The 44,743-nt window shown below is 58.7% G+C and carries 33 protein-coding genes and 1 tRNA gene; 26 read left to right on the top strand and 8 right to left on the bottom strand.

The genetic code is table 11. The features are described from left to right. The first annotated feature begins 399 nt into the window (after nucleotides 1-399). Entirely contained in the window at nucleotides 400-1,470 is a 1,071-nt protein-coding gene (locus HMPREF3039_RS12345; RefSeq protein ID WP_231863935.1) for a glycosyltransferase, read from the top strand. Nucleotides 1,471-1,486: 16 nt separating this feature from the next. Here the strand turns inward: HMPREF3039_RS12345 and HMPREF3039_RS12340 are convergent, their stop codons facing one another. Next, entirely contained in the window at nucleotides 1,487-2,938 is a 1,452-nt protein-coding gene (locus tag HMPREF3039_RS12340; protein WP_067572444.1) for a hypothetical protein, read from the bottom strand. Nucleotides 2,939-3,068: 130 nt separating this feature from the next. Continuing rightward, entirely contained in the window at nucleotides 3,069-4,229 is a 1,161-nt protein-coding gene (locus tag HMPREF3039_RS12335) for a 2-isopropylmalate synthase (RefSeq protein ID WP_067572442.1), read from the bottom strand. A gap of 916 nt (nucleotides 4,230-5,145) precedes the next feature. On the opposite strand from HMPREF3039_RS12335, the gene HMPREF3039_RS12330 reads away from it, so the two are divergent. Beyond that, complete coding sequence (locus tag HMPREF3039_RS12330) at nucleotides 5,146-5,370, top strand: DUF3892 domain-containing protein (RefSeq protein WP_231863934.1); 225 nt, start codon at nucleotides 5,146-5,148, stop codon at nucleotides 5,368-5,370. Nucleotides 5,371-5,466: 96 nt separating this feature from the next. On the opposite strand, the gene recJ is transcribed toward HMPREF3039_RS12330, so the two are convergent. The 3 genes from recJ to HMPREF3039_RS12310 all read right to left on the bottom strand — a co-directional run bounded on the left by recJ (nucleotide 5,467) and on the right by HMPREF3039_RS12310 (nucleotide 13,634). Then, nucleotides 5,467-7,206 carry a single-stranded-DNA-specific exonuclease RecJ gene (recJ, locus tag HMPREF3039_RS12325; RefSeq protein WP_067572440.1) on the bottom strand — a complete coding sequence of 580 codons (1,740 nt, stop codon included), beginning with the start codon at nucleotides 7,204-7,206 and terminating at the stop codon, nucleotides 5,467-5,469. A gap of 292 nt (nucleotides 7,207-7,498) precedes the next feature. Beyond that, a complete protein-coding gene (locus HMPREF3039_RS12315) occupies nucleotides 7,499-10,360 on the bottom strand; it encodes a glycoside hydrolase family 84 protein (RefSeq protein WP_082780686.1) in 2,862 nt (953 codons plus the stop codon). 214 nt (nucleotides 10,361-10,574) lie between these two features. Then, nucleotides 10,575-13,634 carry an autotransporter outer membrane beta-barrel domain-containing protein gene (locus HMPREF3039_RS12310; protein WP_167506817.1) on the bottom strand — a complete coding sequence of 1,020 codons (3,060 nt, stop codon included), beginning with the start codon at nucleotides 13,632-13,634 and terminating at the stop codon, nucleotides 10,575-10,577. Between the two features lie 285 nt (nucleotides 13,635-13,919). Here HMPREF3039_RS12310 and HMPREF3039_RS12305 point away from each other — a divergent pair, with 285 nt between their 5' ends. The 9 genes from HMPREF3039_RS12305 (at nucleotide 13,920) to HMPREF3039_RS12265 (ending at nucleotide 26,598) form a co-directional block, all read left to right on the top strand. Continuing rightward, nucleotides 13,920-16,535: a DUF2339 domain-containing protein gene (locus HMPREF3039_RS12305; RefSeq protein ID WP_067572432.1), complete on the top strand. Its 2,616-nt coding sequence runs from the start codon at nucleotides 13,920-13,922 to the stop codon at nucleotides 16,533-16,535. A 25-nt stretch (nucleotides 16,536-16,560) separates the two neighbouring features. After that, nucleotides 16,561-17,541, top strand: coding sequence for a metal ABC transporter substrate-binding protein (locus HMPREF3039_RS12300; RefSeq protein ID WP_067982793.1), 981 nt, complete (start codon nucleotides 16,561-16,563; stop codon nucleotides 17,539-17,541). Beyond that, nucleotides 17,538-17,972: a hypothetical protein gene (locus HMPREF3039_RS12295; RefSeq protein WP_067572428.1), complete on the top strand. Its 435-nt coding sequence runs from the start codon at nucleotides 17,538-17,540 to the stop codon at nucleotides 17,970-17,972. The genes HMPREF3039_RS12300 and HMPREF3039_RS12295 overlap by 4 nt, the downstream gene beginning before the upstream one ends. Next, complete coding sequence (locus HMPREF3039_RS12290; RefSeq protein WP_218957821.1) at nucleotides 17,963-18,748, top strand: metal ABC transporter ATP-binding protein; 786 nt, start codon at nucleotides 17,963-17,965, stop codon at nucleotides 18,746-18,748. Before HMPREF3039_RS12295 ends, HMPREF3039_RS12290 begins: the two co-directional genes overlap by 10 nt. A gap of 19 nt (nucleotides 18,749-18,767) precedes the next feature. Further along, nucleotides 18,768-19,628, top strand: a complete 861-nt coding sequence (locus HMPREF3039_RS12285; protein ID WP_067572426.1) for a metal ABC transporter permease — start codon at nucleotides 18,768-18,770, stop codon at nucleotides 19,626-19,628. 112 nt (nucleotides 19,629-19,740) lie between these two features. Then, nucleotides 19,741-20,232, top strand: coding sequence for a UvrB/UvrC motif-containing protein (locus tag HMPREF3039_RS12280; protein ID WP_067952166.1), 492 nt, complete (start codon nucleotides 19,741-19,743; stop codon nucleotides 20,230-20,232). A gap of 5 nt (nucleotides 20,233-20,237) precedes the next feature. Further along, a complete protein-coding gene (locus HMPREF3039_RS12275; RefSeq protein ID WP_067572422.1) occupies nucleotides 20,238-21,293 on the top strand; it encodes a protein arginine kinase in 1,056 nt (351 codons plus the stop codon). 30 nt (nucleotides 21,294-21,323) lie between these two features. Beyond that, a complete protein-coding gene (locus tag HMPREF3039_RS12270) occupies nucleotides 21,324-23,918 on the top strand; it encodes an ATP-dependent Clp protease ATP-binding subunit (protein ID WP_067572420.1) in 2,595 nt (864 codons plus the stop codon). A gap of 127 nt (nucleotides 23,919-24,045) precedes the next feature. Then, a complete protein-coding gene (locus HMPREF3039_RS12265; RefSeq protein ID WP_067572418.1) occupies nucleotides 24,046-26,598 on the top strand; it encodes an alpha-N-acetylglucosaminidase in 2,553 nt (850 codons plus the stop codon). A 48-nt stretch (nucleotides 26,599-26,646) separates the two neighbouring features. On the opposite strand, the gene HMPREF3039_RS12260 is transcribed toward HMPREF3039_RS12265, so the two are convergent. Together HMPREF3039_RS12260 and HMPREF3039_RS12255 are read right to left on the bottom strand one after the other, a co-directional pair. Then, nucleotides 26,647-27,021 carry a rhodanese-like domain-containing protein gene (locus HMPREF3039_RS12260; protein WP_067952164.1) on the bottom strand — a complete coding sequence of 125 codons (375 nt, stop codon included), beginning with the start codon at nucleotides 27,019-27,021 and terminating at the stop codon, nucleotides 26,647-26,649. A gap of 64 nt (nucleotides 27,022-27,085) precedes the next feature. Then, on the bottom strand, nucleotides 27,086-27,964 hold the full coding sequence (locus tag HMPREF3039_RS12255; protein WP_067572417.1) for a fumarylacetoacetate hydrolase family protein: 879 nt from the start codon (nucleotides 27,962-27,964) through the stop codon (nucleotides 27,086-27,088). A 144-nt stretch (nucleotides 27,965-28,108) separates the two neighbouring features. On the opposite strand from HMPREF3039_RS12255, the gene HMPREF3039_RS12250 reads away from it, so the two are divergent. From HMPREF3039_RS12250 to HMPREF3039_RS12195, 12 genes are all read left to right on the top strand, one after another. Next, nucleotides 28,109-29,665 (top strand): 2-isopropylmalate synthase, encoded by a 1,557-nt coding sequence (locus HMPREF3039_RS12250; RefSeq protein WP_067572414.1) that lies wholly within the window; start codon nucleotides 28,109-28,111, stop codon nucleotides 29,663-29,665. 139 nt (nucleotides 29,666-29,804) lie between these two features. Beyond that, a complete protein-coding gene (locus HMPREF3039_RS12245; protein ID WP_067982801.1) occupies nucleotides 29,805-30,719 on the top strand; it encodes an SMP-30/gluconolactonase/LRE family protein in 915 nt (304 codons plus the stop codon). A gap of 118 nt (nucleotides 30,720-30,837) precedes the next feature. Further along, nucleotides 30,838-31,293 (top strand): GatB/YqeY domain-containing protein, encoded by a 456-nt coding sequence (locus HMPREF3039_RS12240; protein WP_067572410.1) that lies wholly within the window; start codon nucleotides 30,838-30,840, stop codon nucleotides 31,291-31,293. Continuing rightward, nucleotides 31,290-31,985, top strand: a complete 696-nt coding sequence (gene ispD / locus HMPREF3039_RS12235) for a 2-C-methyl-D-erythritol 4-phosphate cytidylyltransferase (RefSeq protein WP_067572408.1) — start codon at nucleotides 31,290-31,292, stop codon at nucleotides 31,983-31,985. The genes HMPREF3039_RS12240 and ispD overlap by 4 nt, the downstream gene beginning before the upstream one ends. Beyond that, nucleotides 31,982-32,836 (top strand): NAD-dependent epimerase/dehydratase family protein, encoded by an 855-nt coding sequence (locus HMPREF3039_RS12230; protein WP_067572406.1) that lies wholly within the window; start codon nucleotides 31,982-31,984, stop codon nucleotides 32,834-32,836. Before ispD ends, HMPREF3039_RS12230 begins: the two co-directional genes overlap by 4 nt. A 151-nt stretch (nucleotides 32,837-32,987) precedes the next feature. Beyond that, nucleotides 32,988-33,737 (top strand): hypothetical protein, encoded by a 750-nt coding sequence (locus HMPREF3039_RS12225; protein ID WP_067572403.1) that lies wholly within the window; start codon nucleotides 32,988-32,990, stop codon nucleotides 33,735-33,737. Between the two features lie 51 nt (nucleotides 33,738-33,788). Next, on the top strand, nucleotides 33,789-34,754 hold the full coding sequence (trpS, locus tag HMPREF3039_RS12220) for a tryptophan--tRNA ligase (RefSeq protein WP_067572401.1): 966 nt from the start codon (nucleotides 33,789-33,791) through the stop codon (nucleotides 34,752-34,754). A gap of 84 nt (nucleotides 34,755-34,838) precedes the next feature. Continuing rightward, nucleotides 34,839-35,309 carry a universal stress protein gene (locus HMPREF3039_RS12215; protein WP_067572399.1) on the top strand — a complete coding sequence of 157 codons (471 nt, stop codon included), beginning with the start codon at nucleotides 34,839-34,841 and terminating at the stop codon, nucleotides 35,307-35,309. A 33-nt stretch (nucleotides 35,310-35,342) separates the two neighbouring features. Next, a complete protein-coding gene (locus HMPREF3039_RS12210; protein ID WP_067572397.1) occupies nucleotides 35,343-36,146 on the top strand; it encodes a TIGR00282 family metallophosphoesterase in 804 nt (267 codons plus the stop codon). A gap of 178 nt (nucleotides 36,147-36,324) precedes the next feature. Next, complete coding sequence (locus HMPREF3039_RS12205) at nucleotides 36,325-37,119, top strand: tRNA threonylcarbamoyladenosine dehydratase (protein WP_067572395.1); 795 nt, start codon at nucleotides 36,325-36,327, stop codon at nucleotides 37,117-37,119. Next, nucleotides 37,116-37,628: a hypothetical protein gene (locus HMPREF3039_RS12200; RefSeq protein WP_067572393.1), complete on the top strand. Its 513-nt coding sequence runs from the start codon at nucleotides 37,116-37,118 to the stop codon at nucleotides 37,626-37,628. Before HMPREF3039_RS12205 ends, HMPREF3039_RS12200 begins: the two co-directional genes overlap by 4 nt. Before the next feature lie 104 nt (nucleotides 37,629-37,732). Further along, nucleotides 37,733-37,818, top strand: a tRNA-Leu gene (locus HMPREF3039_RS12195). Between the two features lie 1,924 nt (nucleotides 37,819-39,742). Here the strand turns inward: HMPREF3039_RS12195 and HMPREF3039_RS12185 are convergent. After that, the gene (locus HMPREF3039_RS12185) at nucleotides 39,743-40,705 is read right to left on the bottom strand and encodes a carbohydrate kinase family protein (protein WP_067572389.1); all 963 of its coding nucleotides are present in this window, start codon (nucleotides 40,703-40,705) and stop codon (nucleotides 39,743-39,745) included. A gap of 314 nt (nucleotides 40,706-41,019) precedes the next feature. Here HMPREF3039_RS12185 and HMPREF3039_RS12180 point away from each other — a divergent pair, with 314 nt between their 5' ends. From HMPREF3039_RS12180 to HMPREF3039_RS12170, 3 genes are all read left to right on the top strand, one after another. Beyond that, a complete protein-coding gene (locus tag HMPREF3039_RS12180; protein WP_067572387.1) occupies nucleotides 41,020-42,495 on the top strand; it encodes a mannitol dehydrogenase family protein in 1,476 nt (491 codons plus the stop codon). 100 nt (nucleotides 42,496-42,595) lie between these two features. Further along, nucleotides 42,596-43,924, top strand: coding sequence for an MFS transporter (locus HMPREF3039_RS12175; RefSeq protein WP_067572607.1), 1,329 nt, complete (start codon nucleotides 42,596-42,598; stop codon nucleotides 43,922-43,924). A 174-nt stretch (nucleotides 43,925-44,098) separates the two neighbouring features. After that, nucleotides 44,099-44,605 (top strand): 8-oxo-dGTP diphosphatase, encoded by a 507-nt coding sequence (locus HMPREF3039_RS12170; RefSeq protein WP_067572385.1) that lies wholly within the window; start codon nucleotides 44,099-44,101, stop codon nucleotides 44,603-44,605. Nucleotides 44,606-44,743 lie beyond the last annotated feature (138 nt).

The raw sequence follows: 44,743 nt of genomic DNA, 5'->3' as shown, positions 1-44,743 counted from the left end.
ACCGGATTATCAGTCCGTTTTAAAATTCCTTCCGGAAAACCTAATAAGATCAATATTATACGGAGATAAATAAAAAAATCCCTATTGCTTAACTAGGGTTATAATTGTTTTAATCTGCCTATTGTCAGAATCTTCGATTGACAGCGGACTGATAATCCGGTTGTACAGCCTCTTTAAGAAGCAACACTTTTTATTAGAGTTTATTATATATTGAATGCTAAAAGAATAAAAACAGGAATCCGGAGGCATCCGACAACAGAAATGGTTTTTCGGCATTGTTTCATTCCGGCAACTATTCTATTCTTCCTGCCGCGTTCCCGAGAGGCCCCTGTTTTCCCCCTGCCCGCTCGGGACATTTTTCCCGCGATGCAGACGGCCATCTCCACCGCTACCGGCAACATGAACACTTCCATCCAAAACGGCACAGAGCTCCCCCTGGTCAGCGTCATTATTCCCATCTACAATCTGGAAACGAGCATCTCCGCCTGCCTGGACAGCCTGCTGTCCCAGACTTGGTCTTCTCTGGAAATCATCCTGGTGAACGACGGCTCCACGGACCGCACGCCGGACATTCTGAATACATATGCGGCCCGGCATTCCGGCATGACGGTCATCCATCAGGACAACGCGGGCGTGGACGCCGCGCGGTATGCCGGCATGGACAGGGCCACGGGGCAATACGTGATGTTCCTGGACGGCGACGACGTCGTTTTTCCGGACTGCGTGGAAGCTATGACCCGAATGGCCGTGCGGGAAAACGCGGACATCGTCATCGGGGACTATGTCAGGCATCTGGACCGCTTCGGCCTCTTCCGCAGAAAGGACGGGGCCATTCCGGAAAACCGCGTGGTGGAGCGGCAGGAGTTCCTTTCCTCCTACTATTCCGGCTTTTTCGGCATGGACCGGTACGGCCTGTTCTATACTTACGGGAAGATGTGCACCAAGCTTTACGGCAGGGAATTCCTGCTCGCCAGCCGTCCCGCCCCCAGCGGGCTGAGGTATGCGGAAGACCAGTTGTTCAACCTCCGCGTCTTCCCCGCGGCAGAACGCATCGCCCTGCTGGCAAAGGATGTGTACGTGTACAAATTCGGGGGAGTGACGGGAAACCTCACGCTGTCCCTGTTTGACGACATGATCCGCCTGCACTCCCTCAAAATGGGCATGACGGACCGGGAAGATTGGAAAAAAAGCGAATTGAGGGCGTTCCTGAACAACGTCCGCAGTTTTCTGGCAACCCTGGCCGTTTCAGGCCGGCTTACGGCCCGCGACATGCCGGAAGCCCTGCAAAAGCTGAACGAAAGTTCCATCTGGAGCCAGGCCCTGGAAGCGCACCCCGGAGTTGACGACGGTTTCTTTTCCGCCATGCGCCGGAACGACCACGCCGCGGCCTACCGGGAACTCGACCGGAACACCTTCCTGAAAAAAATTTCCTACAGGCTGCGCAGAATCATCCTGAAACTGGTCCGGTAAGGCGGCGCGCTCCCCTTTATTTTCCGGAAGGGATATGCCTGCTGAACGGGGTCTTTTCCCGGTCCACGGGCATGCCGTGTTCATTGAACCACGGGAACATGTCCTTCCCCAGCGCAATGCTGATGACGGCCACGGTGTCATCCATGTTATAACGGTGGTCCATTCTGGCGGGAACATATTTCCTCTTGGCCCGGAAGTATTTGGACAGGAATTCCGGGTCCATGCCGCGGAGCTGTTCAAAAACCCAGAACGACTTGCCCCAGTGTATTTCGTTTTTCCTGCCTCCGTCCAGCCGGACGGCTCCGGGGCGTTCCGTGTTGCCGTAGATGTCGTACACGGTCATGTCCGGGTCCAGGGAGCTGGCGCGGCGGATCGTGTCTTCAATGCGGCGTTTGCCTTCCTCCGGATAGCCCAGATCGCCCATGACCACGTCCCCCACGTAGGTGGCGATGGGTTCGTTCCATACCTCGGGATGGGGAAGCACCCAGGAGTGGGTGAATTCATGGCACAGGAATTCGATCATGCCCTTCTTTTCCTTCGGAAAATTCTCCCAGAAGACGGCCAGGCCCACATAGCCTCCGGCGGAAAAGCCCCCGCCTCCGGTCGCCAGCAGCCCCACCTGGTTTCCCATTCCCTGGGAGAGAGGCACGCCGAGGCGTTTTTCCATGGCGGGGCGGCATTGGGCCTCAATCTTGATCATGTCCTGGAAGTAGGGCGCCAGATAATCGGAATAATGGAACGTCACGCCATCCACTACTTTCGAATTTCCCATCCGGGTGGAACCTACCGCGGGCAGCGGCTTTTCTCCGCTCACTTCCTTGCCGGAAGCGGCCTCCTTCAGCACGGGCGTCACCCATTCCCTGTTCAGGGCATCCTTGCCGTCAGGGTTGCTGCCCAGCAAATTGCGGGCAACGGCAATCAATGTTCCCTTTCCTTCCTTCCTGCGGGCCATCACGGGGGCCTGCGCGGAATCCTGCACGAGGGTCTCCCACTTTCCTCCCGGTTTCAGCACCAGCACGCTCAAATTGTTTCCGGCAACGGCGGAAGAACCGCCCACAGCGGAAGCCAGGGAGAAGGGAGGCACGGCCTTTCCTTCAAACCGGGCGCCGAATTCGGAGAGCAGCAGGTTCTGGCCTTTTGTTCCCGCATTCCCGGCAATCAGCACGCAGCCGCCCTGCCGCAGGAATTTCTTCAGAAAGGCGACGTCGCGGGCATTGTACCGCACGTTGCCGTCACAGCCCAGCAGGGCGATCAGGTTGATGTTGTCCGTATCCAGATCATAGAGGTTGCCCCAGTTGCTCAGGACAACCTGGTCGGGAAGATACTGGCTGCGGAATCTGCCGTCCGCATAAAAGGAGAATTCATGGGACAGGTCGGCAATGCCGTGAACGCGGACATTCTCCGCGGCCTGCGCGAAAAGGCCGGACAGGCAGAGGAACAGGGACGGGATTAGTTTGGGGAGCCACATATGGAATCTATACGGAGCAAATTCATGGGGTTTTTCATCAACCTTGCTCTCCCGCCGCCGCAGAGCCGTCCCCGGTTACGGGACAGCCGCCGTCCGGGAACCTTGCGGCAGGTTCCCGGACGGCGTGAATTCAGGCCAGCATGGACCTGGCCATGTCTGACAGATCGTCGTCATACACGAATTTGCAGCGGTCTCCGCGCTGCTTGAACAGTTCGAAGAAACGCGGCATGTCCTCTTCCGGAATGGAAAAGCCCAGCGCGTCCAGCCGCATTTTCACGGCGTGCCTGCCGGAATGCTTGGTCAGGGGCAGTTCCGTAGGGCCCCAGCCTATTTCCTCCGGGTCCATGATTTCATACGTGCTGCGGTTTTTCAGGATGCCGTCCTGATGAATGCCGGAACCGTGGGAAAAGGCGTTCGCTCCCACCACGGCCTTGGAACGGGGAACGGCCATGCCGCTCATCTCCGCCACGATGCGGCTGGTTTTCACCAGCTCCCGCGTCCGGATGCCGGTTACCAGGCCGGAGAAGAAGTCCGGGCGGGAATGGACCGCCATGACGACCTCCTCCAGCGCGGTGTTTCCGGCCCGTTCCCCGATGCCGTTGATCGTCCCCTCCACCTGCCGGGCTCCGGCCCGGATGGCCGCCAGGGAATTGGCCACGGCCATCCCCATGTCGTCATGGCAGTGCACGGAAATGACGGCGCGGTCCACGTTGGGGACGTTGGACTTCAAGTAGGAGATCAGGCGGTGGAATTCATCCGGCATCGTGTACCCCACCGTATCCGGGATGTTGACGATGGAGGCTCCCGCGTCAATGACGGCTTCCACCACCTCCGCCAGAAAATCGGGTTCCGTGCGGGAGGCGTCCTCCGCGGAAAACTGCACTTCCCGGCACAGTCCCGCCGCCAGGGAGACGCTCTTGACGGCCATTGCCAGGATTTCCGCGCGGCTCTTGTTCATCTTGTACTGGCGGTGAATAGGGGAAGTAGCCAGAACGAGGTGGATGCGCCCCCGGTCCCCGGCCGGAGACACGGCCTCATGAACGGCCAGAATGTCTTTTTCGACGCAGCGGGCCAGACCGCAGACGCGGCTTGACTCCGTGCGCTCCGCCACGGTCCGGACGGCCCGGAAATCTCCGTCGGAAATGACGGGGAACCCGGCTTCAATGACGTCCACGCCCAGGGCTTCAAGCTGCATGGCTATCCGCACCTTCTGTTCCACGGTCATGGCGGCTCCGGGGCACTGTTCCCCGTCCCTCAGCGTCGTATCAAAAATATGTATGTGTTTTTTCATTACAGTAAAAAAAGTGGTAAGAGTTCATTCCTTCCAAACAGCGCGCGCCGGTTCCCGTTTTCCGGGGTTCGCCAGGCAGCGCCAATCAAGACCGACCGTTTACTTCCTTCGCGCCGGAACGGTCAGCCGGCGCATATCAAGATATCTTCACGGACTACAGTCCGAGAAGTAGCAATAGACGACCTTGCAGGAACAGGGTATTCATCTTGCCTATTTTTACCGTAAAATCCTCCCCGAATAGGAGGAACGAGTCAAACGATGCACTTTATACGTATTTCTGTCAAGCCTACTAATTCTCTATGACTTTGCCAGTTCTACTTCATCAACTGGACTATTGAAAAACAATGTACTCCCGACATAAAGAACTGCCCAGCTGATACTAATTCAGCTGGGCAGAGCATCTTTCTCTTTTATCCGTTTCCCCCAATAGGTTTCAATCCACGCGTCCGTAAGGATGCGACATCGTTCATCTATAAGTACCACAAATAACCATTATCTAATTCACACACGTGTAAAAGCATAATTGAATTGTAACAATTAGGTGAGTACGTAAGAAGGAGAGGAGCACTCTCTAGACAGTGGGATTATAATTGAAGAATTCGAATGTGTCAACCACACCTATGAAAAAAATGTTTCCTATTTGGGGATACGGATAAATATGTCTTGACAAAAGTAAAAAATTCCCCTAATAATGTCCTGCCGAAACAAAAAAGAGCAAGGTAAGCCAATACCTCACTCTTTTCTTTCTGAACACGACCTCGTACAGAAGTTGATATCAGAGTTGCTAAACTGCGCTCGTCTTATACAGGATTCCTCCGATGGTGTCAATCCGGCGAATGAGGTACAACCTTACAAACATATGTTATATGCTCAATATATTACAGTGAAGCAAGGATGTAGCTATCCTACATCTGTCTTGGAAATCGATAAAATTTACCTTGTTGGGTTAAACAATGAGGGAGTCTTCTTTGATAAAGAAGTGGTTCATGAATTTGTCAAAAAAGGTCTCATCATCCGAGTGTGCAAAGAACCATATTATCCAAAACTTATTGCTGTCACAAGCTCAAGAGGAGAAAAATACGTGAGGTCTGAACCGAACGATACGCCTGAGGATAATTTATTGAAATTACCTCGGATCTAACACATTATTCCCATAGTCTAACGGCTTATTGCTCTCCATGGCAATAAGCCGTTTTTTGTTTTCACATCACAAAAAACTTCTTTCTTCTGTAATTTCCTACATCTCCTGATGGGAGCGTATTTCCTGAATGGAAATGGACAGGGAGGCCCTGCCCCGGTACACGTTCCGGTCGATCGTGAAGGCGATGTCCCACGGCGGTTCGGGGAGCTCCCGTTCCGCGCCGTTGAAGAAGATGGCGTCCCGTTCCACCATGCCCTGGCGCATGAAGAGCTTCAGATGGTTGGTTCCCACGCGCTTGGGCGGCTCCGTGGGGAAGACGTCGGAGCTCATGAAGAGGGGCTGGGGGTTGGAGTTGCCGAAGGGTTCCAGCTTTTCATAGCTGTCCAGCAGGTCCAGGGTCAGGGCCTGGAAGGAGACTTCCATGTCTATGTTCAGCACCGGGCAGCGCTGTTCCTCCGTGGTGGTCTCCGAAACATAGCGGTTGAAGGCCCGCCGGAAGTCGTCCATGCGGGATTCCTCAATCACCAGGCCCGCCGCCATGTCATGGCCGCCGCCGGAAACGAGGGTGTCCGCGCACTGATGGATGGCCTGCACGAGGGAGACGCCGGGGATGGAACGCCCGGAGCCCTTGCCCACCCCGCTTTCATCAAAGGCGATGACGAAGGTCGGCTTGTGGTACCGCCGCATGAGCTGGGAGGCCACAATGCCCACCACGCCGGGATGCCACGCGCGGGAGCCCAGCACAATGACGTTGTCCCGCTCCGGGTCAAAGGAGTTATGGAGCATTTGGACGGCGTCCGTCCTGATGGCTTCCTCCTCTTCCTGCCGCTTGCGGTTGTGCGAGTCCAGCATCTGGGCGAGCTGGACGGCGCGCCTGTTGTCCATGGTCAGCAGCAATTCCAGGGCATCCATGGGGGAGTCCATGCGCCCGGCGGCGTTGATGCGCGGCCCGATCCGGAAGCCCACGTGCGCGGCGTTTAGGAATCCGGCGTGGCTGGCGGCGTCCGAGGGGCGGATGCCCGCTATTTCCGTCAGGGTTTTCAGCCCCGTATGGCGGCTGTGGGCCAGCCTGCCCAGGCCGTGGCGCACCAGAATCCGGTTTTCATCCACCAGGGGGACGATGTCCGCCACGGTAGCCACGGCGACCAGGTCCAGGTAGAGCTTGAGGTCAAAGGTTTTCAATTTCCGCACCTTGAGCAGGGCGTGCGCCAGCTTGAAGACCACGCCCGCGCTGCACAGGTAGGTGTACGGGCTGTTTTCCTCTATTTTGGCGTTGACCACCGCCACGGCGTCCGGCCTGCCCTGCGGCCCCGCCTCATGGTGGTCCAGTATGATGACGTCTATCCCCCGCTTGTTGAGCATGTCCACCTCCCTGACGGAGGAAGTGCCGCAGTCCACCGTAATGAGCAGGCTGGGCTTGTCCGAGCATTCGCACAGGCAGCGTTCCATGCCCGCTTCGCTCAGGCCGTAGCCTTCGCGGGAACGGACGGGAATGAAGTACTGGGGGTCCAGGTCATAGGCCATCAGAATGGCCCTGAGTAAAGCCACGGAGGTGACGCCGTCCACATCGTAGTCCCCGTAGATGCACACGGTTTCCCCCGCGTCCACGGCCCGGAAGATGCGTTCCACGGCGGCGCCCATTTCCCCCATCAGGAAGGGATCGCTCAGGTGGGAGAGCCTGGGTTCCAGAAACAGTTCCGTTTCCGCGCCTCCCTTGAATCCGCGCTGGAGCAGGAGCTGCTTGACCAGCAGGGGAAGTGCCGCGGGGAAAGCTTTCAGGGCCGGATCGTCCTCCTTCACGGAGGGGCGCAGAGTCCAATGAAAGCCGGGTGTCATGTCAATATTTTAACCCTCCGGCCAACAGGGTCAAGGTTGTTTCCGAATGTTTCAGCCGGGACGGCTGCCGAATGTACCCGGCAGGGCTGGCCGTTTGAATGCGCTCCCCATTCCCCGCGCCCTTTCCGCGGAAGAGTTCCGGGCCGTTTTTACGAGGCATGGAAAAGGCATCCGGCCACGCCCGGTCTTTTTCTCACCATTCCGGTCCGGCCGCCTGCCGGAGCCGTCATGCCGGTACGCAGCAGGGCCGCCGGAATATCCGGGCGGCCCTGCGGAAGACGGATAAAACCGCCTATTTTTTGGAAGAGAAGATCACTTCATTGATCACGGCATCCTTCTGAGGAGCGTTGTAGAACAGGCGCACGGCGGTAGTCCCGGCGGGAATGGCGAATTCCGCCGCTCCGGCTCCCGCGGCCTTCTTGCCTACGGACGTCCACGCGCCTTCACCCCTGCGGGCCTGTACCGCGTATGCCGCAGACCCTACCACAACGAGTTTGGTCGCCCTGGGGTTGTCCAGATTGGGAATCACCACGTCCAGAGGCTTGTCCGCACGGTACACCGTTTTCAAGTTCCTGTCGCTCAGGGCGGCAAGGTTCGCTCCGGGATCGGCGGGGGGGACGTCGAATTTGAACATGTTCAGCACCACGTCCTGTTCCTTGCCGCTCTTGTTGACCAATTTCATGCCCTTGATGCCCTTGGGAAGCTGGTTGGCCTTGGCAATGAAGTTTTGGCCCTGCCTGTCCAGCTTCTGCACCACGGGCTTGGCGGACCCTTCCACGTCCAGCACCACTTCCGCCCAGGAGTTCACGTCATCCCGTTCCAGGTTGATTTCCAGCCAGGTGGCGTCCGTGGGCCCTTCCAGGTCCAGGGCGATGAATTCTCCGGGCTTCATCTTGTGGGTTTCCATCACGCGGTTGATCCGCACGATTTTGTCCGATTTCTGCACGGAAACGCCTTCCAGCCCCGCCACATTGGAGGAAGCGCGGGCGGCGGGCGGCGCATTCACGGAGATTTCACGAATAGCCGTCCATACGCCACGGCCGTTGTCCGTCTTTTTAGGTTCAATGACGCAGTAGCGCACGGCGCGGACGGAAACGGGCTTGGGCGCCTGCCACGCCACCTGCATGCCGGAGGTTTCCGGTCCCAGGGGTTTCCAGGTTTTCATGTCCTGGGTGGCTTCGAGCTGTCCTTTGGCCACGTAGTCGCCGTCCTTGTCATTGCGGCCCATCAGCACTTCCACGCTCCTGACGGGGATAGCCATGCCGTAGTCCACGCCGTACCAGTCCCCCGGCTGTCCATAGGCTCCGGAATGCCAGAAGGTGCCGCGGTCCCCGTCACAGAAGAGTTCCGCCTTGTCCATGCTGCCGCCTTTCACCAGAGGCTTGGGAGAGAGGGCGGGCGTTCCGGAAAGGGACGGGAAGATTTTCCTGGAAACGATGTCCGCCAGTTCATTGACGGCGGGCGTCATCACGCGGGAACCGGTTTTCACCGCGGAACGGTACAATTGCCCCTGCTGGTTGTGCTGCTGGGAGATGCGGTCCATGGCCGCAAGCGCCTGCGTGGCTTTCACCAGGTCCGTCACGGCTGCCCTGGGGCTGCTGTTTTCCAGGGCGGCCACGGCGTGCTGCCCGGCCATGCCCAGTTGTTCAAAGGCGTCCACCCAGGCGCCAATTTCCTTCATGAGGCGGGGGTTGTCCACCTTTTCCCGTATGACGGGAGCGGCGGCGGCCATGTGGGAGAATTCCTTTTTGAGCAGGGCTGTGTCCGATTTCACCACCTTGCCCTCCCGGGCGGCTTCCAGCACACGGTTGACCACGGGGGCTATGTTCACGGATTCCTCCCTCCGGAAGCCGTGCCCGTTGGAGCCCTGGTCGGAGTTGTGGTCCACAAATGCCTGCATGGCCTCCGCCGCCTGCGGGTACAGGCGCACGACGCCCTCCTTCCAGGCTTTGTCCGACTTGAAGCCGTCGATGTTCCAAGCGTAGTCGGCAATGCCGAAGAGCGTTACCTTGGAAGCTTCCGGCTTGTCCATGGGGTTGGAGACCAGCCCGCTCATGGATTCCCGTGACCCGGATTCCTGGGGCAGTCCGTAAACGCGACCCATGCACAGGTTGGAGCGGCAATAGTCCGTCACGGGGAAGTTCCACCAGACGTAGGACGGCCTCTTGATTCTCTTGTTCACCCATTCCTGGCCCTCCAGCGTGATGTCATGGCACACGGAGTTGCCCGTCCACATGATATGGACGGAGGGGTCAAGCTGTTCGCCCAGAATGTCGAGGTAGGTGCCCGGTTCGTCGTCCGCCCAGCCGCGGTTGTACTGGGTGGGGCACATGACCAGGGGAGTGACGTCCTTCTTGGCCTTGACGAATTCGTTGTTGATCTTGTTCAGTAGGAGGGCCTGTTTGTCCGCCTTGGTGCCTTCCCCGAAGATGTCGTCAAAGAACACGGCAAAGGAGCGCACGCCCAGCTTGTACATCATCTCAAATTTTTTGATGACGTTGTTCATGTCTTCCTCCGTCCACTTGATGTCCTTGCCGGGGTGAATGGCCCAGACGAAGTCCACGTGGTTTTCCCGGGCCACTTTCACCAGCTCTTTGATTTGGGCGGCCTGGTCCGCGGGATAGGGATCCCGCCAGTGCGGGGAGGAATGGTAGGGATCGTCCTTGGGGCCGTAAATGTAGGTGTTCATTTTGTTCTGCCCGTAGAAGCGCAGCTGGCTCAGGCGGGCTTCATGGCTCCAGGGGGTGCCGTAGAATCCTTCCACCGTGCCGCGGAATTCAATGTCCGGCCAGTCCGTGATTTCCCCCACGGGCAGCATTACGGCGTCGCCGTTTCCAGTCTTTTTGCCCAGTTGGCGCAATGTCTGCATGGCGTAAAACGCCCCGCGCTCGTCATGGGCGCCGATGCCCACCTTCCCCTGCGGGGAGACCACCAGCTTGTACGCGCCGGATTTTTCCGGCACGCCGGCCAGCAGTTTGTCACCCTGCGTTTTAGCGGAACGCACCACGACGGCCGGCTTCCCGGAGAAAGCCGCCGTCTGGGAAGACAGTTTGGATTGCTGGGGAACGGGATAAACGGCGGGCGCGCCCATGACGGGGCCCGCCAGCAGGGCCGCCACGCCAAAGCCACATTGAAGAAGTTGAAAACCATTCATGATAATGCTCGGTAATGGAATCAGAAATGAGTGCCCATCTCAAGAAAAAACCGTCCGTATCCGCCTGCGGCATGCCAACAGGAGAGAATAAGGAGGCATGGACGAACGCGCCGTCCATGCCTCCAGAATCCCTCCCGGAACATCACGATCACGGGAGCCGCCATCCGGCCCTTCTCCCTGGGAAAAAGGGACCGGAGAACATTTCAGGCTGCCGTCAATAGGCGAAACTCACACCCGCGTTGAACCGGTGCGCCACAGCCTTGTTTCTTCCCTCAAACTCGTATCCCGCGTACGCCCTCCAGCGCGCATTCAATTGCAGCGTGCTGGCCACATTCACCCTCACCGCATTCCGGTCGGGCGCGGTTCCCCTGGCTTCCCAGCGGTAACCGTTGAGCAGGCGCTGGGCAGGCGCGCTCGGGTTTTCACGGTACACATCGGGCAGGTAGCTCACCGCCACGCTGTTGATCCATTCCCTTCCTTTCAGTTCGCTGCGGCAGGTCAGCCCCACGCCCACAGGCAGGGACAGGTTTTTCAAGTGCCCCTTTTCAAAACGGCGCGCGTCCCAACCCGTCTCCGTGAACGAACCCTGGGTCACGTCCGTGTATTCCAGCCCAAGCATGAAATCCACCGCCAGAACCTCACTCACCCGGCGGCTCCACTTTCCGTTGAGGGTGGCGGCCAGGGTGCGGTTGGTCCATTTTCCGCGGGACCATCCGCCGGTATGGAAGGAGTTCATCCTGTTGGCCGTCCAGCCGTAGCCCGCGGAGGCCGTCACCATGAGAGCGTCCTTTCTGCCGAGGTCCTTGTACCATCCTCCATAGAGCATGGCGATGCGGGTCTGCTGGCCGATGTCGCCCACAAAGCTGCGGCTGTACAACCTGCCGTACAGGTCGCCGAATCCCAGGCCTAGGATGGTATTCTTCGCCACCCTGCGGTCCGCCCCCACGGCATAGCCGCCGCCGTTGTAGTCGAAGCCGTCCCGGCCGCCTTCGGTGGCATGGAAGAGGAAATCTCCCAGGCCCTTGACCCAGTAGTTGTTTTCCGGACCCGTCAGGAAGCGCAGGGCGTCCAGGCTGCCGAGGGCGGCGTCCGACATGCCGAGGGCGTTGGAGGCGGAGGACCACATGGAGTTCAGGGTCATGTCGCCGGCCAGTTCGGGCAGGATGTCCTGAATGGTCTCTTCCCCGGGCGTGGGCGTCCAGACAAGCCGGAGCTGTTCGGCAAAGCCGTCGCCGTCCGCGTCCAGCCACTGGTGGCTCCAGGTGCCCGTGTAGGCATAGGGGCTGTCCACCTGCTCGGAACCCGTGGCCAGTGAATAAGGGCCGGAGAAGTCGCCTTCATGCGTCTTGTCCGAGTCCGTAAGTACAACGAAGACGCGCTCCTGCGCCCAGGAATTGTCCGCATAAAAGTAGTCGGCGGATACGCCGTTGTCCAGAATGCCGACGGAACCGCCCAGCGTGAAGGAATCCGCCGCCGAGATGGAAATTCCGTGGGAGGACTGCGGGGAAGAAGCCCCCGGGAGCTGCTTCCGCATGTCGAAGATGAAGCCGTGGGAAATATCCACGTCCCTGGCATTGATGAAGGCGCTGGTTCCCGGACGCAGGACGATATCCGCATGGGAGACGGTGAAGGAGGCGGCGTTGACCGTGCTGCCGCCGGTGATTTCCAGGGTGCCGTCCTGCAGGGTCATGGAAGTGTCCTCCCTCAGGTCGGCATTGCCGAAGACCACGTTGTGTTCCAAAACGAGGGTGCCCCCGTAAAGAGTGGTTTGCCCCTTGAAGTTGTTATAACGGCTGGCAACCAGATGGGAGTCTTCCCCCTGGTAGAGCTCCCCGCTGAAGATGACCGTACCGCCGGTGGTGCGGGGATTGTCACCGTCCGTGTACCGGTTGATGGAAAAGGCGATGTTTTCTCCGCTGAGACTCAGGGCCGCACTGGTGACGGGATCGTTGAAACGGACCTGCCTGCCTTCGGCAGCGGCCAGCTGGATGCTCTGATCGCCTCCCATATGGATCGCGTTGGCAATACCGTTTTCCACGGAGAAGGAACCGTTCGGGTTCTGGGTGAACGTGCCGCCGGTCATGTTGCCGCTGAAAAGAACGTCACGGGTCAGAGCCAGGAACTGGCTGGAACTGCCTGCGTAGCTGCCTTGCACAAGGATGGCCCCGCCTTTGGTCCCCGCGTAATTGCCGGTGAAGGTCGCGCCGTCCTGCACCGTAATGTTCGAATATCTTGATGAAACTATGTAAATCGCTCCGCCGGAACATATACTCTCGTAGGAGGGGCCGGCGGAAGAAAAAACGTAATTCCCCGTAAACGTGGCGCCGGGGCCAAGAACCAGCGTGGAAGTTTCCGAACGGGATGAGGAGGAAAGCGCAATCGCTCCGCCGGTGCTGTAGCGGCCGGAAACATAATTCCCGGAAAACACGGCGTTGGCGCCCATGACAAGGCTGTTTCCACCGTATTTGGTGCTGTCCGGCATGACGACGTAAATGGCTCCCCCGGAGCCGCTATAGCCTCCTAAAAGATAATTGCCGGTGAATGTCGCGTTGTCTCCTATAACCGCTGCGGAACCGGTTGCCCCGTACACATGAATCGCTCCTCCGCCGTTGTTGGAAGCGTAATTCCCGGTGAATACGGCGTTGTTCCCTATGGTCAGCGCAGCGGTGTTGCCGTGTGAGTGCACGCCAATCGCTCCCCCATTGCCGGCAGCGTGATTATAGGAGAACGTGGCGTTGTTTCCCATCATCAGCGCGGCAGCCGCGGATGAGTATAGGCAAATCACCCCTCCGTAGCGGGAGGCAGAACCGCTGGCGGCACTATCATTTCCCGTAAAAGTGGCGTTGTCGGAAATTTTTAAGGAGATGGGAGCAGAGCTGGAGCTGCCGAGGTAAAGAAACACTCTGGCCGGAGCATGGGAAAAGACGACGGATTCCATACCCAGCGTGTAATTGCCTGTGGCCGGATTAAACAAAGGCGCATTTCCCAATCCGGACAGATTCACGGTACGCGGCGTTTCCGGATCATTGGAGCGGAAATTGACCAGAACGGACAGACTGGAAGTGAGGCTGGAATCGTCGTTATTCAGAATGACCGTGTCTCCCGCTGCCAGAACTCCGGCAGAGGCCAGTTCCGCCAGGGTCCGGTACACCTTCCGTCCAGGATCGGAGGACTGGGAGGCGTCCACGGTATAGTCCGCCCCGGAGGCGGAAAAAGACAGGAAGAAGCCCGCAAGCAGGCCGCGGCGCAATAAAAAAGGAATCGTAATTTTCATAATTTTTTTGCACGTGAATGCGTACGGCAGGGTACGCAAATCCGTTATGCGCCCACAACAGCAAAAAAACTGCATTGAGTCATCCTTCCAGGGGACAAAACCCTCTGCTCTTTGTTTTTAAATGATTGTGAAAAATCAATCCTGTCATCGGGAACAGAAGACATCCGCAGACCGTGCCCCGGCCGGCATCATTCCGCATCTTCACGGGAGCCGGACATGTCCCCTTTTGCGTCTTGCAGTCCCGTTTTTCCCATGTAGAATACATTCTCCCTACCCCCCTTCCCCATGGAAATTTTCATTTTACTGCTTGTGCTGGCCCTTCTTTCCGGCATGGTTTTCACGTTTGTGAAGGCCTGCCAGGTCGTTTCCCTGGAACACAAGATACGCAAGCTGGAAAACGAACTTGCCGAAATCAAGGCGCATATGGACATGCATATGCGCTATGGCAAATCAGTTACGGGCAGCACACCCCAGAACGCTGCAAGACCGGGAGCCGCCACACCGCGCCCCGTGCCATCCCCGCCACGGGCCGCCACGGCCATCATCCCCTATGAGACCTCCGCTCCCGCACCCCGGAAGGCCAGACAGCCGGCAGCCGTTTCCCCCGCCTTTTCCTGGGAATATTTCATAGGAGCCAAGCTGCTTTCCTGGATCGGCGGATTCATCCTGTTTCTGGGAACGGGTTTCTTTGTCAAATACAGCATTGACAATGAATTGATTTCTCCGGAATGGAGAATCGTCCTCACCTACCTGACGGCCTTTGCCCTGCTGGGGACGGGCCTCTCGCGCCTGAAGAAAAGATACCCCACCCTTTCCGGCACCCTGACCGCCACCGGCATTCTGGTGCTGTACCTGGCCACCTGCGCGGGCCGCATGTTTTATGCGCTGCCCTTTTTCAATACGGCAGTTTCCGCCCTTCTGCTGGCCGCCACCACGGCCGCTGCGTTCGTCCTGGCCGTGCGGCTCCGCTTCCAGGTCATTGCCGTTCTGGGCATCATCGGCGGTTTTCTCACGCCGGTCATCCTGTCCACTGGGCAGGACCACACGGTTTCCCTGTTCCTGTACATGACCCTTCTGAACGCGGGACTGGTTTCCGTGCTGGCCTTCACGCGCTGGACGAAAGTGGGAGCCATCGGCCTCGCGTCCTATACGCTGCTGCTGATGGGCTGGTTTGACGAATACAACGCGAACGGACACGTTCCGGCCGTCACCCTGCTTTCCCTCTGCACGCTGCTCCTCTACTGCGGCTGCGGCCTGTACTCCGGCATCCGGCAGGAGAAGAAGGCCCCCGGCACGGGAAGCTCTTCATTCCTGCTGGCTTTCGGGGCGATTGCCGTGGCGTGCCTGACGGCTTTCCGGATGCAGGCGGAAGGCAATCCCCTGGCTCTTTCCTCTTCCTCCCGGGCGCTTCTGCTCCTGGCCGGGATGTTCCCGATGGTCGCCCTTTTTCCGCTGGCCAGGGCGAGGAGCACCTACTGGTCCTGGTTCCTGCCGGTGGGCATCTTCACCGTTTGCTACTTGTGCGCCTCCTTTACGGAACATCCCAAACCGGAAAATTTCCCCTGGTTTTCCGAGCTTCTCCGCGGAATATTCAGCATATTCATGATCGCAGCTTCCTACAAGGTGCTGTCCGCCCGCACCCTGTCCGGAGGGGCCTGCCTGGCCGACCTGCATCCGGGTGTCAGAATCTCCTGTTTCACGGCGGCGGCCCTGGCGTGGCTTCCGATCATCTGGCCGAATTCCCCGCTTCCCTTTTACGCCATACTGATCGCGGGCGTCTTCTGCTGGATGGCCGTCCGGCACAGCCGGGGACAGGCCCTGATGGTGGCCGTAGGCGGTTTTGCTCTGGCGGCATGGCATCAGGAATTCCATCCCTGGGTGCCGTTTTTCGTCTTCGCGTTCCTGTTCCTGCTTCCTTCGTTCGTGATCCGGCGCTTCCGCGACGGACTGCTGGCCTGGAGCGCCTCCGCCCTGTGCGTCCCTCTTTTCTATTTTGTCTGGTTCCAGTACGGAATGTCCCACCATCCCGTCTCCACCCGGTTCTGGGCTTCCACCGCCGCTCTTCTCTGCGCCGTCTCCCCCTTCCTGACGGCTCTGTACCTGCAAAGGCTTCCTTTCGAAACACTGCTGAAGCGGTCCGCCGTCCTCACCTTTTACTACGGCACGGCCATCGGCATGCTGACCCTGGCCATCGGCTTCCAGTGGAGCGAAACGCCGCTGACCCTGGCCTGGTCCCTGGAAGGTTTCGCGCTCCTGCTGCTGTGCGGAAAGTTTCCCCAGGCCAAGCTGGCCTGGACGGGCTTTTTCCTGCTGGCGGCCATGTTCATCCACAGCGGCCTGTTCAAGACGGTTTCCCAGCTTGATCCGGGCCAAATGCCGGAACTGCGCCTGACATACGCCACGCTGGTGTTCTGCTGCATGGCCGGCGCGTGGTGGATGCAGAAAAAGGTGATGCCCCGCCTCACCGGCGGCCGTTCCGGACTCCGCTTCCTCATTCCTTCCCTGAACATTTTCGGAGCCATCCTGCTTTTCATCTGGATGAACATGGAGATTTCCTGCGGGTTTGCCGCGCCGGGGGACCATCCGCTGCTGATCCAGTTCGGCCGCAGCTTGGCGCAGGACCTAACCATCTCCCTGGCCTGGAGCCTGTTCGCTCTGTGCCTGATCGCCGCGGGGTTCGACATCAGGTCCGCCAGGGTGCGCATGGCGGGGCTCGCCCTGCTGGGCATCACGCTGCTCAAGGCCGTGTGCTACGACATTTCCAGCCTCAGCCAGCTTTACCGGGTGGGCGCGCTCGTGGGCCTGGCCTTCATCGTGCTCGTTTCCTCCTTCCTGTACCAGAAGTTCAATTTGAAAATGAGGGGCAAAAGAAAGAACGCAGGAAAGGCGCGCCAAAGTTAGCGTCATCTCACTTTGGAAGACAAATTTGACCATTGCATCCCCTGCCGGGCGCACCATAATGGAAGGCATGCTCCGGCGCGTTTTAATTCCTTTTCTGTGTCTTCTGGGCCTGTTCTGTACTCTGGGCGCCCAGGAGGCCCCCGCCTTGAAGATCGCGGCCCTGCACCCCGTGCTGGGGGACATGGCGCGCGCCCTGGGCGGCAGCCACGTCCAGGTCACGGATTTGCTGAAACCCAACGGCAACCTGCACAGCTTCGAGCCCGCGCCGCAGGATATTGCCGCGGCGGGACAGGCGCGGCTGGTGCTGGCCTCCGGCAAGAATCTGGAGCCGTACCTTCCACGGCTGAAAGACGCCCTGGGCTCCCGGGCGCAAATCCTGGACCTGGGGGCATCCATTCCGGACGTGCCCGTAGCCGCTGATTCCGCGGAACACGACCATCACGACCATGCGGAAGACGGCTCCTGCTCCCACGGCCCCAACGATCCCCACTGGTGGCACACCCCCGCCAACATGAAGAGGGCCGCGCGCACCCTGGCCGCCGTGCTCGCCAACATGGACCCGGCCCACAAGGAGGATTACGCAGCCGGGCTTTCCCAATGGAACCGGAAGATGAACCGCCTTTCCGCCTGGGCCAGAACGGAGCTTTCCGGCATCCCGGAAGCGGACCGCATCCTGGTGACCGGCCATGCGGCCATGAACCATTTCTGCCGGGAATTCGGCTTCCGCAGCATCAGCATGCAGGGGGTGAGCCGTGAAGACGAGGGGAATTCCGCCCAATTGGCGGCCACGCTGAAAAAACTCCGGGAAGCGAAGGTGAAGGCCGTTTTTCCGGAATACTCCTCCAATCCCAAGAGTCTGAATGAAATAGCCAAGTCCCTGAACATCTCCGTCGCCAAGCCCGTCAATACGGACGGCCTGTCCCCGGACGGGCACGACTTTGAAAGCATGTTCAAACAGAACGTCCAGATTATCAAGGAAGCCCTTTCCCCGGCCCGGAAGCCATGACCAGTTCCCCCCTGAGACAGTTTTTTCCCGCCCTGGCGGGGGCCGTCCTGCTGGGATTGGCTCTTTACAAGATGACTTCCGGCACTCCGGCGGAACAGGCCGTCCCGCATCCCGCCCAGGAGACTGCCGCGCCGGGCGTTCCCACCGTCATCACGGTCAAATGCGCCCACCGGCCCAGGAACATTTCCATAGCCTCCGGGGACGCCGTTCTCTGGAAGGCGGAGAATCCGGGGCTGCATGAAGAAGTGGAGTGCCGCCTTCCCCTGAAGGGAAGTTCCGCCACGCTCACCGTTTCCGCCCAATGGCCGGAAGGCACGCCGGACACTCCCGTGACGCTGGAACTGGAACCGGAAGGCAGGCAGGCCGCTTCCGCCACCCAGTGGTCTTTCGGCCCTTCATTGAACGATACGTACTCCTTCTCATGGAAATAAGCGCCCCCTCCCCTCACTGCGCCCAGGACCACATCTGCTGGGGCGCCCACGCCAGCCATCCGGAGCGCCACCGCCTGGATGTGGAGAACGTCACCGTGTATTACGGCAGGCTGCTCGCCCTCCACGACATCGGCTTTTCCATCACCTGCGGGCACACGCTGGCCCTGATGGGGCCCAACGGCGCGGGAAAATCCACCCTGATCAAGGCGCTGGCGGGGCTGATTCATCCGGATGCCGGCAACATTCTGTGGAACGGGAACCCCCTTCATGACATGCCGAGGGAAATCGCCTACCTGCCTCAGCGCTCCGACGTGGACTGGTCCTTCCCCATCACCGTGCGCGCCCTCGTGGAAATGGGCCGCTACCCGGCCCTGGGACTGTGGAAAAAATTCTCCGGGCACGACCGGGAGATTGTGGAAAAGTCCCTGCACGTGCTCGGTCTGGAGCACTTGGCGGAACGCCAGATTTCCGAGCTTTCCGGCGGCCAGCAGCAGCGAGCCTTCCTGGCGCGCGCCCTGGCGCAGGAAGCGCACGTCCTCCTGCTGGACGAACCGTTCACGGGGCTGGACGCCCCCGCCTGCCAGTCCCTGGGACGCCTGCTGGATTCCCTGGCCGGGGAAGGACGCCTGGTCATCGCCTCCCACCACGATTTGAACACGGCGGCGGAAATCTTCGATACGGTCCTGCTCATGAACCGCGACCTGGTCGCCTTCGGTCCGGCGCAGGAGGTGCTTTCCCCGGAACGGATACGGGAAACATACGGAATGAACGCCTGACCGGACAATTTTTCACGTTATGGACGACTTTCTTCAATTTCTCCGGGAACCCATCGCCCAGCGCTCCCTGCTGGCGTGTCTCATGATCGGCTTTGCCAACGGCTTCGTCAGCGGGCTGGTGATCCTGAAAAAATCCGCGCTGCAGATCGGCACGCTCTCCTGCGCGCTGCTGCCGGGAATCGCGGTGGCCGTGCTGATGTTCGGCCTGACGCGCTGGAGCCTGCTGCTGGGGGCCGTGGTGGCCGCCCTGCTGGTGGGGCTGGGCTCCCTGTTCGTGTCCCGCACGTCCAGGCTGAACCAGGATACCGCCCTGTCCATCCTGCATACCACGGCGTTTGCCGCCGGCTTCATCGTCCTGGTCCGTCTGGGCCTCCAGCAGAAGATAGACGACTGGCTGTTCGGCTCCATCATGAGCCTGTCGGACTCCGACCTGTGGATCGCCTTCGCCATTAGCGCCGCCAGCGTGCTGACGCTGCTGCTTTTCCGGCGCCCCATCCTGATTTACCTGTTCGACCCGGACATCGCCACCACCCTGGGCATTCCCTCCCGGCTGATCAGTTACGGCATTTTCACCCTCATCATCCTGGTGCTGGTCTCCTCCCTCCAGGCCGTGGGGGCCTTTCTGACGCTGGGGCTGCTCGTAGGGCCCGCCGCCACGGTGTACATGCTCACCAACAAGCCTTCCCACCTTTTCTGGGGCGGAGGACTGATCGGGGCGCTCGGCTCCGTGCTCGCCTTTTACCTCTCCTTCCCGCTGGGCTGGCACCTGGGGGCAACCATCATTCTGGTGCTGGGCGTGATCTTCTGCATAGCGTATTTGTATTCTTCCAGATGCGGTTTGCTCAAGCAGCGCGGAAAGAAATCATCCCCATTACAATAAGAAGACCCTTTTTCATGACAATCCATGACACGCAGTCTTCTAGTCCAAAACAGGGCGCGGGCTTATAATGCGGGTTGTGAAAAAATGTGAGATATGCTCTGCACCGGCAACGGTGTTCCTGACACAGATCATCAACGGCAAGTCCACCAAATTCTGCCTCTGCGCCAAATGCGCCCAGGAGCGGGGCCTGCTGGACCCGGACGCCTTTGATCTGGCGGAAAAACTGTTTCCGAACCTTCAGGGGCAATTCGGCACAAAGGGAGGGGAGGACTCTCCCGCGCCCATTCCGGCGCTTCAGTCCCTTCCCCTGACCAACTGCCCCATCTGCTCCTTTACTCTCCAGGACTACAAGAACGTGGGGCGCCTGGGATGCAGCGAGTGCTACAACGTCTTTGAAGAAGAAATCCTGCCCCTCCTGGCCCAGATACAGCCGGACTCCCACCACCACGGCAAAACGCCCGCAAGAGCGGAAAAACGTGAAACGGAAACCCAAACCATCAGCGACCTGGAACAACAACTCTCTCTGGCAGTAGCAAGGGAAGATTATGAACGGGCGGCCAAGCTGCGCGATCAAATCAAACAACTGCGTACGCCGACCAATTAACATTCATGCTCTTTGACGATTTACTCAATAATCCCGCCAAGTGGATGGTGGAATCCAAAGACGAGCACGACATCGTGCTCACCTCCCGCATCCGCCTGGCCCGGAATTTGACGGCTACCCCCTTCCCCGGCTGGGCCACGCGCCAGCAGCGCGCGGACACCCTGGCCCTTACCTCCGCAGAGGCGCGCCAGCTCCCCGCCATGAAGGGCGGCTATTACGCGGAACTTTCCGAACTGAACCAGCAGCAGAAGCAGCTGCTGGTGGAGCGCCACCTCATCTCGCGGGAGCTGGCCGCCCGTTCGGAAGGCTGCGCCGTGCTCATTTCCCGCAACCAGAATGCCAGCATCCTGTTCAATGAGGAGGACCACCTGCGCCTGCAGTACATCCTTCCCGGCATCCAGCTCAAAAAGGCATGGAACGCCGTGTCCAAGATAGACTCCGGGCTGGAAGCCAAGCTCCCGTACGCGTACAACACGCGCCTGGGCTACCTCACCGCCTGCCCCACTAACCTGGGCACGGGCATGAGGGCCTCCGTGATGATGCACCTGCCCGGCCTGGTCATCTCCGAACAGATGCAGCAGGTCGTCCAGGCGGCCGTGCAGCTCAACATCACCGTGCGCGGCCTGTACGGCGAAGGCACGGAAGCCACCGGCAACCTGTTCCAGATTTCCAACCAGTCCACGCTGGGAGACAGCGAGGAACAAATCGTGGAACGCATGACCCGGTTCACGTCCGACCTGGCGCATCAGGAATGGAACGCCCGCAGAAAGCTGCTCCAGTCCGCCTCCCTCCAGGTGAAGGACCGCGTTTCCCGCGCCTACGGGCTCCTGACCAACGCCACCCTGCTTTCCACCCAGGAGGCGCTGGGACTGCTTTCCTTCCTACGCATGGGAGCGTCTCTGGACATCTTTTCCCACCAGGCATTGAAACACGTCAATAAAACCATACTCAACATCCAGCCGGCCCACCTGGCGCGCCTGTCCACCACGGAGCAGACAACCTCGGAAGACAGGGACCAGATCCGCGCGGACATCATCCGGAAGGAACTTTCCGGAAGCTAATGCAACCAAGAAACATTTTCCATAACATATATGAATAACTTTACGCCCAGGGCGCAACAAGTACTGGCGCACGCGCGCCGGGAAGCGGACCGCTTCAATCATCACTATATAGGAACAGAACACCTTCTTCTCGGCCTTCTCAAGCTGGGCAAGGGCGTGGCCGTCACCATCCTGGAAAACCTGGGGGTGGAGCTCAACGCCGTGCGCCAGCAGGTGGAGCAGCAGATAGGCCGGGGCACGGAACCCCAGGCCGAAGGCAACATCCCCTACACCCCCCGGGTGCGCAAGGTCCTGGCCCTGGCCAACAGGGAAGCGCAGGAACTCAACCACACCTATGTGGGAACGGAACACCTTCTCCTGGGCCTCATCCGGGACGGCGACGGCGTGGCAGGACAGATTCTGCGCCACTTCGGCGTTGACCTGGAACAGGCCCGCCGGGAACTGCTGGACGTGCTCACGCCCAAGTACCAGATGGACGCGGACGAAGACAACATCATTCCGGACGACGATGACGAGGAAGAGGAAAACGACTCCTCCGCCATCCCGTCGGACGAACCCGCAACCCCCGCCTATTCCAGGCAGCAGAAGTCCAAGACGCCCGCCCTCCAGGCGTTCGGCCGCGACATGACCCAGCTTGCCCGCGACGGCAAGATGGACCCCGTCATCGGCCGCTCCTCGGAAATCGAGCGCGTCATCCAGATTCTGTGCCGACGGAACAAGAACAACCCCGTTCTGCTGGGAGAAGCCGGGGTGGGCAAAACCGCCATCGTGGAAGGACTGGCCCAGGAAATAGCCCAGGGCCACGTTCCGGAACTCCTGCGCAGCAAGAGGGTCATTTCCCTGGACCTGGCGCTGATGGTGGCGGGCACGAAGTACCGCGGCCAGTTTGAAGAACGGCTCAAGGCCGTGATGGACGAAATACGCCGGGAAGGCAACGTCATCCTCTTCATCGACGAACTGCATACCATCGTGGGCGCCGGTTCCGCGGAAGGCTCCATGGACGCCTCCAACATCATCAAGCCCGCCCTCTCCCGCGGGGAGCTCCAGGCCATAGGCGCCACCACGCTCAATGAGTACAGAAAGCACATTGAGAAGGACGCCGCCCTGGAACGCCGCTTCCAGCAGGTGCAGGTGGGGGAACCCTCCGTGGAGGACACCATCCAGATACTCGCGGGCATCCAGCCCAAGTATGAGGAACACCACAAGGTGCACTACACGAAGGAGGCCGTGGAAGCCGCTGCCAAGCTCTCCCACCGCTACCTGACGGGGCGCTTCCTGCCGGACAAGGCCATCGACATCCTGGACGAAGCCGGTGCGCGCAAGCGCGTCTCCCAGATGACCCGGCCGGACAACATCAGCCAGATGGAAACCCGCATTGAAGAACTCAAGGAGCGCAAGACCCAGGCCGTGGGCGCCCAGCTTTTTGAAGAAGCGGCCCATATCCGCGACGAAGAAAAGCAGGCAGGCAGGGAACTCCAGAACATGCTGGACGCCTGGCGCACGTCCTACGAAACCAACTATGTCCCCGTCACGGAAGAAGACGTGATGGCCGTTCTCGCCAAATGGACCGGCATTCCGCTGGCCCGGATGGAGGAAAAGGAAACCACCAAGCTTCTCCGCATGGAGGAAGAACTGAAAAGCAAAGTCATCGGCCAGGACGAGGCGGCCTCCGCCATCGCCCGCGCCCTGCGGCGCAGCCGCGCGGACATCAAGGACCCGCGCCGCCCGATCGGCTCCTTCCTCTTCCTGGGGCCCACCGGCGTAGGCAAGACCTATCTGGCGCGCAACCTGGCGGAAATCATGTTCGGCACCGCGGACGCCCTGATCCAGGTGGACATGAGCGAGTACATGGAAAAACACACCACGTCCCGCCTCATCGGTTCTCCTCCCGGCTACGTAGGCCATGACGAAGGCGGCCAGCTCACGGAAGCCGTCCGCCGCAGGCCCTACTCCGTCATCCTGTTTGACGAAGTGGAAAAAGCCCACCCGGATGTCATGAACCTGCTTCTCCAGATTCTGGAGGAAGGCAGCGTGACGGATTCCCTGGGCCGCAAGATCAACTTCCGCAACACCATCATCATCCTGACCTCCAACGTGGGGGCCGCCTCCGCCAAGAGGCAGAGCACCATGGGCTTCGGCGCCATGGCCTCCGACAAGGCGGACTACGCCGCCATGAGGGAAAAAATCCTGGAGGAAGCGCGCAAGCAGTTCCGTCCGGAATTCCTCAACCGCTTTGACGAAATCTCCGTTTTCCGCATGCTGGAACGGGACGATCTGGAACACATCGTGCAGCTGGAGGCGGACAAGCTCATCTCCCGCCTCAAGGCCAAGGACATCGCCCTGTCCCTGAGCCCGGAAGCCCTGAGCCTGATCATCAAGAACGGGTACGATCCGCAATACGGAGCGCGCCCCATGCGCCGCGCGATCGAACGCCTGCTGGAAGACCCGCTGGCGGAAGCGCTGCTGCGTGGAGACGTGAAGGCCGGAGACAAGATCGAAGCCGTGCAGACGGACGGGGCGGAAACGCTCAACTTCCTTCACATTGCCGACAAACCCGCAGAAAAGGTGAAAACGCCGCGCAAGAGGGCGCCGCGCAAACCCAAACCCAAGCCCAAGGCGGAATAATTCTTCCCTACGGAACCGGCACGCCCCCCGCATTCACCCATGCGGGGGGTTTTGCTTTTCCGGGGAATCAGGAACAGACGCTGAAAATCCTGAAAAGAAAAAGGTTCATCCTTCCGTAGTCATCACCATGACGACGTTTCCTTTGCGTACCTTGTTCGGTACGCTGCTGGCCTTATACTGCATGCATGCCGGCTACTCCCTTTCACCGGAAGAACGGGATGCGGCCCGTTCCGTCATGGAACGGACCGTCCCCGTCCTGAAAGCCGGCCCCGGCAAACTCAAGCTGGAAGCCGTCAAACAGGAAAACGGCTGTGATGTTTTTGAGACGGAGTCCTCCGGCGGGGTCCTGACCGTACGCGGCAGCAGCGGAACGGCCCTCTGCCGCGGATTTTACGATTTTCTCAAAACAAACGGACTGGGCATGGTTGCCTGGGATAACAAGGACATCCGCTGGCCGGCCCGGATTTCGGATACCCCCCGGCGCAGGGTTGCCTCCCCGTTCCGCCATCATTATTACTTCAATGCCGTCACTTACGGCTATACCATGCCCTACTGGACATGGGAACGCTGGGAGCGGGAAATCGACTGGATGGCCCTGCACGGCATCGACATGCCCCTGGCCCTGGCGGCAACGGAAGGAATTGCCGTCCGCGTATGGAAGCGTCTGGGCCTCACGCAAAAGGAAATAGATGAATTTTACACAGGTCCGGCCCATCTGCCGTGGCAGAGGATGGGCAATCTTGTCAACCATGACGGCATCCTGAACGACAACTGGCACCGGGACCAGATCGCCATGCAGCACAACATCCTCCACAGGATGAAATCCCTGGGCATGAAACCCGTCTGTCCGGCATTCTCCGGCTTTGTCCCTCAGGGAATCAGGCGCCTTTATCCGGAGGCAAAACTTCACCGTTTGGGCTGGGGCGGATGGCCTCAAAAAAACGCGGCCCATTTCCTTTCTCCGGAAGATCCCCTTTTCCTCCACATAGGGAGCCTGTACATGGAAGAATGGCAGAAGGAATTCGGAAAAAACACTTACTATCTGGCGGATTCCTTCAACGAAATGGAGCTTCCCGTAAATACGGAGGACCCGAAAACCCGCGATCAAATGCTCAGCGCATTGGGAGAACAGGTGTACCGTTCCATTTCCTCCGTTAATCCGGATGCAGTCTGGGTCATGCAGGGATGGATGTTCGGATACCAGCGCCACATTTGGAACGCGGACTCGCTGAAAGCGCTGCTCAGCAAGGTTCCGGATGATCAAATGCTTCTTCTGGACCTGGCTGCGGATTATAACAAGACATTCTGGCACAACGGGATGAACTGGGATGTATTTAAAGGTTTCTTCAACAAGCCCTGGGTGTACAGCGTTATTCCCAACATGGGAGGCAAGTGCGCGATGACGGGCGTGATTGATTTTTATGCCAACGGCCACCTGGAAGCTCTGGAATCGGCCTCTAAAGGGAAACTTGCCGGCATGGGCATGGCGCCGGAAGGAATAGAGAACAATGACGTCCTTTATGAACTGGTTACGGATGCCGCATGGCGGGACCGCAGGGAAAACGTGGAACAATGGCTGGAAAAATATTGCCGGGCCAGGTACGGGGCATGCCCGGATTCGTTAAAAACAGCCTGGAACCTCTTCCGCAGCACGGCTTACTCCAATCTGAAAGACCACCCGCGTTTCAACTGGCAGTTGAAACCCGGGTCCCGCAGCAGTTCCGTCGATACCAGTGAAGATTTTCTCCGGGGCCTGGCCTTGTTCGTCAATACGGAGGGACTGGAACATTCCCCCCTGTTCCGGCAGGATGCCGTTGAAATGGCGGTCCACTACCTTGGAATACGCATGCACGAGGCCATCCAGGCCGCCCTGGAAGCTTTGGACGAACAAAACCCTGAACATGCGGTGAAGTGCATGGCACACTTCCGAGAATATGCCCTTCAGGCGGACGCCCTTCTGGAAAGCCATCCTACGTGGCGGCTGTCACGCTGGATATCCTTTGCCCGGGCCCACGGAAAAACCGGGGAGAAAAAAGACGCCTATGAGGAAAACGCCAGACGCCTGGCCACCATTTGGGGGCCGCCCGTAAACGACTATGCCGCAAGGTTGTGGAGCGGCCTCATACGCGATTATTACCTGCCGCGCTGGGAGCATTTCTTCCAAAACAGGCTCAAAGACAAAGCTCCGGACATGGAGGCATGGGAAGAAGCCTGGGTCCATTCCCACGGAGTGAGCCCCGCGCGCCGCCCCGGCGATATCATCCGGGCATGCCGCCAATACGTCCGGGAAGCGAAACCGCTCCCTCCCTCCTTGAAAGGAGGTGGTTCAGGCTCGGCTATCGGCAACTGGACTCCGGCGGAAGTATCCACGGAATGGAAATGGGTGGCCTGGCCCGTCTCTCCGGATGACCTGAAAAACCTCCGGGGCGTCCGGTTCACGTACACGTCAGGCCGGCATGCCCTGGAAATAGAGCAGGTGGAATTAGTGGGCGACGGCAGGATGATAGACGGCCGCCGCCACGCCGGACTGGCAGGAAAACCGTCCCGGGAGAATTGTTACCAGCTCTCCCTGCCTGAAGGCGTCCACGCCAACAACGGACTGCTCATCAGGGCCAAAGTAAGAACCGTGGGAGGGAACGACTCCCGCGGAAAAATAGAGCTTTTGAAAAAGAATGACTGAGAAGGAGAAAAGGCTCCAACTTCCTCTTCACGGCCTCAGACAGGAAGCCTACATATCCAGGCGGTGCAAATTCTCCACCCTGCTGTAACCCATCTTTTTCAGGATTTCCATGGCGCGGTCCGCACGCTTGCCCGTGCGGCAATACAAAAGAAGCAGGGTATCCTTGTCCGGCACCAATTGCGGGGCCAGCGTCTCTACTTCATCCACGGGAATATTCACTGCGCCGTCCCTGTGTCTGGCATGGAATTCCTCCGGAGTCCGGACATCGATCAGCATGATCCCGTCCGCCGCCGGAGCGGGAGACACGACAGACACGGCCCGGACCTCGCGTCCCTCCGCCTGCTTCCATTTGGCCCACACGAATACGGCGGTCAATCCGGTCACCATCACCACGTAGGGCACGACGTTTCTCATCCTTTTCATCTTCCTGACGCCTGAAAACTAATCAAGTCAAATCGGAACACGGGGAAATGCGGAAAATTTCCCCTCACGCTTCATCGTCAATCACCACGGCCTGGGACGCATAGCCGAAGGCGGAGCTGCCCCACTCCACCACGTCCCCCGGCTTCAAATAGCGCGGAGGCTTCATTCCCATCCCCACGCCGCCCGGCGTGCCGGTGGAAAGAACGTCGCCGGGCCACAGCGTCATGAAGCGGGAGACGTACGCGACCAGTTCCGGCACGGGCCAGATCAGCCCGTCCGTATTGCCCTGCTGGCGGATTTCCCCGTTTACCTTCAATTCCAGGGGTACTCCGGAGCCGTCGCCCAGTTCCTCCGCGGAAATAAAGGTAGGACCCACCGGAGCAAAGCTGTCGTAGCTCTTCCCCTTGGTCCACTGGCCGCCGTGCTCAAGCTGGTTGGCCCGCTCGGAATAATCGCACATCAGGGTATAGCCGCTGATGGCGCGGGCTGCCCCCTGCGGAGTGGCGTTCTTCAACACATCCCGGATGACGACGGCAAGCTCTATTTCATAATCCAGCTTGTCGCAGCCGGGAGGGTACAGAACCACGTCACAGCAGGAAGTGATGGCGGAAGTGGATTTCAGGAAAATGGCGGGCTCCTCCACGGAGGCGCCGTCAAATTCCCTGGCGTGGTCGGCATAGCTCTTGCCCAGGCACACCAGCTTGGACGGGGAACAGGGAAGCGCCGTATCAATCATCCAGTCCCGGTCGGCGGCCTTGGCGGCCGGATTGTCCAAAAACTCCGCTATCCGCTTCATTTCCTCCCCTGTGGAATCGGTATCCCCGCAAATGCAGGCTTCCACTTCCTTCAGCACGGAATCCGCCACCAGATAAGCCTGACGGGATTCGCTCCACAGAGCCATGGTGCGCTCCGCCTGGTCATTAAGATAAAACCTGATTTTCACCTCATCACTATAGCAGGCGCCCGCAGGCTGACAAAGGCACGCCCTGTCATCCGCCTGAAACGAGGGCGCCCGGAGATTACCCGCGTAGGGCTTGCTTTCACGGAACAGGCATACTATCATATTTGCCCTTAACTGATACATATCATGTCCGACCAAGTATATTTTTTTGACACCACCCTTCGCGATGGAGAACAATGCCCCGGAGCTTCCATGAACCTCCGTGAAAAATTGGAAGTGGCCCGTCAAATGGAACGACTCGGAATGGATGTCATTGAAGCGGGGTTCCCCTGCATCTCCGACGGAGACTTTGAGGCGGTGCATACCATCGCCGCGGAAATCAAGAAATGCCGCATCGCCGGGCTGGCCCGCTGCGTCAAGGCGGACATTGAAGCGGCGGCCAGAGCCCTGGAACCGGCAGGCGACCGCGCGCGCATCCACATCTTCCTGGCTACCAGCAAGCTGCACATGCAGTTCAAGCTGAAGAAGGCGGAAACGGAAATCCTGCGCATGGCGGCGGAAGGCGTGTCCTGCGCCAAAAAATTCGTCCAGGACGTGGAATTTTCCCCGGAAGACGCCTCCCGTACGGACCTGGACTTCCTGACCAAGGTCGTGGAAACCGTCATCGACGCCGGGGCCACTACCGTCAACATTCCGGACACCGTCGGCTACACGACGCCCGACGAATTTTACCGCATCATCCGCCACCTGAAGGAAAACGTGCCGAACATCGACAAGGCCGTCATTTCCGTGCATTGCCACAACGACCTGGGGCTGGCCGTAGCCAACTCCCTGGCCGCCATCCGCGCCGGGGCCCGGCAGGTGGAAGGCACCATCAACGGCATTGGCGAACGCGCCGGAAACGTGGCGCTGGAAGAAGTCATCATGGCTTTGCGCACCCGTTCCGACCAGTTCGGCAATGTCAGGGACAACATCAACATCAAGGAAATCGTCCGCACTTCCCGCATTGTGGCGCGCATGAGCGGCATGCAGGTGCAGCGCTCCAAGGCCATCGTGGGGGAAAACGCCTTCGCCCACTCCTCCGGCATCCACCAGCACGGCATCCTCAACTGCCGGGAAACCTACGAAGTCATGGACCCGCAGGCTGTCGGCTGGGGTTCCACGGAACTTCCGCTGACCAAGCACTCCGGACGCGCCGCCGTCAAGGCCAGGCTGGAGCAGCTGGGCCACGTGCTGACGGAGGAGGAAGTCAACACCGTCTTTGAGCGTTTCAAAAAAGTGGGTGACTCCAAAAAATTTGTCTATGACGACGACCTTTCCGCAATTGTGGACGACTCCCTGCACGCTTCCTCCGGCCTCTGGGAACTGGACTTCCTGCAATTCGTGGCAGGCAGCCACGCCCGCCCCACGGCTACGGTCGGACTGGTCAAGGAAGGGAAAAAGTTTGAAGACAGCTCCACGGGCAACGGAGCGGTGGACGCCGTCATCAAGGCCATTGAGCGCATCACCAAGCGCAAAGGCACCCTGAAGGGCTACAGCGTCAACGCCGCTTCCGAAGGCAAGGACGCCCTGGGAGAAGTCACGGTGCATGTGGACTTCGGCCTGCCCAAGCCCGTTGTGGGCAAGGGTGCGTCCACGGACGTCATCGAAGCCTCCGCCCGCGCCTATCTGAATGCGGTCAACCGCTTCATCCGCATGGAAAACATGCCCCGGCCCGCAGATGCGGACAAGGGAGCCATCTGACCAGCGGCCCTTGATTCCTTCCCCCTGCCCCCGGCGGCGGGGAGGGAACCGTCCTTCCCCGGACAACAAGCTATTTGCTTGATTCCGGGTATTTGCCATGCCATAAACATCCGCCCCCCTGAAAACACTGTACACGCCCATGAAAATACCATTCCTCCTGTTGTGCCTGGCCTGCGGCGCCATGGCCGCGCCTTCCGCCAAAAAACAGCCGGACGCCACCAAGCCGCTCCCGCCCCTGGAAAAAGCGACCATCTCCATTGACGGCCATCCCGAAAGTGTGGCCGCGGACGACCAGGGCAACATCTACTTCACCTCCATCGGAGCCAAACTTACGCCCACGGAAGAAGACAAGGACGGCTATCTGGGCGTCATTCCCTACGGTTCCACGGAGCCTAAAAAGATCACGGACGTGGACACCCTGAACGCTCCCAAGGGGCTTCTGTACAAGGACGGCTTCCTGTACTGCACGGACATCAGCATGGTTTACAAGGTAGACGCTAAAACCGGCGCCATAGAAGGGTACGTGGACTTGTCCCCCTCCCGCATGAAATTCCTCAATGACCTGGCCTTCATCAACGGCAGGCTCATGGTTTCCTCCACGGACACGGACCAGATATTTTACGTGGATACGGAATCCAAATCCTACGGGGAGCTAGTGACCAAACAGCCCATCCACAAGCCGAACGGGCTGGCCTGGGACCCGGAAAGAAAAGTCATCTACGTCTGCGAATACGCCACGGATGAAAAAGGCAAGCCCAGCGGAAGGCTCCTTTCCGTAAACCCCATTTCCCGCGAGGTAACGGAACTCTCCAAGGAACGGGGACAGTACGACGGCCTGGCCTACCGCGACGGCGCGCTCTACTACAGCGACTGGTCCCAGGACAAAAAGCCGGAAGCCATACGCAGGCTGGACCTGAAGACGGGCCGTTCCGCCCCCGTAGCCACCGGCCCCATTGAAGGGACGGCGGACTTCATCCTGTACGGTCCCATGATCGTGGCACCGGGCATGACTGAAAAGAAAATCCACATCATGCCCATTGGCGGGAAAAAATAACTGCCCCGCCGCAATCTGCACCACGCCTTTCAAGTCCGCCCGTGGCATCTGCCGCGCTGGCGGGCTTTTTCAATTTACGGCTTGAAGTGAACGGAGGATGCGTTTAGGTAATGGGGATATGAGCAAGATTTCAGACCAAATCATGGACGGCATGAAAACCGCCATGAAAGCCAAGGACAGCGTCACCCTCAACACGTTGCGCGCCCTCAAGACGGCCATGACGAATGCCGCCATCGCCAAGGGAGGCCTGGGCACGGAGCTGGACGAGGCGGAGGAACTGGCCGCAGTCCGCAAGCAGATCAAGCAGCGCGAGGACTCCGCGCAGCAGTTCCGCTCCGCCGGACGCCAGGAACTGGCCGACAAGGAGGAAGCGGAAATCACCGTACTCAAGCAATTCATGCCTGCGGAACTCGGCAGGGAGGAAGTGGAAGCCATCCTGGAAACCGCCATGCAGGAAACCGGGGCCTCCGGCAAAAAGGACATGGGCCGGGTCATGAAGCTCATGCAGGAACGTACCGCGGGCAGGTTCAACGGCAAGGAACTGGCCCAAATGGTATCCGCCAGACTGTCATGAGCTGCTGCGCCGCCATCATTGTGGCGGCCGGGTCTTCCCGGCGCGCCGGATTTGACAAGCTGCTGGCCCCGCTGCACGGGGTCCGCGTGCTGGAACGCAGCATCCGCGCCTTTGCCAATTGCCGTGAAGTCTCGGAAATCGTCGTGGTCTGCCCGGAAGAACGCTTCCATGCCATTGACGCCGCAGACCTGGAAGCGGGCATTCCCATCACCCGCATGGACGGAGGGGCGGAACGCCATGAATCCGTGCAGAACGGACTGGCCGCCCTGCTTTACACACCGGAGCTGGTGGCCGTGCACGACGGTGCGCGCCCCCTCATCACCGTCGAGCAAATCTCCCGCTGCATCCAGACAGCCAGGGAATGTGGAGCGGCGGCCTCCGCCCGCCCCGTCACGGACACGCTGAAAAGAGCGGACTCCGAACGTTTCACGCTGCCCGAACAGGTAAACAGGGAAGGCCTCTGGTGCATGGAAACTCCACAGGTATTCCAATACTCCCTGTTGCTGGACGCCTATGTGGAAGTCTCCGAACGGGACATCCGGGTGACGGACGAAGTCACTGCCCTCCAGCTCATCGGCCATCCCACGCGCCTGGTGCACAACCACGAGCCCAACCCTAAAATCACCTGGCCGGAAGACATCTCGCACGCTGAAATGCTGCTGGAACTCACGCAACGCCGCAATGACTCATGACCAGCCTGCTATGTACAGAACCGCGCACGATCCTCATCCTGGGCACGGGTTATCTGGGCCGGGCCCTGGCCGAACGCCTGCGGGAAGCCGGGCACATTCCCCTTACGGCGGACATTGACCCGAAGCAGGCCATCTATGAAGCGGACATAACGGACTCCGCCTCCATGCACAGACTGGCGGCGCGGATTCCGGAACCGTGCCTCATCGTCATGTGCGCCAGCACGCGGGGAGGCGGAACGGAAGCCTACCGCAACCTGTACACCCGGGGGGCGGAAAACACGCTGGAAGCATTCCCCGGAAAACCGGTTATCTTCTGCTCAAGCACTTCCGTGTACGGCATCACGGACGGCCGCTGGGTCACGGAGGAACACAACGTCTATCCTACGACGGAAAAAAGGCGTCTTCTTCTCCAGGCGGAACAAGCCGTTCTGGCCGCCAAGGGAACCGTCGTACGTCTGGCGGCCCTCTACGGTCCGGGACGCTGCATCCTGGTCTCCGACTATTGCGCCAAGGGAGCCGCGCTGCCCGGCAACATGGACAGATGGATGAACTACATCCACAGGGACGACGCCGTTTCCGCCCTGTTCCTGCTGTGCACGCTCCGCCACCCGCCCCGCGGCATCTACAATGCGGCGGACCGTACACCCATGCAGCTGAGTGAAATCTACGCCTACCTCTCCGGGCTGCTCGGCATTCCGGCTCCCCCTCCGTCCCCGCCGCGTTCCGGAGGCCGCCGCGGAGACACCAGCCAGCGCGTCTCCTGCGCCCGCCTTCTGTCCCTGGGCTGGGAACCGCTCTACCCAAGTTTTGCGGACGGCGTGCACAACGTTCTGGAAGCTCTGGAAGAATAACCCTGCTTCCGTTGGCCGCTGTCCTGGTTGCCGTCTTGCAGGCCTGACGCATTGAACGCTCCTTTTAACATTCCCGCAGGCTCCGGAACCGTTCTCCGAAAAAAGATACGTTCTTCAAAGCCATTTTCCCGTTAAAACCGGACTGCCCGAAATGACCATCACAAGCACGGCTTCCGCACCCGTTCCGCATTCTCCCCATGAACGGCGCTTCTTCCGTCTCATTCCGTGGGGCATGGCCCATACCGAGCTGATGCTCTGGATAACGGGAATGGCCGTAACCCTGGCCGGGCAAAACGGTCATCCGGCTGTCCATTCCCGGCTTTTGGAAATCAAACCTTCTCTCTACGTCTCCGGACTGCTGGCTGTTCTCCTTGCCGCGGGTTGCCATACCTGCCGCCGCTGCCGCAGGATGCAGCCCCTCCTTTCCCCCCGCATGACAACCTTCTGCGTAGCCGCCTTCATGCTGGGCCTGCTCTCCTTCCTCCTTTACGCTGGACTGACAGCCTCCTATGCGCCGCCGGACAGCGCCTTCTCAAAACTGGAAATTCCCTCCGTTTATATCCATGAATTTTCCGGGGGCGCCCTGGTGTTCAGCCTGGTTCTTCCCCTGGGCCTCCTTTCCCTGGCCGCTTCTCTTCAGGCCTCCAGAAATCATGTACCCGGAATCAAAGACATTTTGGCAGTCTTGTGGTGCCTGCTGGTTCCATTCCTGTGCATCTTCCTCCTCCGTTCACCGGAACCGGAAGGGAAAGGCTATTCGGCACCCTTTCACGAGCAGAAGCTTCCAATAAACAAAGAGGCGTCAGGCTTCATTCGCGGACTCTCTCCGCGTCAGGAAAACACGGTTTCTCCGCCGAACGGAGCCCGGACAACGTCCGATGCACGGCGTCAGTATCCCTGACCGTCCCCTTTCTTGACTTGCACGGCGGGAACAGGCACAATCCTGCGCGCCATGCGTATCATTACAGGACTTCAACCCAGCGGCAAGCTGCACATCGGCAACTACTTCGGAGCCATGGAACCTGCCGTCCGCATGCAGGACCGCGGAGAATCCTACTACTTTCTGGCGGATTACCACGCCATGAGCACCGTACACGACGCAGACACCCTGCGCGAAAACTGCAAAAATCTGGCGACGGATTTCCTGGCCGTGGGGCTGGACCCGGAAAAATGCGTCTTCTTCCGCCAATCTTCCGTGCCGGAAGTCAATGAACTGGCCTGGATACTCAGCACCGTATGCCCCGTAGGGCTGCTGGAGCGCTGCCACTCCTACAAGGACAAGATAGCCAAAGGCTTTTCCCCCAGCAACGCCCTCTTTACCTATCCCGTGCTGATGGCTGCGGACATCCTGATGTATGACTCCGACCTGGTGCCCGTAGGCAAGGACCAGAAACAGCATCTGGAAGTCACCCGCGACCTGGCCGGCAAAATGAACGAGCAATTCGGGGAAGGAACCTGCAAGCTGCCGGACGCCCTCATTGCGGAAAGCACCGCCATCGTCCCCGGGCTGGACGGTCAGAAAATGAGCAAAAGCTACAACAACACGCTCCCCATCTTCGGGGAGGAAAAAGCCACCCGCAAGCTCATCATGAGGATTCCCACGGACTCCACCCCTGTGGAAGAGCCGAAGCCGACGGAAAACTCCATCATCCTCCAGCTCTACAAGCTTTTCGCCTCCGCGGAAGGCTATGAAGACATGGTCCGCGACTTCCGGAACGGAGGCTGCGGCTACGGCGACTTCAAAAAACGCCTCTTTGACGCCTACTGGGAATACTTCCGCGCCGCGCGGGAACGCCGGGCGGAGCTGGAAGCCAGCCAGGACTACGTGCACCAGGTACTGGAAAACGGCGCAAGGAAAGCGCGGGGAACGGCCTCCGTGGTGCTGGACCGGGTGCGCCGGGCCGTGGGCCTGATTTGAAGGCGGAGGGAAAATGCCGCGAAACGCCGGGAAAAACACGTTTTTTAGTGGTATGGAAAACCACGGAATGCTATACAGGAGTATATGAAGAATATTCTGGTCGCCATCGATTTTTCCAACGCTACGGATGCCGTCATTCACCAGATCGGCAAACTGGCCTGTCCCAACGACAGCATCATCCACCTGCTCCACATCGTGGAACCCAGCATCTGTTATGAAGTCTCCGGCGTTCTCCCGGATGAAGTCCCCGTTCCGGTCATGGACCAAACGGAGGAAAACGAAGTCATACACATTGCCAAAAACCACCTGAAGAAAACGGCTGAAAAGCTCTCCCGGCTGACGGACGCCACCATCATCCAGGCGGTGGAGGACGAATTTGAAATCAGTGAAGCCGTCATCAATTACGCCGAAAAACACAACATAGACATGATTGTGGTAGGCAAGCACAACCACGGCTTCCTTTCCACGGTCTTCCTTGGCAGCGTAGCCAGTTCCGTGATGCGCAAATCACCCGTGCCCGTGCTGGTGGTTCCCGTCACCAAGGAAGAGGAGTAGGCGCAAAAAACCGGGCAGATACCGTTCCCTTTCATGATAACCATACTATTTATAGGCGATGTGGTCGGAGAACCCGGACGCACCGCCTTGAAGCATGCCCTCCCCGGGCTCAGGGAAGCGCACGGAGCGGACTTTGTCGTGGTCAACGGGGAAAACGCCGCCGCCGGGCGCGGCATCACGCCCAGGCTGGCGCAGGAGCTGCTCCAGGCCGGGGTGGACGTCATCACCACCGGAGACCATGTCTGGGACCAGGTGGAGCTGGCCCCGTGGCTGGACACCGAACCGCGCGTGCTGCGCCCAGTCAACTACCCCGAAGGCACGCCGGGACACGGCAGCGTCGTGAAGGAAACGCCCAAGGGAAAAGTGGCGGTCATGCAGGTCCAGGGGCGCTCCTTCATCCAGCCGCCGCTGGAAAACCCTTTCCTGATCTCGGAAAAAGAGGCCCAAAGGCTGAGAAATGAAGAACATGTCCAGGTAATCCTGGTGGACATGCATGCGGAAACCACCAGTGAAAAAATCTCCACCGGATACAATCTGGACGGCTTGGTTTCCGCCGTCATCGGAACCCATACCCACGTGCAGACGGCGGACGAAACCATCCTGGAACACGGAACGGCCTACCTGACGGACGCCGGCATGTGCGGTCCCGCCGTCGGCGTGCTGGGGCGGGAGCGGGAACCCATCCTCAAGCGGTTCCGCACCTCCATGCCTGCCAAATTCCCCGTAGCCGGCTGGCCCGTGCGCCTGTGCGGCGCGGTCATCCGCGTGGATGAGGAAACCGGGAAAGCCCTGGACATCACCCGCATCAGCCAAATCGTGGAAAAACCGGCTTCCTGACCATGTACGACGTGCCTCCCCGCCTGCTACCGCCCCCGGCCATGATCCTCTGCGGATACCCCATGGAAAGACATGGTTCCACACCACTTTTCCGGCGCCATGCAGTCACGCCAACGCCGGAAAGGCAGAAAGCTCCGTTTGCTCCCTCCACCGGTCTTCATTCCTTCTACCCTGCCCCATGAACTATGAAGCCAGATTCGGCGGCATAGGCCGCCTGTACGGAACCAGAGGGCTGGACATACTCCGGAACTCCCGCATGGCCGTCGTCGGCATTGGAGGGGTAGGTTCCTGGGCGGCGGAAGCGCTGGCGCGTTCCGGCGCAGGCACCATCATCCTGATGGACCTGGACGACCTTTGCGTTACCAACACCAACCGGCAAATCCACGCCCTGGGAACAACCATCGGGCAATCCAAGACGGAAGCCATGGCGGCCCGCATCAGGGACATCAACCCCGAAGCGGAAATCATCACGCTGGACAACTTTTATACGGAAGCCAATGCGGAAAAACTCTTCGGGCCCGCGCCGGACGTCATCATTGACGCCATTGACTCCCTCTCCCCCAAGGCGCATCTCATCGCCTCCTGCTACCGCAGCAAACAGCCTCTCATCACCTGCGGCGGAGCCGGTGGGCGGACAGACCCGTCCAGAATAGAAATTGCCGACCTCTCCCGGACCAAGGGCGACCCCCTGCTCTCCAGCCTGCGCACCAAACTCAAAAAAGACTATGGCCTCCCGCTGGGGGAAAAAAAACGCAAGCTGAAAATCCCCTGCGTCTTCTCCCAGGAAACTCCCGTCTATCCTACCTGTGATGGAGAAACCTCCTGCTCGCGCGATCCCGGCTTCCAGGGGAAAATGGGCTGCGACGCCGGCTTCGGCTCCATCACGCACATCACCGGCACCTTCGGCTTTTTTGCGGCATCATCCGCCATACAAATGCTTCTGAACAAAAAAACAACATCAGTACAACCATGAACAAACGCCTGCTCCCCCTCCTCGGGGCCGTCATCCTTCCCATGCTCAGCCAGTGCAACTCGCTGGAAAAGGATATAGCCGCCATCAATGCCCGCAACATGGAAATAGCCCGGGAGCCGAGGGGCAACTACTTCGTAGGCCGCCGCTACCATGTACCGTCAACGCGCTTCTGGGGTTACCTGCGCCAGCCGGGCCAAACCTGGAGAACAGCCCAGCTCGTCATCATGGACGAAAGCGCCTGCCGCACGCCGGACCGCCTGCCGGAATACGCCGGGAATCCCCGCTACGCCTTTGACAACAACTACGAATACAGGGTCTATGGCAAATTCACGGGCAAGTACGGATACGAACCCAACACCAACCTGAAGCTCCCCATCTTCAAGCCCACCAAATTCGAACAACTCAACACGGACCCTGGCTGGCTCTTCAAGCCGTCGGAAAAATACGACAAAAAAACCGTCTCCCTGCGCCCGGGCATCATGCCGCTGACTTCCGTTCCGGCCCGGTGACGGAAGGTATTCCCGTAAAAATGGAAGAGGCGGATAAAAAAGAAGAAAAAAGCTTGATCTATTCGCCTCCCTGCGCTAAAAACTCCCCGCCTTCAGGCGCCCATGCTCGGGTGGCGGAATTGGTAGACGCGCTAGACTAAGGATCTAGTGTCGATAAGACGTAGGGGTTCGAGTCCCCTCTCGAGCACCAAACTTTTCATACCGCAAGTTACTGTTTATCAGTGCTTGCGGTTTTTGTTTGTTGAAACTGCAAGACAATAAAACGGCTTTTAAAGGAATGGCTTTTCGGGCACGCAGCATATTTGAGACGAAAAGAAGCCTTCTCCCGCATGAGCAGAAGAGGGCCGGCAACTATTTCCAAGTTGAAAACGGTTCAGGAAAGACTGACGGGACTGTTGTATTTGCAGTTGGTTTCCATATGCCGGGAATACATCAGGTAATCTACAACAGCGTAGTCCAGGGGGGTGAGCCCGTAAACATGGCATAGGCTTCTTCCGCATTATTGCGGCCTGAGGCGGTGTCTTTGGCAGCTAGGAAGGCGTCTCCCAGTGGCGGACAGTTTTTTCTCTCTGCTGCAAGAAAGCCCTATCGACAAAGAAAACTGTAAACTCCTGCCAAACAACGATAGCATTCACATTGTAGCTACGACTTCCCGGGATTGTACTGGGGTACGCTTCCTCTGCTGTACATGTTACTGTCAAACAGCCACAGTTTTCAGACACTCCGTTTACTTGGGAACAGAAGCAAACGGTTTTCCGCCGTGCGGCTTGCCGTCTTTACGCTGGGTGAAGACCTTCCCGTTGAAGGCTTAATTGTCGTTACAAAAAAGCCCGCTTCCCGGAACCAAACCGGGAAACGGACGTGATCAGAAAGCCGAAGACCTTCTCTCAACAAAGGGTATGTCAAAAGAAAAAAATCAGCTTTCTTTCAGGGATACCTGTGCCCATCGCTCGCATGCCTATCGGAAAGAATTTCCGAACACATCAAGCGTTTTTTTCTCTCTTCAAGTAAAAGGTCAGAGAACCTACTGTGCCAGTAGCACCAGGTTTTGATGTAAAAACGGTTGCTGTCGTCACCAGCTCCCATCCCTGCTCACCCAATTGGTTGAGTGTGGTTAAGATTGCACTCGCAGTCTGGGTAGAGGCATTGATTGTGGTATATTCGTACTTCATTGTATTGTTTTTCTATCTGCCTTGTTGATTTCCCATTCCGGCCAGGCAGAAACCGAAGAGGGAATGACTCCGGAAAACATATTTCCTTTCATCGATTTCATTTCTAGCTTATTTCTGAAAAATCACCTATGAAAATAAAATATCCGCAATATATGCCTAAAATAATTAAGAACCAGGACGATTGGACAGCCGTTTCGAAGCCATCCCCAGTAAAACTGCGGCGAAGCTCTACACCGTCTGCACGTGGATACCATTGATTTTTCTACAAGCACCGTTTCGTCCCCCAGGTTTTTGTGGAAGAAGTGGCTGGCACCTTTGCCAAAGTGATTAAGCTTGGCAAGGTAAGGCGCTTGGGACATGTGCGAGATCAATACTGATACAATCTGCAAAGCTCACTTCATACGGCCCTTGGCCGCCATTCATTCAGAAGGAATACCATCTCATGCACCGGAATGTGGTAAAACGGCGTTCCGGACTTTTGACTTTCTCAAATTCCATCCCGGATTTCTTCAGGCACATCAAGTATTGGAGTACATAATACCTTTTAATTCAGATACTTCTGAAATCAACAGGCATATGTCATCCGACGTTGAATCGAATCGATCTTCCATAGAGGCATTATGTCACTTCCAGTCACTGGAAGGGAAGATATTTATGCCACACCGCAGGACCATTCCAAATCTCCATCATCCTTTTCAGGAACACCGCAGAGAATCCTCACAGATTTACATGAACCGGGTGTTCCCATTTCCTATCCACAAGCATCCAGTGGCAAATCAGCAGGGCTTCCCTAGCGAGCCCCATTCAACGGCTCTCTTTCCGTGAACCGGCAAGGAAGACTTTTGTTAACGGGAAAACAAGAAAAGAAGCCGCTGCCAAACAGCTCCTATCTATCGTTTTGACGGAGAATCCTAGCTCAAGAAACTGTATTGGAGGAGATTTTCAAACGCCCACGGCCATCAGGGCGGCGATTTCTTCCCGGACAGGCATGGAACGGATGGCTCCCTTGCGCGTCGTGACGATGGAGGCGGCGGCATTGGAGAATAGGAGCATGTCCGCAAGCTGCCGTTCCGTCAGGTTTTCCAGCCCCGTTTCCAGAATCCAGTCCAGGCAGGAGCCAAAGAAGGCGTCTCCGGCCCCTGTCGTATCAATGGTCTTGACGTTCAGGAAAGTAGGCTGGTGCACAAGAGTGCTCCCATAGCTGGCCCAGCTTCCTTCCCTGCCCCCCGTTACAAGAATGAGGCGGAGGTTGCCGAATTCTTTTTTTAGCGCATCAAGTCCTTCTTCCATGGAGGCACAGCCGGTGAGGAAGTGGAGCTCCTCCTTTTCTATTTTCATGACGCTGCACACGCCGCAGCCATAGAGCATTTGCTCCCGGGCCAGTTCCAGGCTGGGCCAGAGGGGAGGCCTGAGATTGGGATCAAAGGAGACCAGGGAACCTTTTTCCTGCGCGCGGCTGACGGCATGCCGGGTGGCGCGGCGCACATCGTCGTGCGTCATGGAGATGGTTCCAAAGTGGAAGATGCGCGTGTTTTCCACCAGGGCCATGTCCACTTCTCCGGAAGTCAGCTTCATGTCGGCGCCTGGATTGCGGTAAAAGGAAAAGTCACGGTCTCCCTGTTCGTCAATCTGAACGAAAGCAAGCGTCGTGTTGACTTCACGGGAAGAGACCAGCCCCGAATCGTCAATACCCGCCTCACGAAGGGTGTTCCGGAGCATTTTGCCGAACATGTCATGGCCCACCTTGCCGATGAAAGCGGTCCTGCGGCCCAGTTTGGCGAGCATGGACAAAACATTGCACGGAGCTCCCCCGGGATTCGCCTGGTAAACGGGCAGCCCCTGCCCGCTCATTCCGCAAGGGGTAAAATCCACCAGCAGTTCTCCGAGAGCGATAACGTCGTACATGTTTTTGAGGTATTAAGGTGGCTTTTCCGGCACGGATAAAAGCCGGAAAGTATGGCAAGCATAGAATGTCCCGCGCATGCGGGAAAAGAAAAAAGAGGCTCATTCCAGTCATGCCGGAAAGGGGCTCATTCCCGGCGTTCCTTCCTCCGGCAAACCGTGCCGGGAGAAATTCCGGAAAGTTACCTTCTCCAGGCGCCAGGCGGGCATTTATGGACCGGCTGAATACCGGAAAAGTCTGGCATATCCCTAACATACGCTTCCCGGGAAGTGCCCATTAGAGTGAGACAGCAAACAGGATACCACATTTCAACACGATGAAAAAGGAACTGCAAAGACACGGTAAAGCGAAGATTCCGGGAGCCCCGGTCCCCTATGACAGAACAAGGATTCAGCCGGGGATTGTGCATATAGGAGTGGGCAATTTTCATCGGGCGCATGAAGAGTTTTACACGAACCAGCTTCTGGGCATGGGAGGCCGCGAAGAATGGGGGATTTACGGAGTGGCCCTGCTGCCGCAGGACGAGCCCCTTTACAAGGCACTGAAGAGCCAGGACGGTCTTTATACACTGACGGTCTGCGGGCGCGACGGCAAGGACGAGTTTTACGAAATAGGTTCGCTGGTGGACTTGGCATGGGGGCCGGAGAATCCCCAAAGCGTGATTGACAAAATCGCGGATCCACGGATGAAAATCATCACGCTGACCATTACGGAGGGCGGCTACAATATTGACAAGGAAACCGGGGAATTCATGCTCGGCAGCAAGGATGTGAAGCATGACCTGGAACATCCCGGCCATCCCCGGACGGTCTTCGGCTTCCTGGCCGCAGGATTGCGGAAAAGGCGGAAAAACGGAGCAGGCCCCATAACGGTTCTATCCTGCGACAACCTCCAGCACAATGGGAACACGGCCCGGAAAGCGTTTATTTCCTTTATCGAGGCCCAGGACCCCGAACTGGCCCGGTGGGTGGAAAAAAACGTCACGTTCCCCAACAGCATGGTGGACCGCATCACGCCCGCCGTTACGCCGGACGACGTCAAACGGCTGAACGCGCAAAGCGGCGTGGAGGATGCCGCCCCCGTATATTCCGAGGATTTCATCCAGTGGGTGATTGAGGATGATTTCATCGCCGGGCGGCCGGACTGGGAAGCCGTGGGCGTGGAGTTTACAGACGATGTTTCCGCTTATGAGAATATGAAGCTCAGCCTGCTGAACGCCTCCCATTCCCTGCTGTCCTACCCCGCCTTCCTGGCCGGGTACCGCCGGGTGGACGAGGCGGTGGGGGACGAGAGATTTGCCCGCTATCTGCGCCTTTTCATGGACCGGGATGCCGGCCCCTATGTTCCGGCCCCGGGAAATACGGATTTGGAGCTATACAAGAAAACCCTGCTGGAGCGCTTCGGCAACAAGGCCGTCAGCGACCAGATCAGCCGCCTGTGCTTTGACGGGGTTTCCAAGATTCCCGTGTATGTGATGCCCGTGTTAACGAAGATGATCAGGGATAACGCCGATTTCGAACGCCTGGCCTTTTTCATTGCCGCGTACCGCCATTACCTGAAGCACGGAAAGGACGACCGGGGACAGGCTTATGAAGTGAACGAGCCCTGGCTGACGGAGGAGGACCGGAAGCTGATCGCCAGTGACGATCCTCTGGATTTCCTCGCCCTCTCCCCCTTCCGGAGCACGGATTTGAAGGTGGCGGACAAGTTCGTCAACCAGTACCGCAACATGGTGGAAAAGCTGGAAGAAGACGGCGTGCTTTCCGTTCTGGAAAAAATGGTTCTCCCCTAGTCATACCGGCACTTCATGCCGTCCGGACTGAGGTATGGGCGGCATGAAGATGCTGCCGCCCTCTTCTTACTCCCTGCCATTCCCAGCCCTTTTCCCTTTTATGGAATCACCGCCGCATCCACGCCTGGGACCCTTCCTGGCCCTGACGTTCATTTACTTTCTCGTCGGGTTCCTGACGACCGTGAACGGCCAGTTTCAAGGGCCTTTGCAAAGCGCCTTCCTGTCGGACGCCGGAACCCTGAAGAATACGTTTATCACGCTGATTCCCTTTTTCTTTTTCCTGGCGTATCTGGTGAACGGGAATATCGGTTCCCGCTGGATCAACCGCTACGGCTACAAAACGGCGCTGATACGGGGGCTTTTGTTCATGGTGCTCGGACTGGCCGTGTTTTTTCTCTCCGCCTGGTTCACCGTCCGTTACGGGGACCTGCACCTGACGATCGCCGGGGCTGAAATCCCCTACGGCTATTTTATTTTCCTGGCGGGCTCGTATGCCATGGGCACCTCCGCCACACTCCTGCAGGTGGTCATCAATCCCTACGTGACCTCCTATGAATTGAAGGGAACCCAGCCGGTCCAGCGCCTCAATATCGTCTGCGCCGTGAATTCATTCGGAACGACGATCGCGCCGTTTTTCGTGACTGGCGTCCTGTTTGCCGGGCTGCCGATGGAAAACGTCCATGTACGGCAGCTGATGACGCCCCTGCTGATCCTGGGAGTCCTCATCGCCTTGATCACCCTGGTGACGAAACGCCTTTACCTGCCCGACCTCCGGGACACGACGGCCGGAGAAGGCGAAAAACTGGAACGCAGCATCTGGTCCTTCCGCCATTTGACGCTGGGCGTCATCGCCATTTTCTTTTACGTGGGCGCGGAGGTTTCCGTGGGAATCAACGTGAACCTGCATGCGCTGGAACTCGGCAATTCGGATTCGCCCCTGCTGTTTCTGGGCTCCAGCAATCTGGTCGTGTGGGGAGTGGACCTGGGCATTCCCGCCCTGCTGGCCTCCCTGTACTGGGGCGGCCTGATGGTGGGGCGCATTGTTTCCGGCTGGCTGAGCCATATTTCCCCCCGCGTCCAATTGACGGCGGCTACCTCCGCGGCGGCCCTCCTGACACTCTTCGCCATTTATACCCATAACCTGTGGGTGCTGGTTTCGGTGGGGCTGTTTCACTCCGTCATGTGGGGGTGCATTTTCACGCTCGCTACCGTGGGACTGAAAAAATACACCGCCAAGGCTTCCGGCATCTTCATGATGGGCGTGTTCGGCGGGGCTGTTTTCCCTTTCTTCCAGGGTGTTCTGGCGGATTCGCTGGGAAGCTGGCGCTGGTCATGGATGCTTGTTTTTCTCTGCGAACTGGTCATGCTGGCTTACGCTCTGGCAGGCTCCCGCGTCAGAAAGCAGGATCTTCCGGAAGAAACGGATTAAAAGGAACGGCAACCGGATGCCGCACGCCGGCACAGAGACGCTCCGGTGAAAAGGTGTTTCCAGATATTATCCGGGGATTGACGCCGCAGGCAATTGAAGCGTTTCCCCGCCCATTAATGCCATTTATTCCGTATTTTTCTTCATGCCGGCCTTCCCATCCTGTAGCATGAGCCCATGCAAGAGAGAAGCAGCGGCTTTCAATGGCCCGCAGAGTGGACCCCGGATATTCTCGCTACCCTGATGTTTGTGGTGCGGGACGGGAAGATTCTCCTGATACGCAAGAAGAGGGGGATAGGAGCGGGGAAGGTGAACGGCCCCGGCGGCAAGTTCGAGCCGGGGGAGACGGCTCTTCAATGCGTTCTGCGGGAAGTCCGGGAGGAACTGCGGATTGACGTAACGGACGCCCGGGAAATGGGCGTGCTTAATTTTTCCTTTACCTGCGGAACCATTCCGGAAATCCGCTGCCATGTGTTCATGGCTTCCTCCTTCACGGGGACCCCCTCGGAAACGCCGGAAGCGGAGCCTTTCTGGTCTCCCGTAGAGGAGATTCCCTACGACCTCATGTGGCAGGACGACCAGCACTGGCTCCCCGCCATGCTCCTAGGCAAACGGTTCCAGGCGTTTTTCACGTTCGAGGGGGACAGAATGCTGGATTATTCCCTGGAAACGGAAGAGGAATAGCCACACCCGTTTCCACCGTTCCTGGTTATTCGGCTTTCCGCTCGCGGAAATACGGCGGGAAGAAGCGGTTTTCACGAGCCGCAACCGGCATTCCAACATTCCGGCCTCTTTCCCCTCTTTCCCCTCTTTCCCCTCTTT

It is taken from the genome of Akkermansia sp. KLE1798 (assembly GCF_001580195.1).
GTDB lineage: Bacteria > Verrucomicrobiota > Verrucomicrobiia > Verrucomicrobiales > Akkermansiaceae > Akkermansia > Akkermansia biwaensis.
This window is presented reverse-complemented; position numbering and strand designations above follow the sequence as displayed.

Excerpts from the sequence above, each read along its gene's own strand:
- HMPREF3039_RS12345 (WP_231863935.1), top strand. The coding sequence starts at position 400 with ATGAACACTTCCATCCAAAACGGCACAGAGCTCCCCCTGGTCAGCGTC.
- HMPREF3039_RS12340 (WP_067572444.1), bottom strand. The coding sequence starts at position 2,938 with ATGTGGCTCCCCAAACTAATCCCGTCCCTGTTCCTCTGCCTGTCCGGC.
- HMPREF3039_RS12335 (WP_067572442.1), bottom strand. The coding sequence starts at position 4,229 with ATGAAAAAACACATACATATTTTTGATACGACGCTGAGGGACGGGGAA.
- recJ (WP_067572440.1), bottom strand. The coding sequence starts at position 7,206 with ATGACACCCGGCTTTCATTGGACTCTGCGCCCCTCCGTGAAGGAGGAC.
- HMPREF3039_RS12315 (WP_082780686.1), bottom strand. The coding sequence starts at position 10,360 with ATGAATGGTTTTCAACTTCTTCAATGTGGCTTTGGCGTGGCGGCCCTG.
- HMPREF3039_RS12310 (WP_167506817.1), bottom strand. The coding sequence starts at position 13,634 with ATGAAAATTACGATTCCTTTTTTATTGCGCCGCGGCCTGCTTGCGGGC.
- HMPREF3039_RS12305 (WP_067572432.1), top strand. The coding sequence starts at position 13,920 with ATGGAAATTTTCATTTTACTGCTTGTGCTGGCCCTTCTTTCCGGCATG.
- HMPREF3039_RS12295 (WP_067572428.1), top strand. The coding sequence starts at position 17,538 with ATGACCAGTTCCCCCCTGAGACAGTTTTTTCCCGCCCTGGCGGGGGCC.
- HMPREF3039_RS12290 (WP_218957821.1), top strand. The coding sequence starts at position 17,963 with ATGGAAATAAGCGCCCCCTCCCCTCACTGCGCCCAGGACCACATCTGC.
- HMPREF3039_RS12285 (WP_067572426.1), top strand. The coding sequence starts at position 18,768 with ATGGACGACTTTCTTCAATTTCTCCGGGAACCCATCGCCCAGCGCTCC.
- HMPREF3039_RS12275 (WP_067572422.1), top strand. The coding sequence starts at position 20,238 with ATGCTCTTTGACGATTTACTCAATAATCCCGCCAAGTGGATGGTGGAA.
- HMPREF3039_RS12270 (WP_067572420.1), top strand. The coding sequence starts at position 21,324 with ATGAATAACTTTACGCCCAGGGCGCAACAAGTACTGGCGCACGCGCGC.
- HMPREF3039_RS12265 (WP_067572418.1), top strand. The coding sequence starts at position 24,046 with ATGACGACGTTTCCTTTGCGTACCTTGTTCGGTACGCTGCTGGCCTTA.
- HMPREF3039_RS12260 (WP_067952164.1), bottom strand. The coding sequence starts at position 27,021 with ATGAAAAGGATGAGAAACGTCGTGCCCTACGTGGTGATGGTGACCGGA.
- HMPREF3039_RS12250 (WP_067572414.1), top strand. The coding sequence starts at position 28,109 with ATGTCCGACCAAGTATATTTTTTTGACACCACCCTTCGCGATGGAGAA.
- HMPREF3039_RS12245 (WP_067982801.1), top strand. The coding sequence starts at position 29,805 with ATGAAAATACCATTCCTCCTGTTGTGCCTGGCCTGCGGCGCCATGGCC.
- HMPREF3039_RS12240 (WP_067572410.1), top strand. The coding sequence starts at position 30,838 with ATGAGCAAGATTTCAGACCAAATCATGGACGGCATGAAAACCGCCATG.
- ispD (WP_067572408.1), top strand. The coding sequence starts at position 31,290 with ATGAGCTGCTGCGCCGCCATCATTGTGGCGGCCGGGTCTTCCCGGCGC.
- HMPREF3039_RS12230 (WP_067572406.1), top strand. The coding sequence starts at position 31,982 with ATGACCAGCCTGCTATGTACAGAACCGCGCACGATCCTCATCCTGGGC.
- HMPREF3039_RS12225 (WP_067572403.1), top strand. The coding sequence starts at position 32,988 with ATGACCATCACAAGCACGGCTTCCGCACCCGTTCCGCATTCTCCCCAT.
- trpS (WP_067572401.1), top strand. The coding sequence starts at position 33,789 with ATGCGTATCATTACAGGACTTCAACCCAGCGGCAAGCTGCACATCGGC.
- HMPREF3039_RS12215 (WP_067572399.1), top strand. The coding sequence starts at position 34,839 with ATGAAGAATATTCTGGTCGCCATCGATTTTTCCAACGCTACGGATGCC.
- HMPREF3039_RS12210 (WP_067572397.1), top strand. The coding sequence starts at position 35,343 with ATGATAACCATACTATTTATAGGCGATGTGGTCGGAGAACCCGGACGC.
- HMPREF3039_RS12205 (WP_067572395.1), top strand. The coding sequence starts at position 36,325 with ATGAACTATGAAGCCAGATTCGGCGGCATAGGCCGCCTGTACGGAACC.
- HMPREF3039_RS12200 (WP_067572393.1), top strand. The coding sequence starts at position 37,116 with ATGAACAAACGCCTGCTCCCCCTCCTCGGGGCCGTCATCCTTCCCATG.
- HMPREF3039_RS12185 (WP_067572389.1), bottom strand. The coding sequence starts at position 40,705 with ATGTACGACGTTATCGCTCTCGGAGAACTGCTGGTGGATTTTACCCCT.
- HMPREF3039_RS12180 (WP_067572387.1), top strand. The coding sequence starts at position 41,020 with ATGAAAAAGGAACTGCAAAGACACGGTAAAGCGAAGATTCCGGGAGCC.
- HMPREF3039_RS12175 (WP_067572607.1), top strand. The coding sequence starts at position 42,596 with ATGGAATCACCGCCGCATCCACGCCTGGGACCCTTCCTGGCCCTGACG.
- HMPREF3039_RS12170 (WP_067572385.1), top strand. The coding sequence starts at position 44,099 with ATGCAAGAGAGAAGCAGCGGCTTTCAATGGCCCGCAGAGTGGACCCCG.